The sequence below is a fragment of the Mesorhizobium sp. BHscii genome, from assembly GCF_053848065.1.
Map to the genome: position 1 here is coordinate 1 of NZ_JBSPKW010000025.1, position 56,320 is coordinate 56,320.

Consider the following 56,320-nt stretch of genomic DNA (forward strand, 5'->3'; position numbering starts at 1 on the left):
ACCCTTGCCGCGATCGGATATGAACCTGCGCGCAACAATATAGGTCAGCCCTTCATCCGAAGTCTGCAGAGGCGACCGCCAGCACGAAGCGGTCTAGCGCTAAGGCAGATTCTCAATCTCTACCCTCCAGCGGATCGGCGCATCAGCCGAATAGATGAAAGCTTTGAAGCTGCGGCCAAAGGAGGGCAAGATGCTATTCCCTTCGGACTGGGGTCCTTACCAGCCGGCTAGGAGCTCTAGTCAGAGCAAAACGCCGCCCTCGGCACGGTGCTCGAAACAGAACCAGTGGGGCGTCTGCCTCGGCTTCGCAAAAGCCCCATCCTGCATTCTTCCCGCAGCCGATGCTCGCACCTATGGTGCTGAATGCCAGGGGCGCGTGACGGGCTCCATTGCACTTGCAAGGCGGATCAGCTCGTCACTCATCGAATCTCACTTCAGTCGTGGAAGATTCCACAGCCGATCTTGACGAGCCCGGACGGCAAGGTCCACTGGCTCACGGAAAGATTCCGGGGATGAACGGCTGATCGTGGCTCCCAGGAAGGTGGCCGGCGCCGCTTGGGGGGCGTTGGGGTAGATTGCCTGTAGGGCGCCGGCCTGGCGGATTGGGGTCCGCCGCACCAGGAAGCTAACAGAGCTTGCGACCGTGGATATGGCGTGATCGCGGAAGTACCGTGCTTGGAGTATGTTCCTATCCAGCCGTGTTAGCGCTATGGCCGACAAACCGGCGACAACTTACATCGTGAGTGTCTTCGAGAAACCGCACTGGCGAACGGTGCTGACCACGAAGGACAAGGCCAAGGCGGAAGCTATGGCGAAAGAGATCGGCGAGAAGGTTCAGATCGAAGAGATCACGCCGAAGGGGAAGCGCTAGCCGGTCAGCTTAGTGAAGTCGTGGCGGGCGCGCGAACATGTGCCAGCAAATTCGTTTCATTGACCACCCCGGATTGGAAGAGAGTCAGCGTGGTCGAGGCCAGAATCTGGCCGTCTATCGAGGTGCTGTACCATTTAGCGTCGGCGGTTATCTGGTCGACCACCCGCTGGCAGATCGCCCGATCTTCAGGCTTCAGGAACTGGCTTTGCGGTGCTCGGAGCATCTCGACGCCTTTAAAAGGGGAGTTACTGTGTCTCCCACGCGAAGCCATGCGTGGATCTCCGAGAATGGACCGTAAACACATTCAGACAGAAAGTTGCCATTCGTTTGACCGGTGCAGGCGAGGTCTTGTGTCAAGAGGGTTGCTACTATGCGGGACAACGCGCTTCGCTCCAGCGGGGACGGCCCAGCGGCTTTGGTGTGGGGGGAGGCCGCTGGGCCTGACAAGCGAGCCTTGGGGGGGCGCTCACCTGGCTGGCGGAAACATGCGCTCAAGCTAATGGAGTCGAAACATTCGAACGAAGTATGTGGCGGCAATTCCGCTGTGTAGAAGCCATAAGGTGCGCCACGATGGGTCAACACGTCTGGCACCGCAATTGCATGGTCAGGTCTGGGGGAATGGGGTGGAGGCCCGTCGCTTCGCAAATGTAGCGGCGGGTCTGCTTCATAAAGGTCGCCCCCAGCCTGTGCGCTGCTTCCGTCTCGCTTCCTCGTCAATCGCCCGGACCGGCAGATAGGCGGCCGGCAACGCAATGGGTCAAGCCGGGGATCAAAGCCCGCGTGAAGCACGGGCGCGGCGAGAAGGACCTCCGCCACGCTTCGCTGCAGGATTTCTGGCACGAGGGCTAAAGCGGGACATCTCAGATCCCATACCTCAGGGCAATGAAGATCACCGGTGCGAAGATCAGGAAGATCGCCATTACTATAATCATCGCAAGGGCCAGGCGCTCTGTTCGCCTGACGATTGCAGCGACCTCTTCGTCGCTCGGGGAAATGAGATCAACCGCCGAGAAATCTGTTGGGTCAGGAGTTTGATTGTCATTTGCGGGTCGGCTTGCGACCTCATCGACATTCTGTCTGCTCTGGGTAAGGGGCACAGTTGTTTCCGCTGTTAGAGTCATATCGGGCGCCCGCCGATGAGGGATACAGCGGGCACCCGGAACCACCGATGAAGGGACTTTGCTCGGCGGCCAATACCAATCCGTTCGTAAGATCTTGGTTGCCAGCCTCAGCCCTCTGTCTTTAACGCAAAGACTTCAGTCTTACTGCATCATGGACCATAGCCCGGCGGCGGAACTAAGTGCCCGCCGGTCCCGTTGCCGACCAGTGATAATTCAGAATAGGAGAGATAGTCATGGCTGACGGTCCCACCGTTGTTAACTCAGGCGGAAATGGCGCCGGCACCGCTGTCGCCGTCGTTCTCGCAATTATCGCAATCGTGGTCCTGCTGTTGTTCACCGGCGTTATCAACATAAACGGCGGGGGCACCGGAAAGGACGTCGACGTAAAGGTTGAAGCGCCCAGGGTTGAAGCGCCTACGGTCGAAGCGCCCAAGGTCGAAGCGCCAGCCGCGCCCGCTCCGGCAGAGCCGGCCGCACCTGCCCCAGCCGCGCCCGCTCCGGCAGCACCTGCTGACGGCGGCTAAAGGGACGCCTTCTTGGGATGCAGCATTTTTGGGAGGAATGACCGCCTCCGTTTGCGGGTGTTCGTCAAGAGGAGCATTAGCGTGCGCTAACACTGTCCGGGACCAGCGGGCTTTCCCCCCAACTTTAGCCCGCTGCAGGTCGGGCTGTAACCCGGTCGGCCCGCGCTCGGAGGAGGAGCGCGGGCTTCTCCTTGTCGACGCGCCAGACAAGGCGGAAGGCCGGCGCTGCTAAGGGGGTGAGGTAGAATGCCCAGGCACCAGCCCGGCGAATTGGGGTCCGCCACGCACTCCGCCGTTCGGCTCCTTGCGCGCAGGGCGTTTGTCCTCACCCTTTGCGCCGCTTGGACACATCTTCTTCCGAAATGGGCCTTCCTTGTCCGGTGTTCTCGCCAATCCCGGACTTGGCTGCAAAACTATAAAGAAGGCCTGCCACGACCAGCACCAAAAGCGTACCGAGCGCCGCCACCTGCCACAGACCTAGCCCGCACGCCACGCCAATTGCCCCGGACAGCCACATGCCTGCACCGGTCGTCAGCCCGTGGACCTCGCCTCTCGAAAACAAAATCGATCCGGCAGCAAGGAACGCGACGCCAGCGGTAACCGCTTCGACGACACGAATCGGATCGACTTTCACGGAGTCCTGCAGAAACATCGGCGCGTGGACGATTTCAATCGTCAGAATACCGAAAGTAGCCGCTGCCACGCAGACCAGGATATGGGTGCGAAGCCCGGCAGGCCGATTTCGCCATTCGCGTTCGAAACCGATCGCAGCACCGAAGATCGACGCCAGCAGAAGCCTCGCCGCAATAACCGGAAACGGGAGGTATGTCGGATGGCCGAATTCTTGGAAAAGCTGTTGCATGCGTAACCCGGGCTCACCGGCCACAACGTGCTCGGGCCGGCCCGGTTCCCCAAGGTCTGACGGAGGTAGCGCCTAGGTCAGGGCAGGGGGCTCTGCTAGCTTACCACTGACTTTGACCGGTTTCCCCTGCCGCTTGGGGGCCAGGGGGCTGCCGTAGGAGGGGATCGAGACGCTGACACGATCCTGCGTCACCCGCCCGCGCACTGTCGCCGTGACGGCGACCTCGTCGCCGATGTTTATGCCCCGAGCCATCTGATGATGATGGGGCGGCACGTTGGCTAGTCAAGAGGTTGCTAATATACCTTGACCGGCAATAGCACGGCCTAAGGCGATTCCCAGGGCCGATTGCGACGCCGAAGGCGGCATTGGTTACAGTTGGGGCGCAAAGGCGCAGCGCTCCCGCAGGCTGATTTGCGGGGCTTTCAGGATGCGAGCAAGATCATCAAGGGCGCTTTCCATGGCTGCCACCATAGATCGGAACGTTAAGTCTGTGAATTCCCCAGCGTAATGGCGTTATCGCACCAGTCCTTTGCTAGAACTTAGTGGGGGGATTTGCAGCGCGGAACTAAGCCTGTCCGACGGCGTTCAAAAGTTGGGTCGGCTTGCGTGAAAGGGGATTATCGGATGCGATCGATTCTTTCGGCTGTTCTGGTGATGGCATCGAGCGCGGCAATTGCTCAGCAAGCTCCGCTCGAACAGCAGCGATGCTGGCTAGGTGGCATGGGGTATTCCCCCGGCGCAACGGTGCGGGCCAGTGATAGCGTAATGATGTGTTCACCTGCCTTCGTTTGGGAGGCCACCAAAGCCTCTGCGTGGGGGTGCATCTACAACGGCGTGTTCTATAGCGCTGGCGCTATCACGGGCGGAGACCTGGCCTGGAACGAGTGTCAACCTGATGGCACTTGGAGATGGATAAGCCCCAAATAGCAGTGCCCGAGAGCGGCGATGGTGGCTAGGAAGGTCTGGTAACGGAGACTGCTGTCATGCCGTCGACCTGCGATACGCAAAACGGAGTACGATCCGGATAGAATGGGGAGAAAGCTGTAGACTTCGGAAATATGTGAGTTGCGAAATTCGCTACATGGCACCATTCTGGTTACACCCGAGCGGGAGGTGGCTGTGAACCACCTCCCGCCTTCCGGGGAGCCAACTGGTACTCAGGTCTGCAGTCTTTCACCTGTCGGGCGACGGCTGCAGACCCATCCAGCGCCTTCAATCTACATGCAGCGGCCTGATTGCGCCTGCTGCGGCTGCCTTTTCCCGCAAGCATTTTGTTCCCTGTGTGTTCTGGGGATATCTTGTTGACCGTAGAAGGGATTTCTTCCTATCGTGGGGCATGCCACACCGGAAGCGCCACGAACGTATAAGCGAGTACCACCTCAGCCGATCGAACGGCAAGTGTTCTTACTGCGCGTTGCGCTTCAGGATGCGCAATTGAACCTGAAGCCGTTTCGCTCACACTGAGGCGATGAACGAAATGAGCAACGACGGCAAAGAGCAAATCGACTGGCTCAACGGCCAGATCGCCCAGGCACAAATCATAGTCGATGGCATACACAACGGCGAGAAGTGGTTTCGGTCCCGCTATGGCAATAGCACGCCCGACGACGTGACGGAGCAGGTACTCCGCGACTATCAGCGGCAGGTGGACATGAACCTTGTCGTGCTGGAGAAGTGGCTCGCCAAGTCGAAATAGTAAACCCAAGCTGCGACTATGTCATGCCGGCGACCTTCCGCTGACCACTTCCTGCGGCCTGACACAAATTGCCTTGCAACTTCAACAGATCATGCGCGACGACGCGATAGCCCTTCGACAGGAAGAAAAGCATCTGCGCGTCCCAGTCGTCGGAGCTGAGCGGCCAGCCATGGTGAAAAACGATGGGCTGGGCGTCCTTGGGACCCAATCCCTGTAAAAAATCTGTACGTCGTCGCCGGTCGTGACAAAGCCAATGGTGTGCTCTCCTTCTGGAGTATCGTGGGTGGCGGGCCCCGCGGCACGCGCGGTACCCAATCGAAAGGCGAAGCTTGCGGTAAGCGTCGAGCTCGAGATCAGGGCGTCGCGGCGGTTGAGCGGCAGGCCAAGGGTGAAGGTAGGAGGCATCGAGGAACTCCGCGAGCTATTCAAAAGGCGGCGGGTGGGATCACACGCAATCGCCGCACATGAGCGGGCTTCCCTGTGAGGTGAGGGCGGCGAGGGCCGGCAAACGGATCGATTCCGACCCTCACCGAAATGCTCGCCATGCCGGCCAGGATCAGCCAGCTACTGGTGTGTTGAGAAGCTGCTGCTCCCAAAAATACGCGATGCCGCTGCCGCCGAAGTGCTGGATGAGAATCTCGGTCAGCTCCTCGACATGCTCGGTGCGCGCCCAATCGCGTTGCCATTCGCCAGCGAGCGCCATCACGGTCATCACGTTCGCGCCGGCCGCGATCATTCGCTGGATGGCAACTTCGTGAGACTCCTTCGAAATCCCGCCCGACGCGTCGGTGATCACGGTCACGTCCCAGCCTTCGCCGGCGGCCTGGATCACAGGCATTGCGACGCAGACCTCGGTCCACAGGCCGGCGATGATCAGCTGCTTGCGGCCGGTCGCCTTGACGACGTTCACCACATTCTCGTCCTGCCAGGTGTTCACCCAGGTGCGATCGATGACTTCCTGGTCCGGAAATACGTCGGTGATCTGTTTAAAGAGAAGTCCACCGCGCGCCGCGATCACGCTGGTGAGAATGGTCGGAACATTGAAGGCTTTTGCTAGCTTCGCCAGCGCGGTCGTGTTGTTGACCACCATGTGCGGATCGTGGCTGTTCAGGTTTGCGAGCTGATAAGGTTGGTGATCGATCAGAACGAGGACCGAATCTTCGGGGCGAAGAAGCGAATCAAGGCCGTTGCGAAAAGCCATTACGACTTCCTTTCCTGCTGTTGTAAGCGGCATCGGGTTTTCCGGTAGGCATCCGTCAGCGGCGACGTCGCCCGCCGCAACTTGTCGTCCCCCATCGCGATGCGGTAGTGCCATAGTTCGGTAAGCTGTGTCGCGAGAAACGGAACGCCAGAATGGAAATCGAAGACCTAGAGACATTCGTCGCGGTAGCGGATGCAGGGGGCGTATCGGCGGCCGCGCGCCGGCTTGGCGTCTCTAAGTCAATCGTCAGTCGGCGGTTGTTGCGGGTCGAAGCGGAACTTGGCGTTCAGCTGCTTGCACGAACGACCCGCGGCGCCGCGCTCACTGAGGCGGGGATCACGTTCAGGGAACATGCGGCCCGGGCCAGCGCCGAGATCGACACCGCCAAGGAAACGATCCTCCCGACCGGCGACCTTCGCGGCCGCTTGAGGGTTGCCATGCCGCTTACTTTCGGCCCAACCCACTTCGCCCCGGTGCTCGCGGAAATGGCGCGCCAGCACCCGCAGTTGCACATCCATACCTCCTACAGCGATCGCTTCGTCGATCTCATCGCAGAGGGTTTCGATTGCGCGATCCGCGGCGCCTACCTTCAGGACTCCAACCTGATCGCGAAGCGCGTCGGGCCGATCCATGGAAAGCTTGTCGCAAGCCCCGATTATATCGAAGCCCACGGGTCACCCGAGACTCCGGACGAACTCGTCACCCATCAGGCCCTCATGCAGGGAACGGAAGCCTGGCAGTTCATGGATGGCAGCAAAATTGTTACGGTCCAGCCGCAGGGCAGGTTCAAGGCCGACAGCGCCACGGCGCTCGCCGCCGCGGCGGCGGCAGGTCTCGGCATTGCCTGGCTCCCCGATTGCATCACACATGAATATGTGGCCTCCGGAGCGCTGGTCCCGATCATGACACGCTATCCGGTACCTCCAGGGGCCGCGTATGTCGTACGCCTGCCGGGTCAGCATCCCACGCGGAAAGTGCGGGTGCTCACCGAAATGCTGACTGAGTATTTCAAACGGAACCCGGACCTTTGGGGTCTCGACCGCTAGAACGCGAACGGTTCAAAGGATTATCAAGGGAACCGTGTTCGACGGTGGCCCTACTTCGGCGACATGGCCCGCACGTTCCACTTGCTGCGACACAGCTTGACGTATCAAGGGGCTAGTTCGGTTGACGGTCGTGCGCCAGTTTAGACATTCCGGAAGCCCAAGAGAGGATGGCGCGCATGAGTTGGAACCCGGCAATCGAACCGGGCTGCCCCGATGAGGTCGGAATCGACGCGATCGAAACCCTCATCGTTCCCCGTTCCCGCGACCTCGGCGGCTTCGAGGTCCGGCGCGCTCTGCCAGCGCCGAAGCGGCAGATGGTCGGGCCGTTCATCTTCTTCGACCAGGCGGGGCCGGCCGAACTATTGACCGGACAGGGCATCGATGTCCGTCCGCACCCGCATATCGGGCTCGGCACCGTCACGTACCTTTATCGCGGCGACTTTCATCACCGCGACAGCACCGGCGCCGACCAGATAATACGCCCTGGCGCGCTGAACTGGATGGTCGCCGGGCGTGGCGTCACCCACTCGGAGCGCACCTCCGCGGCGGCCCGGAGCGGTCCGAACAGTCTGTTCGGGATCCAGACATGGCTGGCCCTGCCCGACAAGCATGAGGATATGGCGCCCACCTTCGAACATCACGGCAAGGAGGCGTTGCCGATGATCGAGGATAGTGGCATTTCGGTTCGGCTCATTCTTGGAAACGCCTACGGTAAAGTCGCGCCCGCGACGATGTTCTCCGAGACGTTCTACGCCGATGTGAAACTCGAGCCGGGAAGCCGGCTGCCCATGCCGGACGATCACGAGGACAGAGCCATCTACATCGTCGAAGGCTCGATCTCGATCGCCGGCCAGGATTTCGAGGCAGGTCGGATGATCGTCTTCCGCCCCGGCGACCGGATCACTGTCGCGGCAGGCGACAGAGGCGCGCGCCTGATGATTCTCGGCGGCGCAACACTCGGCGGACCTCGTTACATCTGGTGGAACTTCGTCGCCTCGTCCCGGGAGCGCATCGAAGAGGCCAAGGCCGAATGGCGCGCCGAGAATTGGGGCAAGGGACGCTTCGATCTGCCCGTCGATGACCGGAAAGAGCACATTCCTGTTCCGGACTGAGTGACAATGATGGAGTGATTGCGCGGGCGCAATTCAAGCGACCCGGACCACACGAATCGCTCCCGTATAGGGCAGATGCTGAATGGAGAAGGCGGGAATGAACGACAACTGGCCTCGTCTGGACTACCTTGGCTGGCGTGAGACTTGTTCCGCACTGCATCTCTACCTGCAGGTCGCGGGCAAATACGGGCTGGCGCATACGCCGTGGCTCAACCATTCCTGGAACGCGACCTTTTATTTCACGCCGAACGGCCTGGCATCCTCGTCGATCCCCGACGGCCCGGGCATCGAGATCCTGTTCGATCTTCGTGACCACATGGTCGTGGGCACCTGCGGCAACGGGCGCAAGGCGTCGTTCGCACTCGAGCCGATGACCGTCGCGGCGTTCCACGCCAGCTTCGTGGAGTTGATTTCGGAGCTCGGCGGCACGCCGACATTCAACGGACAACCCAACGAGGTGCCCAACCCCGTACCCTTCGCCGAAGATCATCGCGACCGGCCCTATGACCGCGACGCCGTTCGGCGCTTCCATCAGGCGTTGATGGCGGTCGACCGGGTCTTCAATCGGTTCCGCACCTCCTTTGTCGGCAAATCCAGTCCCGTGCATCTGTTCTGGGGCGCTCTCGACCTGGCCGTCACCCGGTTTTCCGGACGGCGCGCGCCGCTCCACCCCGGCGGTATTCCCGCCTTGCCCGACGACGTGGCCCAGGAGGCGTATGACCGCGAGGTCTCGTCAGCGGGCTTCTGGCCGGGCGGCGGCGGCATCGACTATCCTGCCTTCTACGCCTACGCCTATCCGACGCCGAACGGCTACCGGGCCGCGACGGTCCGGCCCGATGCCGCGTTCTGGCACGACGGCCTATCTGAATTCATCCTCCCCTACGATGCCGTGCAGTCGGCGGCCGATCCCGATGAGGCCCTTACGGCGTTTCTAGTCTCAATCTACGAGGCGGCTGCCGATCTGGGCAGATGGGACCGTGATCTGCTGGACTGCGCGCAAGGGCGTTCGCGTCAGGTGCGCCGCCCGGACGCGGCGCTGGCAAAGGATGCGCCTTCAGCCAGCGACGAAAAGGTCGAACGGGAAGATGGCGCATCAAAAGGGCGTTATCGGCTGATCATCGATGGCGTCGAAGCAGAGATGACGTACAGCCGGGCCGGTAAGGGGTTGATCATCATCGACCATACCGAAGTTCCGGCGGCCCTTAGTGGCCGCAAGGTCGGCGAGCGGCTGGTGAGACAGGCGGTCGAGGATGCCCGCCGCGACGGGGTCGACATCATGCCGCTCTGCCCGTTCGCCAAAGCACAGATCGCTCGTCATCCGGAATGGCAGGACGTGCTACGTCGATCATAGGGGGCGTGGCTGTCTGCCGACATACCCAACAGGCCGCCAACATCGCCAATCGTATCAGGCCCGCAAAGTCGCCCTTGATCACCGACGCAATCGAACTGAGGGCACCGTCCTCTGAAGCAGCAATGCGTGGTACGGCGCGACCGAGGAAAGCGTAAGCCGAAACCGGAATTGCCCTTCGCGCAAAGGCCCGGCTTGAACGAGTCGGTGGCATCGGACCGGCCATCGCTCCGGAAGGTTGTCGCCCTGTCCGGCTTGAGAGGCCATCGGCCGGCGTTCCCCCCTTCGCAGCACAGTTTGGCATTTCTCGACACTGAAAGTGACAGATCCCGAACACCAAATTGGTGATCAGGCCTTTGACCGCCTGCCGCGTCTCACGCGAATCGCCTGGGCGCTTGAACCAACATGGTAGAAAAGGACAAACAAATGATCGATCTTAATGGGAAGCGTGCAATGGTTACTGGAGCTTGCCGGGGCATCGGAGCCGCGATCGCGCTGGCGCTGGCAGAGAACGGTGCTGACGTCGCGTTCACGTACCAGAGCTCGGCCAAAAAAGCTGAAGCGATGGCCAAATCCATCGAGCGCACAGGGCGTCGCGCAGTCGCAATCCAAGCCGACAGCGCCGCCCCGGAGGCCATCATGCGCTCTGTGAGCGAAGCCGTCTCGGCGCTCGGTGGACTCGATATCCTCGTCGACAGCGCGGCCATCGGCCACACTGGAGCGATCGCCGACATCGACGTGAATGACTATCAGGCCGTGATGGACGTTAACGTGCGAGCGCCAGTGCTGTTTGCGAAAGCAGTCATTCCGCATCTCAGCGAAGGGGGACGCATCATCACGATCGGTTCGGCCTTGGGGGAGCGGGTCCCGTTCCCAGGCGTAACGGCTTATGCGATGTCCAAGGCGGCACTTACCTCCTTCACGCGCGGTCTTTCGCGCGAACTCGGCCAGAACGGCATCACCGTCAATCTTGTGCAGCCCAGGGCGACCGATACGGATTCAAATCCGGCAGATGGCGAGGCTGCCGATTTCCAGCGAAGCCTGACGTCTTTGGGACGCTACGCCCAGCCGCGCGAAGTCGCCAACGCTGTGGTCTTTCTGGCAAGTCCCGCCGCGAGCGTGATTACGGCGCCATCTTGACCGCCGACGGCGGTGCAATCGCCTGAGCCAACTTGATATTCGCCAGCGGGCCAATCGCCTGCTGCAAGCTGCATCGAGCACGGCCTCGTCGCGGACTGCATGTGCCGAAACCGAACCTGCCGGTCGCATTTAGGCCCGGCGCTACAGGGCAGGGCCGTTGGATTTCAGGCGGAAGGGAAAGTTTGTCTGAACGACTGAGTTGAAGGCGCGAACCAGACCAGGCAAATCTGCCTGAAAAGGGGCCGACAGCGGAATGGCGGCTTAGACCCGCAAATATCGAAAGGCGGGCATTCGCGTCGGGGACGGCATAGTCGTGACCTGACCTAGACTAAGCGGACCGGCAACTTGCGCACCGATCAGTCGTTGAGGAGGCTTTACCGGAATCCCAGCAGCGGAGATTTCATCGGGAGGATCCGCTGCGTATCCGCACCCCGTGCGATCAGGTGCAACCGGGTACCAGCTTGGGGCCGGGCCGGTTCTTATCCCGTCGCTGAAGGTCGCGCCGTTCGTTCGAGCAGGTCGAAAAGCCATGCCACACCCGCATCCATCAGGGCAGCCTTCGACGTGATCGCGCAGATGCGCGAACGAATGAGAGGTAATGGGGGCTCTACGCCGACCAGGCCGAAATACCGGCTATACATTGCCAAAAAACTCCTCGGAAGCGCAGCGATCAGATCCGTCTCCGAGATCACACCGAGCGCGAACATGAAGTTGGGGACGGTAAGCGCAGCCCGGCGCGTGCGTCCCTGCTCGGCAAGAAAATCGTCAACGAAGCCGTAGGCATCGCCGGTGAGCGAAACGACCAGATGCTGCTCCTGGCAGTAAGCATCTAGCGTCGGATTCTTGCTGAACGGGTGGCCAGCTCGCATCGCGATCACGAAATCCTCTTCGTAGAGGGCCCGGGCGACGAAGCGCGCCGGAACGGCGTTGTCAGCCGGGACCACCGCAATATCCATCGCCCGCGCCTCAATGTCCGGGAGAACCGGTTCCCAAACACTATCGGTCGTCCTAACGGCACGCGGCGGAAGGATCTGGCGGACACTGATATCGACCCCCGGTGCGGACACATGCAGGGCGGAAAGCAACGGGGACAGGAAAACGGCCGAGACGCCATCGGGTGCGCCGATCGTGAAGCGGCGCGTGGATGTGGCGGCGTCGAATGGCTCGGCAGTAGCGATAACGCTGCGCGTTCGCGTGAGAATGTCGGCGATCGGTGCGGCCAGGTCCATCGCTCGCTCCGTCGGTACCACGCCCTTCGGTGTTCGCAGGAACAGCGGATCATTGAGCAGCCGTCGCAGTCGGCCGAGACCATGGCTGACGGCCGACGGCGAGAGACTGAGCCTTTCCGCCGCCTGGCCGACGTGCCGCTCTTCCAGCACGACCTCGAACAGGACGAGCAGATTGAGGTCAACTCGCGATAGATTAATCTCGTTCAGCATATCGCTGAAAACATGTCACTGGATTCAGGTCTCTGCAAGTGCGATTTGCACCGACAGACAAATCGTACGGAGAATTTCATGTCACGAGCAGCCGCTGAGGTCCTGCAACCAATCATTGCCAAACCCGGCACGCCTCCGATCTCCGCCGTCGGAACGTCCCTCGTGGTTCGAGAGTGGACGATGTCCGGCCCCGATTGGATGCATGTACATGAGTCGGACGACGAGGCATGGCATGTGCTGGAAGGGATGCTTCGCTTCAAGTTCCTGGATCGGGAGGTCGATGCCACCCCCGGAACGACGGTCTTCGTGCCCGCCGGCCTTGCGCACACCTATCAGGCGATCGAGCCGAGCCGCTACCTCATCATCCTGACGCCGAAGATCGACCGTCTCATAGAGAGATTGCTGGATCCGACGGAGGTTTCCGATTTGCGCACGACGCTCGGCGAATTCGACACGGTAATGGTCGATCGCCCTGCAAACGACGGAGCAGACATTCACACGCCGCAGCATGGAGGCTTGGATGCCGTGGACGTTTGAATGGGCCGCCCACATGCATGGGCTGTACTCTCGGGAGGCTTTTCTGGAGCTGGGAGCGCTCACCGGATTAGAGTTGCCGCATCGCAGTGCGTCTTCGAGAGAAGCCGCTCGAGGATCCGAGGAGGCACATAAGACCCGCGACGAACTGCATCGGCAGCGCGGCTACGCGCCCAAGGATCAGCGCGCGCGCTTGTCCGACGTCGTGACCCGATTGTGGAGACGGCAGCGGCTATGATTGCGGCAATGACCGGTCGTGCCGGGATTACGGCTGCCGAGCAGTTCTTACACAAGCGAACAAACAGATGATCATGCCTTCCGATCACGCCTCCGAATTCGCCCATCCCGTTCGTATCATTCCGATCACGGCCGAATTGCTTGCCATCGAAGAGCAGGGCGTCGCCGGACTCGCACGAATTCTCGATGTGGATCCGCCCCTCGAATGGCCGGCCGAGTTCGGGGGAGAGCACTATCGGCGCGTGCTGCTGGACCTGATGCAGCGCCATCCGGCGCTGGGGCAGTATGGCGGCTGATACGTGATCGCGGCTAACCGCCTTGTCGGGTTCTGCGGCTTCAAGGGTCCCCCGGACCCGCGCGGCCTCGTGGAGATCGGCTTTTTCGATCGCCGCGCCGCACCCGCGAAATGGATACGCCCGCCAAGCGGTCGCCCTCCTCCTCGCTCGGGCTTCTGCCGACCCAATCGTGACCGATGTCGCCGCAAGGACGCTTCCACACTTGGAGGCATCGCGTCGAGTGTTGGAAGCCTGCGGGTTCAAGCTCAGCGAGACCATCGCGGATGACAAGCTCGGCGTTGTCCTTCGTTACGTTCGCTCTCTCGATCGACGTGCTGAGTCAGTGATGAACAGAGGCGCTTAATATCCCACTGACAAACCGGGGGCTGGGTTCCACTGAGCACCCATCCAAAACGCAAGTAACCAAACCAGACCGGGAGCTTTAAGATGTCGCCATCTCTTCGACGGGCTCGCCCGCATGATGATGCATGGACGAGCCCTCCCACTCTCCCCATGCAGCCCATTTTCCCAATCGATGCCGTCGCATTCTGGCGCGAGGCAGGACCCGAGCTGTGGTTCGCAAAGGACGAAACCTTCGACCGGCGGTTCCGGCATCGCTTCTCAGACGCCCATGAGGCGCAAAGCGGTCGTCCAGCGGCAGCCTGAGAGTGGTCGGCTTGGACCAATTCCTCCGGTTCGAGCTGGAGATTTCGCCGGCCGCATCTATGTAACGGCTCGTCTCGACGCAATCGCGCCTGGTGCAGGTCATTTCACGATGTCGTCGCCGAATCTACGATGAGAGCCTTGCCGGCCTAGGCGAGGACAGGGCGCTCCGTTAAATTGCCACTGACTTCGATCGGCTTCTCGGCTGATTGCCAGCCATCGCAGCAGAAGCGAAGCTGATCGAAATGTAGGGAAAATCGCACGTCGGCGCGCATTATCGCGCCCTGGCGTAGAAAAGGCAGTGGCTCCCCGGGCCGGATTCGAACCAGCGACCAACCGGTTAACAGCCGGTTGCTCTACCACTGAGCTACCGGGGAACAGAGGCTCTCATGTGAGTGGCGCAGCCTATAGCAAACCCGTTTCGGCTTTGCAAAGAAGCATTTCGTATTTTTCGGCGCTTTTTCGCGCGACGATTTCTAGCAATCATGTGCGCGCGTCCTCATATGAGCCGTCTGACGGGGTGCGCGGAACCGAAAACGTGGTTGCGGCTTTTCGTCAGCTGGTGCTTTTACTTTGCCCGAACGGACCACCGATCAGACATGAGCGCAGCAAGCCACAACCATCCACCGGCACGGAAAATATCGGTCTTCGGCCGTCAGTTCACCATGCCGCGCTCGCGCGGCCTCAGGATTGCGATCGGCGTCGTGCTGATCTTCGGCGGCATTCTCGGCTTCCTGCCGATCCTGGGATTCTGGATGATACCGATCGGATTGCTGGTGCTCTCCTACGAGTTCGCCTTGGTACGCCGCCACCGGCGCCGGCTTGTCGTGTGGTGGGAACGGCGGCGGCGGCCGAACTGACGGTTTGCACCGCGTGGCAAGCCTCTGTGAAGGGGTGGTCTTTCCGGCTCGACTCAACCCGGCTGATGCCCGGCGCGCTTTTTTCCGGCCCTTGCAACTCCTTCAAAATGGCGGACCTTCTGCTTACCCGACGTGAGGTCCAGGCCCCGGGGCTTCCCTTTGCAAAATTCCGTACTTAACAGTTAACTAATATTTTGATTGCAGCATGCGTGTCGACGACGCGATGCGTGGAATCATGGTCGAGGGGAAACCGTCCGGAATGCACCATGGCCGCTTGACGGCATTTTCGCCGCAACCTATTGGAACCGGGTGGAACGCCGGGAGCAATGAGGCCTCGTGGCGGAGTGGTTACGCAGAGGACTGCAAATCCTTGCACCCCGGTTCGATTCCGGGCGAGGCCTCCAATGCCCAAGCTCCCGCGCACCAGCGCCAGGGGGCTTGAGTTCCGGTCGAAATGAGCCGCGGTCTTGGCGCGGCAAGCAGATTGGTTTTGGGCGGATTGGTTGGAACATGAGCGCTGATTTTGCCGAACGTCGGGTGAAGATGGTCGATGGCCAGATCCGCACCACCGACGTGACCAGCGCCCCGCTGCTCGAGGCGCTGCTTGTCGTGCCGCGCGAGGCCTTTGTTGCCCCCGGCCAGCGCGATCTAGCCTATATCGACGAAGACATCCGCATTGCCAATGCAGCGGATGGCCCCCGCTACCTCATGGAGCCTTCGCCGCTGGCCAAGCTGATGCAGCTGGCCGAAATCGGCCCTGGCGATTCGGCGCTCGATGTCGGCTGCGGCACCGGCTATGCGGCGGCGATCCTGTCGCGGCTGGCAAAGTCCGTCGTTGCGCTGGAAAGCGATCCGGCATTGGCCGAGACCGCCATGTCGACTCTTTCGGCGCTTGGCTGCGACAATGTCAGCGTGGTCACGGGACCGCTGCCGGAAGGCCATGCCGCGGGAGCACCCTACGATGTCATTTTCATCGGCGGCAGCGTGGAGAAAGTGCCGGAGTCGCTGCTCAACCAGCTTGCGGAAGGCGGTCGGCTCGTCGCCGTCGAAGGGCAGGGGAATTCGGGTGTGGCCCGATTGTTTCTGAAAACAGGGGGGGTTGTAGCCGGAAGAGGCGCATTTAATGCGGCAATTAAGCCACTACCGGGATTCGAACGTATTCGTGCGTTTGAGTTCTGAATGATTTTGGCTTGCAGCAAAGGCGTTGTCATGTTCGCTTGCGCTTGAACAATCGTTGCTGATCCGCATAACCGGGGTGTTCTTTTTTGGGGGCTGACAGCAGGGGACCTGAAACACACCGCGCCGGCTGCTCGAATGGGAGAAGCCGGCGCGGTGTGGTTCCCATGCAAAACGAATGAGGGAATAACGTGCCGTCTTTACGCAAGAGCCTTTCTGCCGCCGTCCTCTTCTCTGCGACCGCGCTTTCTCCGCTGGCCGCCTCGGCGGAAACCATTCTCGGTGCACTTTCAAAAGCCTACCAGAACAATTCCCAGCTCAATTCGGCTCGTGCCGGCGTCCGTGTCACCGATGAGGGCGTCGCCATCGCCAAGTCGGGGTGGCGCCCGACCATCACCGGTTCTGCGGACATCGACTTCTCCAGAAGCCATTTCGATGCCCGTACCAATCTCGGTTCGAACCGGGGCATCTCGTTAACCACCGGCAACTTCGGCGTCCAGATCGACCAGACCCTGTTCGACGGCTTTCAGACCAGGAACAACGTCGCCGCCGCCGAATCGCGGGTCCGCGCCTCGTTCGAGAGCCTGCGCAACACCGAAGAGAATATTCTGTTCAACGCGGCAAGCGCCTACATGGACGTGATTCGCGACCGCCAAGTGGCGGTGCTGACGGAGCAGAACCTGCAGTTCCTGACCGAGCAGGCGCGCGCCGCGCGCTCGCGCTTCGACGTCGGCGAAGGCACCCGCACCGACGTGGCACAGGCCGATGCCGAGCGCTCCTCTGCCGTGGCGGAACTGGCCGCCGCCCGCGCCCAGGCGCTGGCAAGCGCTGCGACCTATCGCCAGATCGTCGGGGACGAGCCAGGCAGGCTCAGGGGCGCTTCGCCGTTGTCGAAGCTGTTGCCGTCGAACCTCGATGCGGCGATCGCGATCGCATCCAGCGAGCACCCGGCCATCCTCTCCACCCAGCATCTGGTCGATGCGGCGGCGTTTACGGTGAAATCGGCCGAAGGCGCGCTGCTGCCGCAGCTTTCGGCTTCCGCCGGCGTTTCCAGCGCCTTTCGCAGGACGGCCCCGGGCTCTGCCGATACGGGGCAGGATGGCACAACCAATTCGGCCAGCATCGGTGCGACGTTGACTATACCGATCTATTCGGGCGGGCGGACGTCGGCGATAGTGCGCCAGAACAAGGAATCGCTCAGCCAGGCCCGGATCGAGGTCGATGTAAGCCGCGACACCGTGAGGCAAGCCGTGACCTCGGCGTGGACGCAATATATCGCCGCGCAGCAAACCGTGGTGGCCAACAGGCAGGTGATCGCCGCCGCGCAGCTTGCCTTGAGCGGCGTCATCGAGGAGCGCAATGTCGGCCAGCGCACCACGCTCGACGTTCTCAACGCCCAAGCCACCCTCATCACCGCCAAGATCAACCAGGCCAGTTCCGAACGCGATTTGGTGGTGGCGAGCTATGCCATCCTCTCGGCGATAGGTCGTCTTACGGTCGATCGTCTCGCCCTTCAGGTGACGAAATACAGACCCGAAGAGCATTACAATGCAGTCAAGGACAAGTGGATCGGCCTGCGCACGCCAGACGGCCGCTGATCGCTCCACCAGTTCAATTCCGTCCAGTTTCAAGGCATTAGAGCCCGCCGTTCAAAGGAACGCGCGGGCTCTAATCTGTTGAAATCCAACGCGCCCTCAGATTGGGGATTCTCGTAAGGCGATCCGTCGGTTACGCTGTTGCCATGATTCGAATCCGGCTTTGGCCGGACTGGAAATCTGCAACGAGTCACAAGGGCGGCGGATGTGACGATGGCGACAGCAAGCAGCGTACAGCGCGAACCTTCCATGGAGGAGATACTGGCTTCCATCAGGAGGATCATCGAGGACAACGATACCGGCCGCAAGCAGCCGGACGAAGCGGACGACCTGCTGCAGGATTTAGCGTCGGTTGCCGTGCCGGCACCGGCGGTAGGCGGGGCGCCACCGGCGGCAGGCGAGGCGCCGCCGGCGGTAGGCGGGGCGCCACCGGAGGCGGGTGCGTTTCGCGCCGAGTTGCGTCCGGGATTCGACGCCAGGAGGCCGGTCACGCTGACCGAGGTGCAGGCGCCACCGTCGGCCGCCGAGCCTGTCATCGCACGTATGGAGCCGCCGCTGCGTTCCGACCCGACTCCGGTCAAAGCGCCCGTGACGCTTGCTGGTGCCAGGGTCGCGGCCGAGCCGGGCCCGGCCGCCAAGCGGGAGTTGGATATGCCTGCGACGGCAAGGGTTGCCGAGACGACCGACAGCATTGTTGCCGATTGGCGGCGTGAGATCGCCGCCGTCGGCGTGACCGCGGCCAAGCCGGACAGGGCCGAGGTGCGACGAACGACGGACGCCGAACCGAAGGCCGAGGTTTTCGAGGACGCGGCCGAACCTGCTTTCGAGCCGGCCCCGCCGCGAAGCGGGCTGGCGCGCCCGGCGACAAGCGAGGCACCGTCCACTCGTCCGGCGATTCTTTCCGAACATACGGGCCGGCAGGTCGCCGCCGCCTTCGGTGAGCTTTCCGATGCGTTCGCCAGCCGCAGCAAGAAAACCTTCGACGAGATGGCCGAGGAGATGCTCAGGCCCATGCTGCAGGACTGGCTGGACAACAATCTGCCGACGCTGGTCGAGCGGCTGGTGCGCGAGGAAATCGAGCGCGTAGCGCGCGGCGCGCAGTAACAATTCCGACGGTTGGCGGTTGGGGAATGCCGCCGCTGGCGGCGTTTTGTTGATGTGCGATTTAATGCCTACGGCCCCGGCAGTGGCATTGCCTGTGATCTTGTCAGATCTATCTGTATGGCAGGCGAGCCCGCTCGCCTGCCGCCTCGCGGTTGACTTGGCCAAGACCTTCCGATTTACACCGGACCAGCAAAAACCCGACAGCTCGGACCATTTCCCTATGCTCGAAAAAACCTACGACGCTAAAATCGTCGAGCCGAAGATCGCCAAAATCTGGGAGGAGGCCGACGCGTTTCGTGCCGGCGCCGGCGCCGAGGAGGGTGCGGAAGCCTTCACAATCGTCATCCCGCCACCGAACGTCACCGGCTCGCTGCATATGGGCCATGCGCTCAACAACACGCTGCAGGACATTCTGGTGCGCTTCGAGCGCATGCGCGGCAAGAACGTGCTGTGGCAGCCCGGCATGGATCACGCCGGCATCGCTACGCAGATGGTGGTCGAGCGCCAGCTTATGGAGAAGCAGGTCCACCGCCGCGACCTGACGCGCGACGAGTTCATCGAGAAAGTCTGGGAGTGGAAGGCTGAATCCGGCGGCGCGATCTTCAACCAGTTGAAGCGGCTGGGGGCCTCGGCCGACTGGAGCCGAGAACGTTTCACCATGGACGAGGGCCTATCCAAGGCGGTGCTCGAAGTGTTCGTCACGCTCTACAAGGAAGGCCTGATCTACAAGGACAAGCGCCTTGTCAACTGGGACCCGAAGCTCTTGACTGCGATTTCCGACCTCGAGGTCGAACAGCAGGAGGTCAACGGCAACCTCTGGCATTTCCGCTACCCCGTCGAGGGCGAGGTTTTCGATCCGGAAAATCCTAAAACCTTCATCACCGTGGCAACGACACGCCCCGAGACAATGCTGGGCGATACGGCGGTGGCGGTGCATCCCGACGACGAGCGTTTTCGGCATCTGGTCGGCAAGAACCTCGTCCTGCCGATCGTCGGCCGCAAGATCCCGGTCGTGGCGGACCAATATTCCGATCCGGAGAAAGGCAGCGGCGCGGTCAAGATCACGCCGGCCCACGACTTCAACGACTTCGAGGTCGGCAGGCGCCATAAGCTGCCGGCGATCAATATCCTCACCGTAGAGGCGGCGGTCACCCTCACGGACAATGACGACTTTCTCGCCGGGCTGGAGGTGACGCCCGAGCGCCAGGCCGTCTGGGATGAACTCAACGGCCTCGATCGTTTCGTCGCGCGTAAGAAGATCGTCGAGCTGATGGAGGCGGGCGGTTTCCTCGAAAAGGTCGAGCCGCATCGCCATGCCGTGCCGCATGGCGATCGCGGCGGCGTGCCGATCGAACCGTTCCTGACCGAACAATGGTATGCGAACGCGGCGGAGCTCGCCAAACCGGCTATTCGTGCGGTGCGCGAGGGCCGAACCAATTTCGTGCCGAAAAACTGGGAAAAGACCTATTTCGACTGGATGGAGAACATCCAGCCCTGGTGCATTTCGCGCCAGCTCTGGTGGGGTCACCAGATCCCGGCCTGGTATGGACCGGATGGACGCGTCTTCGTCGAGAAGACCGAGGAGGAGGCGCTCGCAGCCGCCGTCGAATATTATCTGGCGCTGGAAGGGCCATGGAAGGCCTGGGTTGAGGACAAGCTCGAGAACTTCAAGCCGGGCGAGATCCTGACCCGCGACGAGGATGTGCTCGACACATGGTTCTCGTCGGCGCTGTGGCCGTTCTCGACGCTTGGCTGGCCGGACCAGACGCCGGAACTGAAAACCTACTACCAGACCGACGTGCTGGTGACCGGCTTCGACATCATCTTCTTCTGGGTCGCCCGCATGATGATGATGGGCCTGCACTTCATGGACGAAGAGCCGTTCCACACCGTCTATGTCCATGCGCTGGTGCGCGACAAGAACGGGCAGAAGATGTCGAAGTCGAAAGGCAACGTCATCGACCCGCTCGATCTCATCGACGAATACGGCGCCGACGCGCTGCGCTTCACGCTGACGGTGATGGCCGCGCAAGGACGCGACGTGAAGCTCGATCCGGCCCGCATCGCCGGCTACCGCAACTTCGGCACCAAGCTATGGAACGCGACGCGCTTTGCCGAGATGAACGTCGTCGCGAGGAACGACGAGTTCTGGCTGAACGACGCCAAGCTGGCGGTCAACCGCTGGATCCTGACCGAACTGACACGCGCCGCGCGCGAAATCACCGAAGGCATCACCTCATACCGGTTCAACGAGGCTGCAGGTGCGGCCTACCGGTTCGTGTGGAACTTGTTCTGCGACTGGTATCTGGAACTGCTGAAGCCGGTGTTCACAGGTCCGGACGAGGCTGCCAAGGCCGAAAGCCGGGCTTGTGTCGCCTTCGTGCTCGACGAGATCTATAAGCTGCTGCATCCGATGATGCCATTCATGACCGAAGAGCTGTGGGCTGAGACCGCCGGCGAGGGCAAGGAACGGCCGTCGCTGCTTTGCCATGCCGCGTGGCCGTCGCCAGACTTTGAGGATCAGGCAGCGGCCGCCGACATCAACTGGCTGGTCGAGCTCGTCTCAGGCATCCGCTCCGTGCGCTCGGAAATGAATGTGCCGCCGGCCGCGATCGCGCCCCTGATGGTGATCGGCGCCAATACCGCGACCCACGAAAGGCTTGAGCGACAGGCATCGGCCATCAAGCGACTGGCGCGGGTCGGCGACATCTCGCTGGTCGATACGGCGCCTAAGGGCTCCGCCCAGATCGTGCTCAACGAGGCGACCATCTGTCTGCCGCTCGGCAGCCTGATCGACCTTACCGCCGAGGCGGCGCGGCTGCAGAAGGAACTGGTCAAGGTGACCGAGGAGATCGCCCGCCTGCACAAGAAGCTGTCCAACGAGAAATTCGTCGCCAACGCGCCGGAAGATGTCGTGGAAGCCGAGCGCGAAAAACTCGCCGAGTATCGCGAGGCGCAAGAAAAGCTTTCGGTAGCGCTGACACGAGTGCGCGAAGCCGGTTGACTTATTCTGGTGTTCGAGAATCGAATTGGCTGAGGTTCGGATTGGCCAAAACCGGCTTCCGCATTTGGGTCCGATGCTCAGGATTCGCGAGTCCTGCGAACTTGCTTTTCGGACGGCTTCCTGCCGCGAGAATAGGCGTTACGCAGCGTAAATCTTGACGTAAACGGAATGTTTTAGCCCCATTGTTGCCATAATGTAACAATGTGGCCTTGTCTTCGCAAAACCGGCCGTTTTGGCGTCGTTCCACGCGAGTTTTCTGGATTTTTTGTCGATTTGCAACCAAACGGGCCGTTTTCCGGCTTTGCGAGAAAAGCTGTCACTTTGTCTAAAATGCGGTCGGCGAAGGTGTACATGTACGCATCGGGAATTCATTGTTGCGCCGTTAACCTGAATTGGTTCTAGCTTAATCCCATTCGTATTCGGGAGGAGATTCGTGAACAATTTGCGTCTGAAAGCGCTGCTGGGGACGGGGTGCTTTTCGCTATTGATTTCGAGCGTTGCGAACGCGGGCGGTTTCGACCGGGGCGGCGTCAACATCGACCAGTTGTTTGATGCCGCGCCATATTCGGTCGACGCTGGCGTCACCTATGTTTCGCCACAGCGTACGCTGAAGAACGTGCAGCGCCTGGATGGCTCGGGATTGTCGTCTTCGTCAGTGGACGTTGGTGGCGACTATGCGGTGCCGCGCATCGGTATCAAGGCCAACCTCTTTGAACCTGTGGATTGCCTTGCCACCTATACGGAACCGTATGGTGCGGAGGCAGACTTCGGAATGAACAACGCCTATTCGCCAACGGCGGTCGAATACTACGTCAAAACAAATGATTTCGGCCTTACCTGCTCCTACAAGGTAAATGTTGGCAAGGGCTCGATGCGGTTCATCGGCGGCGTCTCCTACCAGGAGGTTGATGCATTCCTGTCGCGGCAGACCTTGCTGGCCTTCGGCAATACCGGCATCGGCAAGTTCCAGCTTTCAGACGAGGCGTGGGGCTGGCGTGTTGGTGCCGCCTATGAAATTCCCGAAATCGCCTTGCGCGGAAGCCTGATGTACTCTTCGAGCTACAAATATGACGAGCTGTCGGGAACTGTCGACACCACCGGTTTTAGGGGCGCCTTTCCGGCGGATCTGATTCCAGGCGCTACCGGGGTCTTCCCTGTCTCCGCCTCGGCCGAGATACCCCAAGCTGTGGAACTCAAGCTGCAGAGCGGTATAGCGCCTGGCTGGCTGGCCTTTGGTTCCATCCGCTGGCAGGAATGGAGCAGGCTTGGCGTCATTCCCATCAATGGCGTGCGCAGTCCGGTGACCGGCGCTCCCTCGCCCGTTTCTTTCGACCTGCTTTATCGCGACGGCTGGACAGTTTCGGGTGGCATAGCTCACAAGTTTTCCGACCAATTGTCTGGCGCGGTTTCGCTGACCTGGGATCGTGGAACCTCGACGACCTCCGGCTATCAGTCGGACACCTGGTCCGTGGCCAGCGGCATTTCTTATTCGCCGAACGACAAGATCGAGGTCAGACTTGGTGGTTCGATCGGTGTTCTGACCAGTGGGTCGTCGACCTTCACCGGTGTTGGCGACACGGCAAATGCCGTCACCTACACATACGACGACGATCTGCTCCTTGCCGGCTCAGCTTCGGTTAAGGTCAAGTTCTAAATATAAGTTTTCAATAGCAAAAAGGCCGGGCATTGCCCGGCTTTTTTTGTTCGAGCGGCTTCCCGACATGCAGGCGGCGTTACAAAAACGCGGCCCCTCTGCCTCCCGCGATTGTGACGTTTTGGCAACAGTTTCTGAGCAACCCTCGCAGCACAAGCACGCCCGGGGAGATTGCCTATTTCCCGCCATAAACCCGGCGCACTCGAATTTGTCCCGGAACACGTGCCCAAAGAGGCTCGGCAATGGGGCAGGTCGCACCGCCCGCGGCAAGGAAGAGTATGAGCGCCAGAGTCATCTCCAAGGCCAAGCTGCCCAGCCGCTATGTGACCGTCGGTCCGGCGCGCGCGCCGCACCGCTCCTATCTCTATGCGATGGGATTGTCGGCGGCCGAGATCGCGCAGCCGCTGGTCGGTGTCGCGAGCTGCTGGAACGAGGCGGCACCGTGCAACATCTCGCTGATGCGCCAGGCGCAGGTGGTCAAGAAGGGCGTCGCCGCGGCGAACGGCACGCCGCGCGAATTCTGCACCATCACCGTCACGGACGGCATCGCCATGGGCCACCAGGGCATGAAATCGTCACTGGTGTCGCGCGAGGTCATAGCCGATTCGGTCGAACTCACCATGCGCGGCCATTGCTACGATGCGCTGGTCGGCCTTGCCGGTTGCGACAAGTCGCTGCCCGGCATGATGATGGCCATGGTGCGGCTCAACGTGCCGTCGATCTTCATCTATGGCGGCTCGATACTGCCCGGTTCCTACAAGGGCCGGCAGATCACCGTGCAGGATGTGTTCGAGGCTGTCGGCCAGCACTCGGTCGGCACGATCGGCGACGCCGAACTCCTCGAAATCGAACAAGCCGCTTGTCCGTCGGCCGGCTCTTGCGGTGCCCAGTTCACCGCCAACACCATGGCCACCGTCGCCGAGGCCATCGGTCTGGCGCTGCCATATTCCTGCGGGGCACCGGCGCCCTACGAGATGCGCGACCGCTTCAACTTCGCCTCCGGCGAAAAGATCATGGAGCTGATCGCAAAGAATATCCGCCCGCGCGACATCGTCACGCTGAAGGCGCTGGAGAATGCGGCGACCGTGGTCTCGGCCACCGGCGGCTCGACCAACGCAGCGCTGCATTTGCCGGCGATCGCGCATGAGGCCGGGATAAGGTTCGACCTCTTCGATGTAGCCAGGATCTTCGAGAAGACGCCCTACATCGCCGACCTGAAGCCGGGCGGCAAATATGTCGCCAAGGACATGTTCGAGGCCGGCGGCATTCCGCTCTTGATGAAGACGTTGCTCGACCACGGCTATCTGCATGGCGACTGCCTGACGGTGACCGGCCGCACTTTAGCCGAAAATATGGAGCACGTAGCCTGGAATGATAGCCAGGATGTGGTCCGTCCCGCCAACCGACCAATCACCCAAACGGGTGGCGTCGTGGGCTTGAAGGGAAACCTTGCCCCCGAAGGCGCGATCGTGAAGGTCGCGGGAATGTCGGAGCTGAAATTCTCTGGTCCGGCGCGCTGTTTCGATTCGGAAGAGGAATGTTTCGAGGCGGTTACGGATCGCAGCTACAGCGAAGGCGAGGTCCTCGTCATCCGCTACGAGGGTCCGCGCGGCGGTCCGGGCATGCGCGAAATGCTGTCGACGACGGCGGCGCTCTATGGCCAGGGCATGGGCGGCAAGGTGGCTCTCATCACCGACGGACGTTTTTCGGGCGCGACACGCGGCTTCTGCATCGGCCATGTCGGGCCGGAAGCCGCCGTGGGTGGTCCGATCGGGCTGCTCAGGGATGGCGATTTGATCTCGATCGACGCGGTGAACGGCACGATCGAGGTGGCGCTGTCCGACACCGAACTGGCGGCTAGGGCAAAGGCCTGGAAGGCCCGCGCGACCGACTATCAGTCGGGCGCGATCTGGAAATATGCACAAACGGTGGGGCCTGCCCGCGACGGCGCGGTCACCCATCCCGGTGGTGCGAAAGAAACACATTGTTATGCGGATATCTGAGTTGCTGAGGTTGTCTGTCTTTTCGGCACTGGTCGCTATCGCCACTTTTGGCGCGACCTTGGGCGCCGCGGGCCAGGCCATGGCCTTCGACGACAAGGTGTTCGACGACAAGACCGGCGTGAAGCCGCAGTCCAGCCCGTGGGCGGTGTTTCAGTTCGGCTTCTCCGCCTATAAGAACGGCCGCAAGGAACAGGCCGCGGAGGCCTACAAATACGCGGCCGAAAACGGCCAGATCGGCGCCACCTGGAAGCTTGCGCGTATGTATGCCGAGGGTGACGGCGTGGAGCGCGACGACTACGCGGCGTTCAAGTTCTTCAGCGAGATCGCCGACCAGGACGTCGAGCCCGGTTCGCCGGAAGAGAGCTATGTGTCGGACGCGCTCGTGGCGCTCGGCGACTATTTGAGAAAGGGCATCCCCGGCAGCCCCATCACAGAGAACGAGGTGGCGGCCCAGGAATATTACATGCGCGCCGCCGCCAATTACCGCAACCCGAATGCCCAGTTCGAGATGGGCCAGATCTTCCTGAATGGCAAGGGCGGCGTCAAGGCCAGCATCAAGCAGGCGGGACGCTGGTTCCAACTCGCCGCGGAAAAGGGCCATGCGGGCGCGCAGGCAACGCTCGGCCATCTGCTTTTCCAGAGCGGTAAGATCGTTCGGGGGCTGGCGATGATGACCGCGGCGCTCGAACGGGCCTCACCTTCCGACCAGCCATGGATACGCGGCATGCAGGAAGAGGCGTTTGCCGCCGCGGGCGAGGCCGACCGCCGCACCGCGATTTCGCTGGCCGACGACATCCTCACCAAGGGCGGCGGCGACCAGTAGCCACGAAGCCAGTAGCCACGAAGCCGATAGTGAGGAAGCCAATAAGTCAGGAAGACTGGCTACTTCGAAAAATCAAGTCGGAAGATCAGTTGTCGGTGGGTTCCGTCGGAACGAGACCGGACTCCGGTGTTGAAATCGGCGTGGCCGACGGCGCCAGTGTCGTTCGCGGGCATTCGTCCCGAATCTTTGTCCATGACGTGTTGTTGAGCACCATATCGCAGCGGGCGAGGTGGCTCCGGCCGGACAGCGTCAGACAGGCGACCTGGCCGATCTGGAATGATTTTCCGTTGGCCAGGCATTCAGGATCGGCAAACGCCGGCGTCGCCGCGAGGGCGAGCGCGGCGGCAGATGGGCAAAGCGCAAATCTGATCGTCATCTTGAACCCCGGCCGAACCCGGATTGCAGCGGAAACCCCGATTGTGGCGATATGACGGTCCATCAACCGGGAATCCGGCGGTCCGAGCCCGAAATGATCAGATTGGCGCGAAAGCCAGTTCGACGGCCACCGGCACATGGTCGGAGGGTTTTTCCCAGGCGCGCACATGCTTTTCGATCGAGGCCGAGGAAAAGCGGTTGGCGGCTTCGGGCGAGAGCAGCAAGTGATCGATGCGGATGCCGTTGTTCTTCTGCCAGGCGCCGGCCTGATAATCCCAGAAAGTAAAGATGTCCGGCGCGTCGGTGACCGCGCGCACCGCTTCGGTGAAGCCGAGATTCTTCAACCGGCGGAACGCCTGCCTCGTCTGCGGCTGGAACAGCGCGTCGCTCAGCCAGTTCTCCGGGAATTTCGCGTCGATGTATTCGGGGATGACATTGTAATCCCCGGCCAGCACCAGCGCCTCTTCGAGCATGAGCCGTTCCTCGGCCCAGCGCTCCAGCCTCGCCATCCAGGAAAGCTTGTAGGAGAACTTTTTCTCGTCATTGATCGGGTTGCCGTTCGGCAAGTAGAGCGACGCAACGCGCAACGCGCCCTTGTCGGTCGAGAACACGCCCTCGATGAAACGCGCCTGCTCGTCGGTGTCGTCACCCGGCAAGCCTCTGATGACCTCGTCGAAGCGCAGCTTCGACAGGATGGCGACGCCGTTAAAACCTTTTTGGCCATAGATTTCAACGTTGTAGCCGAGCGCCTCGATCTCCGCGCGCGGAAACTGCTCGTCGACAGTCTTGATCTCCTGCAGGCAGGCGATATCAGGCGCGCTTTCCGTCAGCCAATGGGTCAAATTGCCGATGCGGGCCCGAACGCCGTTGATGTTCCAGGTGACGATTTTCATGACGGCCTCACTGATGTTTCGGGCTGTTCCGGCGGATGGCGTTCGACGAGGCCGATCGTATTGCCTGCCGGGTCCTTTAGGAAGGCCATCCATTCGCTTTCCCCCGCCGGCCCGAACAGGCCCTCGGTGTCGCGATGGACGAGCATCGGCGGCGCGGTGAAGGGGACACCGGCGGCTTTTGCCGAGGCGTAGAAATCGTCGAGGCCCGATATGTCCAGATAGACGGTGCCGGCCGGCAGGCCATCGGTGAACAGCAGCCGCACGTCGCCGGCCATGATGAAGGCGATGCCGGGCGGATCGAAGCGCACGTGCACCGTCATGCCAAGCACGTCGTGCCAGAACGCCAGCGTTGCATCGAGATCGCGCCCGGCTGAAAGCGCGACCTGACGGACCGCGCCGATGGCAGGCATTTCTAAATACTGAAGCTGGTGCCGCAGCCGCACGAGGCGACCGCATTCGGGTTCCTGATCTGAAACGACTGGCCCATCAAGTCGTCAACGAAATCGATCACCGAGCCACCCATATAGACCAGCGAGAGGTCGTCGATCAGTACGGTTGCGCCGTCTTTCTCGATGGCGACGTCGTCATCGTTGCGCGTTTCGACCAGGTCGAACTTATAGGAAAAGCCGGAGCAGCCGCCGCCCTCGACCGAAACGCGCAGCGCCGTCTTGCCGGCTTCGCCAGATACAATCTTTGCGATCCGCCTGGCGGCGGCGTCGGTCATCTCGACTTTCATGGCGGTCTTGGCATCAGCGCCCATGGGCGTCACCTTGCTTTCGGTTTCACATGATAGGTATGAAGCGCGAGGGGGCAAGTCAACTGCGGCAGCGGCGATGACAAACGAGTTGGGCGACATCGGATTTGGTTATCGGCCGCGCGCGGCCTATGCCTGCGATCCGGCGAAGTCGCGCGGGCGGCTGTTCGACGAGGTGGAGAGCCCGACCCGCACGCCATTCCAGCGCGACCGCGACCGCATCATCCATTCGACGGCATTCCGCCGGCTGAAGCACAAGACGCAGGTGTTCGTCGCGCATGAGGGCGATCATTACCGCACCCGGCTGACGCATTCGATCGAGGTGGCGCAGATAGCGCGTGCCCTGGCGCGGGCGCTGCGCGGCGACGAGGACCTGGCCGAGGCGGTGGCGCTGGTGCACGATTTCGGCCACACGCCCTTCGGCCATACCGGCGAGGACGCGCTGAACGAGAAAATGATCGCCTGGGGCGGCTTCGATCACAATGCACAGTCGCTGCGCGTGGTGACGCGGCTGGAGAGCCGCTATGCCGAATTCGACGGGCTGAACCTCACCTGGGAAACGCTGGAGGGCCTGGTAAAACACAACGGACCGCTGACTGACGCCAGCGGAAAGGGTCTGAAGGGGCCGGTGCCGCCAGCGATCCGCGACTATTCGGAACTGCACGACCTCGAACTCGACCGCTTCGCCGGCATCGAGGCGCAGTGCGCAGCGATCGCCGACGACATCGCCTACAACACCCATGACATCGACGACGGCCTGAGATCCGGCTTCCTGACGCTGGACATGCTGGAAAAGGTCTCGCTGCCCGGCTCGATCCTCGAAGGCGTGCGCCAGCGCTATCCGGCGCTGGACGATGTGAGGACAGGGCACGAACTGATGCGACGGCAGATCACGATGATGGTCGAGGATGTCATCGTTTCCACCACCGCCAATCTGGCCCGCATCAAGCCGGACAGCGCCGACGCGGTAAGGGCAGCAGGCGAGACGATGGTGACCTTTTCAGCCGAAATGGCCGCGCTCGAAAAGGAATTGAAGGCCTTTCTCTACAAGCATCTCTACCGGCACAGCGAGGTCATGCGCGTGCGTAACGAGGCCGAGCAGATCGTCAACGACCTGTTCGAGGTCTATTTCGCCGATCCGCGCGCCATGCCCGACGGCTGGCGCGAAGGGCTCGACCGGGCCGACGATCGCATCAAGGCGCGCAGCGTCGCCGATTTCCTGGCCGGCATGACGGATACCTACGCTTTGAAAGAACACCGCCGTTTGTTTGACCATACGCCCGAATTAAGCTAGGCCGAGCTCGATTTTGCCGGCCAATAAGCCGGATCCCTGCAAAGCCGCCAGAGCCACACCCCAGAGCTACACCAATGAACATCTTCGCCGATTTCAACGCGCGAATCACCAGAGCTGTCGAAGCGCTTGATTTAAAAGCCAAAGACGGCGGTTCGCTGGACTTGTCGCGCATCGCCGTCGAGCCGCCGCGCGACGCCAGCCATGGCGACCTGGCGACCAATGCGGCAATGGTGCTGGCCAAGCCGACCGGCCAGCCCCCACGCGCACTGGCTGAAAGGCTGGCGCAGGCGCTGCGCGCCGACATCGACATCGCCGCTGCGGACGTTGCCGGTCCAGGCTTCGTCAATCTCAGGCTCAAGGACGCGTTCTGGCAGTTGCATCTGACTGTGCTGCTCGGCGAAGGCCGCGATTACGGCCGCTCGACGGTCGGCGGCGGCAAGAAAGCCAATGTCGAATATGTCTCGGCTAACCCTACCGGACCGATGCATGTCGGCCATTGCCGTGGCGCCGTGGTGGGTGATGCGCTCGCCAATCTGATGGCCTTCGCCGGTTATGACGTGACCAAGGAATATGTCATCAACGATGCTGGTTCGCAGATCGACGTGCTCGGCCGCTCGGTCATGCTGCGTTACCGCGAGGCGCTCGGCGACGACATCGGCGAGATTCCGGCCGGGCTCTATCCGGGCGACTATCTGGTGCCGGTCGGCCAGGCGCTGGCCAGCGAATTCGACCGCTCCCTGCTGCAGTTGTCCGACGAGGAAGCGCTTGCCATCGTCAAGGACAGGACGATCGATGCGATGATGGCCATGATCCGCGAGGATCTGGCGCTGCTCAATGTTCATCACGACGTCTTTTTCTCGGAGCGCACGCTGCACGCCGACAACGCCCGGAAAATCCGTTCGGCCATCAACGACCTGACGCTCAAGGGCCATATCTACAAGGGCAAGCTGCCGCCGCCCAAGGGCGAGAAGCCGGACGACTGGGAGGATCGCGAGCAGACGCTGTTCCGCTCGACTGCGGTCGGCGACGACATGGACCGGGCGCTCGTCAAGTCGGACGGCACCTTCACCTATTTTGCCGCGGACGTCGCATATTTGAAGGACAAGGTCGATCGCGGTTTCGTCGAGCTGATCTATGTGCTTGGCGCCGATCATGGCGGCTATGTGAAGCGCCTGGAAGCGCTCGCCCGGGCGATTTCCGGCGACGAGGTGAAGCTTACAGTGCTGCTTTGCCAACTGGTGAGGCTTTTTCGCGAGGGCGAACCGGTGCGCATGTCGAAGCGGTCGGGCGATTTTGTGACGCTGCGCGAAGTGGTGGAGGAGGTCGGCCGCGATCCGATCCGCTTTATGATGCTCTACCGCAAGAACGATGCGCCGCTCGATTTCGACTTCGCCAAGGTGACCGAGCAGTCGAAGGACAATCCGGTGTTCTACGTGCAGTACGCTTCGGCGCGCTGCCATTCGGTTTTCCGGCAGGCGAGCGAACAGTTGGGCGAGGCCAATTTCGACCGCAATCGGCTGGCCGCCGCCACCGCTTCGCTGACCGACGAAGGCGAGATCGGCCTGATCAGGAAGCTTGCCGAATATCCGCGGCTGATTGAATCCGCGGCACTTGCGCTCGAGCCGCACCGGCTGGCATTCTACCTCTACGATCTCGCCTCCAGCTTCCACGGACATTGGAACCGCGGCACCGAGAATCCGGACTTACGGTTTGTTAAGGTTAACGACCGACAATTGACGCATGCCAGACTAGGGCTGGTGCAGGCTGTTTCGGACGTTTTGACGTCCGGCCTGATGCTGATCGGGGCCGATGCGCCCACCGAAATGCGTTAGGTTTGACTAAAAAACCTGTCACCTTTTGCCCACATTGCGCTGGTAAGGGCCAACCCTGCGCGACGTCCATGGCGTCCGAATGAGTGCGAGTTCGGGAACAATAATGGCAGACAGAACCCAGCTGAGAGCAGCCGCCCAAAACGATATCGCCGACGATGATCCGTTCGCGGAACTGACCAGGATCATGGGGTTCGACCCGCGCCAGCCGGTCAAGCCGCAGGCCCAGCCGAAGGCGGCCCCGGCCAGCCAGCCGGCGGACGAGGGCGGTTTCGACATCGATCTCGAGAAGGAGTTGATGGGCGAATTCGGCGCCGACGACAACGACGGCGCAGCCGAGATTCGCGAGCCGGCTTTCGAACCGGCTGCCACCGACTCCGTGGACGACGAGCTTGCCGCATCGCTCGAACAGGATTTCCTGCTCGACGACGATGCGGCGGACGAAACCGCCCATGCCGTTGCTGCCGATGACGCGCGTTCCGGTGTTGCCGAAGCATCCGCGCCGGCTGTTGAAGCTGCCTTCGATGACGATTTCGACCATGCGCTTGCCAGTTCGCTCGAAGACGTGTCGCCATTCGAAGACGATTTGGCAGGGAACGACAAGCTTGGGAACGACAAGTTCGGGAACGACGAGCTTGCCGCGTCGCTCGAACAGGATTTCCTGCTGGACGACGGTGCGGCGGACGAAACCGCCCATGCCGTTGCTGCCGATGACGCGCGTTCTGGTGTTGCCGAAGCATCCGCGCCGGCTGTTGAAGCTGCATTCGATGACGATTTCGACCATGCGCTTGCCAGTTCGCTCGAAGACGTGTCGCCATTCGAAGACGATTTGCCAGTGAACGACAAGCTTGGGAACGACAAGCTTGGGAACGACAAGCTTGGGAACGACGAGCTTGCCGCGTCGCTCGAACAGGATTTACTGGTCGACGACGAGGCGACGGACGTGGCCGAACAGAATACTGCCGCCATCGATGCATCCGCGCCGGCCGGCGAACCCGCCTTCGACGATGAATTCGACAACGCAGTCGCAAGCTCGCTCGAAGACGAGCTGATGCTCGACGAGCAGGTGCCGATGGAGCAGGTTGCCGAAGCCGCCGAAATCTCCGCGCCGGCTGCCGACCCCGCCTTCGACGATGAATTCGACAATGCGGTCGCAAGCTCGCTCGAAGACGAGCTGATGCTTGAAGAACACGTGCCGATGGAGCAGGCTGCCGAACCCGCCGACGTTTCCGCGCCGGCCACCGAACCAGCCTTCGACGACGAATTCGAAAATGCCGTCGCAAGCTCGCTCGAAGACGAGTTGATGCTCGACGAACATGGGCCGATGGAGCAGGCCGCTGTTGAAGCTCCTGCTGCGCCTGTTCGGGCTGTTTCGGACGAGTCCGATGAGGACTTTGCCGGCCATTTCGACGATGTCATGGTCGATGTCGACATGGATTTCGACGTTCGCACGGCTGAACCGGTCGAAATTGACGAGCCAGAAATTGACGAACCAGAGGCTATCGTCGCCAAGCACGAGCCTTCCACCGAGACCCCGGAAGATGCGTTCGACGCCGATTTTGACCTGAGCTTGGAAGACGCGCTTGCCGAGGAAGCCGAAAAGCCGGTTGCTCAGGCCTTCGGCGTTGCTGCCCAACCGACGGCGCCGTCCGTCGTAGTCCAGCCGGCGGCGCCCGCCCCCATCGCTGACGAGCGGAGCCTCGAAGACGAGCTGAACGCGCTGTTGGGCACCATGCGCACACGGGCTGCCCCCGTGGCGGCCTCCGCGGCCAACGAACCCGCTATGGTTCGGCACCCTGTAGCCGCGACTGAAAAGGTCGCCGTCAAATCAGCGAATCCCGTCGAAGAACTGGACTGGAGCCTCGACGAGCAAGACCTTTTGGGGTCGCCGGATAGTAGCGCGGTTCACGCCGCCGACGCCGATCTCGATAGCGTTCTCCTCAATGAGCTCGAGGGCCAGGATTTCAGCGCTGAAGATGCCGCCCGGCAGGCCGATGTCGATTTCGACGATGACGCATTGCATACCGCGTTCGCCAAGGACATCGGTCTGGATCATGGCGACGGCGATGACGTTGCAGCCGCCGCTCCCCAGCAGGATCCGGCTGATGCGCTCAGCTGGATGGCGGCACCCTCCGCCCCGCCGACGCCAGGCCGTTCGTGGAGCCGCGTAACGCCGGTCGCACAGTCGCAGCCTGCCTTTGCAGCCCAGCCGACGACTTCGGTGAAGACCACGGAAGCGACACCGCCACTGGCTACGGCACCGTCCTATCAGGATGAGCCGGCCGAAGACGGTGCCGCCGATGCGGCATCTGCGCCGGCGCAAAGCGAACAGTCTTCGGCGTATGACGAGATGCCCGATGTCGAGACGGTCGATGTGCCCGAGCGCGTGGTGGCGCTGGCGGACGACCTCGATATTCCGGACCTCGACTTCAATGACGACGAACCGGCGGCGCCTGCCTATGACGATCTCGACACGGAGTTCGCCAGCCTTCTCACGGAAATGAATGCCGTAGACGTCGCTGCCGCCCCGGCGCGCAGCGCGGCCTATGACGACGAATCCTACAATGCCGGATTTCAGTCAGGGGCCGGATTTCAGTCAGGGGCCGGATTTCAGTCAGCGGCCGGGCTCCAGTCAGCGGCCGGGTTCCAGTTAGGCTATGAGCCCGACCGCGTTGAAACGCGGACCTATGCGGCGAGACCCGCACAAGCGTCTGTCAGTGCGTCTTATGCCGATGCCGCCAGTGGCTTCGATCTGGGCGACTTGCCCAACGGCCGGCCGGCTTCGCAGGCCGACGACTTTGGCTTGGACGAACTCGACTACGACCCCGAACTGGATGAGGCCATGTCAGTTCCCGGCTTGGCTGAGCACGATGCCGCGAGGCCGCGGAGCCGCGGCCTGTTGGTCGCCGCGGTCGTCGGCGCCGTGGCGCTCGCGGGCGGTCTCGGCGCCTTCGCGCTGTCTTTCGGCGGCACCGGCGGCACCGATGCGCCGGTCATCGTGAAGGCAGACAACGCACCGATCAAGGTCAGGCCGGAAAATCCGGGCGGCACCGTCGTGCCGAACCAGGACAATAAGGTCTATGACGCCGTGGCCAAGGGTGGCGCAAAATCCGCCGAACCGATCCAGGAAAAACTGGTCACCAACACCGAAGAGCCGGTGGACGTGGCGGCCAAGGAGCCGCCGCAGAGCCGTGTGGTCGATCTTTCGCCCGACGATATCGACACGGCTGAAGCCGCCGATGCGATCCGCAATGCCGAATCCGCCGCCGCTGAAGGCGCCAATGCGATCCTCGGCTCGCAAGCGGCCGGAAATGCCGACGTCGCCGCCGTGCCGGCATCCAAATCCGAGGATCGTATCGCCCAGGTTCTGCAAGAGGCCGACCAGGGCATCGACCCCGACCTCGTTGCGGTTGCGCCGCGCAAGGTGAGAACCATGGTCGTCAAACCCGATGGCTCGCTGGTTGCGCGCGAGGATCCGGCGCCTGCGGCACCGCAGATGGCAGCCGTCGAGCCTGTCGATCCGGCGCCGCAGCATGTGGCCCCGACGGGTCAGACCGAAGATGCAGAACAGACCGGTACGGTACCGCCTGTTGCCGACCAGGCAAGTGGCGACCTACTGGGTGGCGACCCAGTGGGCGGCGACCAGACCGAAGCCGCCAAGCCGGAAACAGCCAAGCCGGAAACAGTCAATCCGACGGCCGCGCCGGCAGCCGCGCCTGAGGCTGAGGCCCAAACCGCCCAGCCTGCCAATACGCCGGCCTCGGTTCCGGTGGCGCCGCAGCGTCCGTCCGACCAGCCGGTCGACGTCGTCGGCGAGGTCAAGCCCGACCAGGTTGCGTCCATCAATCCGGCGGAGGGCTCGACCGGCGGTGGCTCATGGTCGATGCAGATCGCCTCGCAGCCGACCGTCGAAAGCGCCCAGTCGACCTATCAGGATCTGCAGCGCCGATATGGCAGCGTGCTTTCCGGCCATACCGCCAACATCGTCAAGGCCGAGATCGCCGGCAAGGGAACGTTCTATCGCGTCCGCGTCCCGGCGAAGTCGCGCAACGATGCGATCAACCTGTGCACCAGCTACAAGGCTGCCGGCGGCAACTGCTTCGTGTCGCGCTAGACATTTCAAGTCTCCCGCCCTTGGGCGGAAAGAACCGGCGCGGTCACGAACCGCGCCGGTTTTTTGTGGAAGGGAGTTCTTTGTGTGGAAGGGGTCCTGGCCGCATGTGGTTCGATGCGATTCCCTTTGTCCGCGTGAAGCTCTAAACTCCTGCCCATGACCGAATCAAAATCCATGATCCTCGGCTGCGCCGGGAAATCGCTCACACGCGAAGAAATCAATTTCTATCGCAATGAATGCCCGTGGGGATTCATCCTGTTTGCGCGCAACATCGGCGAGACCGAGCAGATCCTCGATCTGGTCGCCGCGATGCGCGACTGTATCGAGCGCCCGGACGCCCCGGTGTTCATCGACCAGGAAGGCGGCCGGGTGCAGCGCCTGCGCCCGCCGTTGGCGCCGAATTATCCGGCCGGTGGCGCCCTCGGGGCCCTGTGGCGCAACGACCACGACGCCGGCAACCGCGCCGCCTGGCTGATGGCACGGCTGCATGCCTTCGACCTGCTGCGCTACGGCATCACGGCGGATTGCCTGCCCGTGCTCGACGTTCCGATCGAGGGCGCCAGCGATGTCATCGGCGCGCGCGCCTATGGCAAGGAGCCTCGCTCCGTCATCGAACTCGGTCGCGCAGCGGCGGAGGGCCTGATGTCGGGCGGCGTGCTGCCAGTGATGAAGCATATTCCCGGGCATGGACGGGCCTTTGCCGACACGCATTTCGAACTGCCGACCGTCGATGCCTCGATGAGCGACTTGCAGCGGCATGATTTCGCCCCGTTCAGGGAGCTCAATCATTTGCCGATGGCGATGACGGCGCATGTCGTCTACAGCGCGATCGACCCGAAGAACCCGGCCACGACATCCGGCAAGGTCATCGATGAGATCATCCGCGGCGAAATCGGCTTCGACGGGCTGCTGATGAGCGACGACACCTCGATGAAGGCACTTTCTGGGGATTTCCCGACAAAGGCGGCCGCGATCCTTGCGGCGGGCTGCGATCTGGTCCTTCACTGCAATGGCGTTTTCGAGGAGATGGCCGGCATTGCGTCGCGCACAACGGGGCTTGAAGGCACGTCGCTGCAACGCGCGCAACGGGCGCTGACCTATATTAAGAACCGCGATCGGGCTGATGAAGCCGAGATACGCGCCGAATTCGCCACCTATTTCGATGCGGTGGCTTAGACCTTGATCCCGAAAAATGGGAGCCGGTTGTTCGGAACAGATCATGGTCAAACAAGAAGATAGAAGCCAAGGACAGCAACAGGAAGTGGCGGAAACATTGGACAACAAGGCCGGCAAGGCCGCACCGATGGACCGTCTGTGGGCCGAGAACGACGATTCGCGGCTGACCGGCGATCCCGCGCTGGTCGTCGATGTCGACGGTTTCGAGGGCCCGCTCGATCTTCTGCTGCATCTTGCCCGCAACCAGAAGGTCGATCTGTCGCGCATCTCGATCCTGGCGCTGGCCGAGCAATATCTGGCCTTTGTCGAGAAGGTGAGGGCGCTCAGGCTGGAGCTTGCCGCCGACTATCTGGTGATGGCGGCGTGGCTGGCGTTTCTCAAGTCGAAGCTTTTGATCCCCAAGCAACCCGGCGACGACGGCGAAAGCGGCGAGGAGTTGGCGGCCGTGCTGCAATTCCGGTTAAAGCGGCTGGAAGCGATGCGCGACGCGGCGGCACGCCTGGTCAACCGCAACCGGCTCGGACGCGACGTGTTCGCCCGCGGCATGCCGGAAATGATCATCGTCGAGAAACGCAACGCCTATTCGGCCTCGCTCTACGATCTGCTGACCGCCTATGCGGCGCAACGCCAGAAGCAGGCCATCACTAATGTGACGATCGCCAGGCGCGGTGTGTGGTCGCTCAAGGATGCGCGCGATATCCTCAACAGGCTGATCGGCTCGCTTGCCGACTGGACGGCGCTGGACAGCTTCCTGGTCGAATATCTGACTGGCCCGGACGAGCGGCGTACCGCGATTGCCAGTTCGTTTGCGGCGACGCTGGAACTGGTGCGCGAAGGCAAAATGGAAATGCGGCAGGACGAGGTGTTCGCGCCGCTCTATCTGCGCGGCCGTGCGCAAGGCATCAGGGCAGTCGAGGTGGCATCATGAGTGAACGCGCCAACGCTTCGGTCATTCCGTTCAACGTCGACGACGAGACCGAAGAGGGCGTGCTCGCCGGGGCACCGGCAGAAAGCCAGGCCCAGAACTTGTCCCAGAATCCTGGCGAGCGGCTGCATATGGCGGAAGCCGTGCGCATGGCCGAGGCGATCGTCTTTGCCAGCGCCGAGCCGGTCAGCGAAAAGCAGCTTGCCGCACGCCTGCCTGACGGCATCAGCATCGCCGCGGCGATGGCCGAACTGCAGCAGATTTATGCGCGGCGCGGCGTCAATCTGGTGCGCGTCGGCGATGCCTGGGCGTTCCGCACCGCCGGCGATCTCGCTTTCCTGATGAGCCGCGACACGGTGCAGCAGAGGAAACTTTCCCGCGCGGCGCTCGAAGTGCTGGCGATCATCGCCTACCACCAGCCGGTGACGCGCGCCGAGATCGAGGATATCAGAGGCGTCGAGACCTCGAAGGGCACGCTGGACACGCTGATGGAGACCGAATGGGTGAAGATGCGCGGCCGGCGTCGCACGCCCGGCCGCCCCGTCACCTACGGCACCACCGACATCTTCCTCGACCACTTCGCGCTGGAGGAGATCCGCGACCTTCCCGGCATGGACGAATTGAAGGGTGCAGGGCTGCTTTCGGGCCGCATGCCGTCGAATTTTACCATTCCGCTGCCACCGGCCGATCCGGATGCGCTGACCGACGACGAGGATCCGCTAACCGATATCGACCTTGAGGAACTCGGCTTGTTGACGCCGCGCGTCGAGGAAGATTGACCGCAAACGACGTGCCGAAAGCCGTTGGTATTTCGCGGCTGCGCCGATTGGTAGCGGGCTATGGCGCCGAAAGTGCGTGACTTCGGCCACTGATTTATAAAACTCTGTCGCGGTTGTGTTTGAATCCCGACGCGAAAGCGCATAGATCATCGTCAGAGAAAACTTTCGAGAGAGATTGTTATGGGTTCATTTTCGATTTGGCACTGGCTGATCGTGCTGGTAATCGTGTTGCTGGTGTTCGGCCGCGGCAAGATTCCCGAGCTGATGGGTGACATGGCCAAGGGTATCAAGAGCTTCAAGAAGGGCATGGCCGACGACGAGGTTGCCGAGGACAAGCGCACCGTTGAACACCGAGCCGACGAAACCGTTTCGGCAGTGAAGGAAAAGGCCAGCAAGAGCTGAGCCCAAACTTTAGTCGGAACGCATCGCCATGTTCGACATCGGCTGGACCGAGATGCTGGTGATCGCGATCGTCATGATCGTGGTCGTCGGGCCCAAGGATTTGCCAAAGATGCTGCGCACATTCGGCCGCACGACGGCGAAGATGCGCGGCATGGCAGCCGATTTCCAGAAACAGTTCAACGACGCGCTGAAGGAGGCCGAGCTTGACGACGTCAAGAAGTCGGTCGATTCACTCAGAAGCCTCAACCCGGCCGCCGAGATCAGGAAACAGCTCAGCCCGTTCGAGCAGGCGGCAGCCGATGTCCGTTCAGGCGTCGACGCGGTGATGAAGCCGAAGCCAGCAGTCGACCCGGCCACGCCAGCTGCTTCGACGCCGCAGGATACCGAGCTGAAGAATGGCGCGACGGTGCTGCCGGGCGTCAACGCCCCGGAAGCGGCGCCGGCGGCGCCGACGTTCCCGGCGATGACCGATGAGTCGGTGGTGACACCGCCTGTCGCGACGGCGACGCCGGCTGCACCTCAAAAGGCCGCGGCAGCGAAGAAGAAGGCCGCGCCAGCGAAAGCGATGCCGGCCTCCAAGGCCGCAGCGAAGCCAGCGGCAGCAGCGGCAAAACCTGCCGCCACAAAGACGGCAGCTAAAGAGGCCGAGCCGAAGCCTGCACCGGCAGCGATGAAGAAGCCGCCTGCAGCCGCCAAAAAGACGGCGGGAGCCGCCAAGTGAGCATTTCGGAAAAGGACGAGATCGATAAATCGGCGGCTCCGCTGATGGAGCATCTGATCGAGTTGCGCCGGCGGCTGATGTGGTCGATCGGCGGGTTCTTCGTCGCCTTCCTGTTCTGCTTCTTCTTCGCCAAGCAACTGTTCAACCTGTTGGTTATCCCGTTCAAATGGGCAACCCGATGGGCAGGGCTCGACCCGCACAAAGTCGAGCTGATTTACACGGCGCCGCAGGAATTCTTCTTCACCCAGGTCAAGCTGGCGATGTTCGGCGGCATGGTGATCGCCTTTCCGCTGATCGCCACGCAGATCTATAAATTCATCGCGCCAGGCCTCTACAAGAATGAACGCAACGCTTTCCTGCCGTTCCTTATCGCTTCGCCGATCCTGTTCCTGATGGGCGCGTCGCTGGTCTACTTCTTCTTCACGCCGATGGTGATGTGGTTTTTCCTCGCCATGCAGCAGGCCGGCACCGACGACCAGGTGCAGATTTCGCTGCTGCCGAAAGTGTCGGAATATCTCAGCCTGATCATGACGCTGATCTTCTCCTTCGGGCTGGTGTTCCAGTTGCCGGTGGTGACCAGCCTGATGGCGCGGGTGGGCATGCTGTCGTCCGAGGCGCTGGTTGAAAAGCGCAAATGGGCGATCGTCATCGCCTTCGTGGTGGCGGCTGTGCTGACACCGCCCGACCCGATAAGCCAGATTGGCCTCGCCATCCCCACGATCATTCTCTACGAGGTCTCAATCTGGTCGGCCCGGCTGATCGAGCGCAGCAAAGAACGGGAACGTCTGGCGCGCGAGAAGCGGGAGGCTGCGGAAGCGGCGGCCGAAAAGCCGGTGGATGCGTCGTCTACGTAGTCTGCATCTACATAGGTTGCATCCTGTCGCGCCCCCCTCTGTCCTGCCGGACATCTCCCCCACGGGTGGGGAGATCGGCTGTCATCGCGACTTTCGCTAATCTGCAGGGTGGAATAGGTGAGCCGTCGGCAAAGCTGCCAATCTCCCTCCTTGTGGGGGAGATGTCCGGCAGGACAGAGGGGGGCGCGAAGGAACTCGGCCTTCACATCTTGCATCGATCAAGGATGCGGTTTACGCCCTCTGGCCTAAAATGCGATGCGTTTTAGGTCTTTATTTTGGGCATGTCGTTGTCCCAAAACCGCTGCGCACTTTTGGGCGACATGCCCGCCGAGGACGAACAACCATGCTCGACATCAAATGGATTCGCGACAACCCGAAGGCCCTTGTCGAAGCGCTCAAGAAGCGCTCGTGGTCGGCTCAGGATGCGCAGTCCACGGTCGATGATCTGATCGCCAGGGACGAGGCGCGGCGCGAACACCTGACCGAGCTGCAGACTAGGCAGGAGCGCCGTAACGCTGCGTCGAAGGAGATCGGCAATGCCATGCGTTCGGGCGATGCCGCACTTGCCGAAAGGTTGAAGGTCGAGGTCGGCGAGATCAAGACCTTTATCCAAAATGGCGAAGCGCGCGAACGCGAACTCGACAAGGCGCTGAACGACGCCTTGGCCGTGCTGCCCAACGTGCCGCTCGACGATGTGCCGGTCGGCAAGGACGAGCACGACAATGTCGTAAAGCGCATCGTCGGCAAGGTGCCGACGCGACCGAACTGGGTGAAGGAGCATTTCGAGATCGGCGAAGCGCTCGGCATGATGGATTTCGAGCGGGCGGCGAAGCTGTCGGGCTCGCGCTTCACGGTGCTGAAGAGCGGGTTGGCGCGGATGGAGCGCGCACTTGGCCAGTTCATGTTGGACCTGCACACAACCGAGCATGGCTATGAGGAGATTCAGCCGCCTCTGATGGTGAAAGCCGAGGTTCTTTTCGGGACGGGGCAGCTGCCGAAATTCGAGGAGGATCTCTTCTTCGCCCCGCATGGAGATGGCAGGCTTGGCCTCATCCCGACCGCCGAAGTGCCGCTCACCAACCTCGTGCGCGAGGAGATCACGGCGCACGAAAAGCTGCCGCTGCGCTATACGGCGCTGACGCCGTGCTTCCGGTCGGAAGCGGGCTCGGCCGGGCGCGACACGCGCGGCATGCTGCGCCAGCATCAGTTCTACAAGGTCGAGCTGGTCTCGATCACCGATCAGGAATCGTCGCTGGCCGAGCACGAGCGGATGACTGAATGCGCCGAGGAGGTGCTGAAGCGTCTCGGCCTGCCGTTCCGCACCATGACGCTGTGCACCGGCGACATGGGTTTTGGCGCGCGCAAGACATACGACATCGAGGTCTGGCTGCCGGGCCAGAACGCCTATCGCGAGATTTCGTCCTGCTCGGTCTGCGGCGATTTCCAGGCGCGGCGCATGGACGCCCGCTACAAGGACAAGGACGGCAAGGGCAACCGCTTCGTCCACACGCTGAACGGCTCCGGCACCGCCGTCGGCCGCGCTCTCATTGCTGTCATCGAAAACTACCAGAATGAGGATGGCAGCGTAACCATTCCTGAAGCGCTTCGGCCCTACATGGGCGGTCTGGAAAAGATCGAATCGAAATAATGCGCATCCTCCTGACCAATGATGACGGCATCCATGCCGAGGGCCTTGCATCGCTCGAACGCATCGCCCGCACGCTGTCGGACGACGTCTGGGTGGTGGCGCCGGAGCAGGACCAGTCCGGCTACGCGCATTCGCTGTCAATCTCGGAGCCGCTGCGCCTGCGCAAGATCGGCGAAAAACACTTTGCCGTGCGCGGCACGCCCACCGACTGCGTCATCATGGGCGTGAAGAAGATCCTGCCGGCAGCACCCGACCTGATCCTGTCCGGCGTCAATTCCGGCGCCAACATCGCCGACGACGTCACTTATTCGGGCACCGTCGCCGGGGCCATGGAAGGCGCGCTGCTCGGCGTGCGTTCGATCGCGCTCAGCCAGGCCTATTCCTATGTCGGCGAGGATCGCGTCGTGCCTTACGAGACCACCGAGGCGCTGGCGCCGGCGCTGCTCAGGAAACTTGTCGCCATGCCGCTGCCGGACGGCGTACTGCTCAACGTCAATTTTCCCAATTGCGCGCCAGAAGAGATCGCCGGCACGGTGGTCACCTCGCAAGGCAAGCTCGTCCACAGCCTGTGGGTCGACGAGCGCCGCGATGGCCGCGGACTTCCCTATTATTGGCTGCGCTTCGGCCGCGAGCCGGTCGAGGGCAAGCAAGGCACCGACCTCTATGCCATGCGCAACCGGCTGGTGTCAGTAACGCCGCTGCAGCTCGATCTCACCGCTCATGAAATCCGCGATCAACTGACCAAGGCGCTCGCATGAACCTGAACCACGGTCCGACGCTCGACGACCGCGAAGGCTTCGCCGCTTTCCTGCTCCGCCTGCGTGGCAAGGGCGTGGTGCCGAAGGCACTGATCGCCGCCTTCGAGGCGACGCCGCGGCGCGGCTTCCTTTCCGCGCAGTTCCATCCGATCGCCTGGTCGGAGCGTATGCTGCCGATCGAATGCGGCGAGGCGATCGAGGGCGCCGATCTGCAAGCCGCAGTGATCGCAGCGCTTGCCATCGAGCCGGGCAACCGCGTGCTCGAGATCGGCACCGGGTCGGGCTACACGGCGGCTGTGATGTCGCGGCTTGCCGCGCGGGTCGTCACCATCGACCGCTACAAGACGCTGGTTGAGCAAGCCAAACAGCGCTTCGAGGCACTCGGCATCGGCAGTGTCATCGTGCGTCAGGCGGACGGCTCCAACGGGCTGGCAAATGAAGCGCCGTTCGACCGTATCGTCGCGTGGGCGGCCTTCGACAGCCTGCCGCGCTTCCTGCTCGACCAATTGTCGAGCGGCGGCATCGTCATCGCCCCGATCGGACCCGAGGAGGGCGAGCAGGTGCTGGCCAAACTGACGAAGGTCGGCAGCCGCTTCGAACGCGAGGACATCGGCCTCGTCCGCCTGCAGCCGATCCTGCGCGGCGTAGCCGCGGTCATCTAGGGATCTGTCGATATTTCAGGTGATGGCCGCAACCGACCGGTCTGGTCGCTTCGCGCCCGTCCGCGACTGGGCCCTACCTGAACCTCAGGCCGACAGGTCCAGCCTTAAATATTTTAACAAAATTTGCGTCTGATTCTAGAGGTTTAACCGACCGGTAACATTAACGCGCTTTAATCGCGGTCAGTCTGTACCGGGTATCTGCGGGTAAAAGCGATGCAATTCAGTATTTTGAAGGCAAACGGACGCAACCTGGCGCGTGGTTTCGCTGTCCTCATGGTTGCGGGCACCGCGGCGGGATGCAGTTCCCAGGTCTCGCGGTTCAACAGCGTCGATGACGTCTTTACCTCCTCGACCAACAACCAGCGCGCCATCATCGACAAGCAGGACGCCGCACAGCCTTATCCTGGCGATGCGCCGGTGTCGGCCGCGCCGCTCGACGGCAGCCATACCCAGTCGGTCAGCCGCTCAAGCCTCGAGCCGGTTACGACGCAGCAATTGCCGCCGGTCAGCCAGTCGCAGCCGGCGCCCGCCGCCAGTCCGGCGCGCACCGCTTCGGCGCCAGCCGCCCCCCAGGTCGACCGGATCGCAACGGGGACGGCGGCAAAGCCGTTCAAGGACGCACAGTCTGATGCTCCGCGCACGGCGACGGCAGGCGGCGCCCCGCGTGCTACCGAGATCGTCGTCAAGAGCGGCGAGACGATTTCCGGCCTGTCGCGGCGCTACGGCGTACCCGCCGATGCCCTCATGAAGGTCAATGGGCTAAGCGCGACCAACGGGCTGAAGACCGGCCAAAAGCTCGTCATCCCGGCCTATGCCTATTCGGGCAAGAAACCGGCGCCGAAGCTTGCGGACGCCAAGCCTGCGAACGACACCAAGCACGATTTGCCGGCCAAGGCGCCGGAGATGGTGGCCGTGCTGCCGCAGCAGCCGAAGCCTAGGGAGGGCAAGTCCGCCGCGCAGGTGGATGCATCGCCCGCAGCAAGCCAGCCGAAGGACGGAAAAGCCGCCCCCAAGACGACTGGTGCCGGCGGCACCTACACGGTCCAGCAGGGCGATACGCTGTCGGCGATCGCCAGGAAGACCGGCGTCGGCGTGGTTGCGTTGAAGCAGGCGAACGGCATGCAAGACGGTCTGCTCAAGATCGGCCAGACCCTGAAGGTGCCGGCCGGCGGAACCGCGACGGTTGCCGGTGCCAAGCCGGCAAAGGTCGATCCGGTAACGACTGCCACCACCCCGCCTGCGGCAAAGACCACGCCGTCGGAGACGCTGGCCGCCTACACGCCGCCGAGGAAGGATGCCAAGGTCATCCAGCAGGCCGAGGACGACGACGCGGTGGCGCCAAACGCCACCGGTATCGGCAAGATGCGCTGGCCGGTACGCGGCCGCGTGATCTCCAGCTTTGGCGGCGGCAAGGATGGTGTCGACATCGCGGTGCCGGAAGGAACCCCGGTCAAGGCGGCCGAGAACGGTGTCGTCATTTACGCCGGCGATGGCCTCAAGGAATTCGGCAATACGGTGCTGGTGCGCCACGAGAACGGGTTGGTCACTGTCTATGGCCACACCCGCTCGATCGAGGTCCAGCGCGGCCAGAAGGTTAAGCGCGGCCAGGAAATCGCGCAGTCCGGCATGAGCGGTACCACCGACTCGCCGAAACTGCATTTCGAAGTGCGCAAGAATTCGGCGCCGGTCGATCCTTCAACCTATCTTGAATAAAAGAAAGTCGATCCTTCGACCTATAAAAGAAAAGTCGATCCGTCGACCTATCTCGAATAGAACAAGAAAAGCAACTGCGCGCCGCCTGACCTCCAGTCCGGCCCGCCGGCTCAGCCCGCTCCGCAAGGGGCGGGCTTTTTCAGTCTTCGTCCCTAATCTTTGAGCGATTTGCCGAGCCGGCCTGCCAGATCCTGGGTGAATTGCCAGGCAACGCGGCCCGAACGGCTGCCGCGCGTCGTCGCCCATTCCAGCGCCTCGGCGCGCAGCGTCTCGGGATCGATGGCAAGGCCGTGGTGGCGGACATAGCCGTCGACCATGTCGAGATACTCGTCTTGCGAGCATTTGTGGAAGCCGAGCCAGAGGCCGAAACGGTCGGACAGCGAGACTTTTTCCTCGACCGCCTCTGACGGGTTGATGGCAGTCGAGCGCTCATTGTCGATCATGTCGCGCGGCAGTAGGTGCCGCCGGTTTGAAGTGGCGTAGAAGATAACATTGGCCGGGCGGCCCTCAACGCCGCCTTCCAGCGCCGCCTTCAGCGACTTATAGGACGTGTCGTCGTGGTCGAAGGAGAGATCGTCGCAAAACAGGATGAATCGGTAAGGTGCTGCCTTTAGCAAATTCATCAGCTTCGGCAGCGTGTCGATGTCCTCGCGATGGATCTCGATGAGCTTGAGCGGCAGGTCCAGCTTTGCCGAGGCATTGACCGCCGCATGCACGGCCTTGACCAGCGAGGACTTGCCCATGCCGCGTGCGCCCCACAACAGCACGTTGTTGGCAGCGTAACCGGAGGCGAAGCGCTCGGTGTTGTCGACCAGTATGTCGCGGACGCGGTCGACGCCGCGGATCAGGCCGATGTCGACGCGGTTGACCTTGACCACCGGCTCCAGATAGCCGGGATCAGCCTGCCAGACGAAGCAATCGGCCTCGCCGAGGTCGGTTTCCGGCACCGGCGGCGGGGCGAGGCGGGCGACCGCCTCGATCAGACGGTCTAGCTTCTTGTTCAGGGCTTCAATGGTGCTGTCGCTCATTCTTGTCTTTTTGTTTTTTGCATTCAGGAGTGTGACAACGGAACCTATCTGATTCCGGCGGTTTCGGAACCGGCTCCAACCTTTTGTTAGAGCATGATCTTTTCCGAAACCGCGCTCCATTTTTTGGGATCATGCTCTAACACGGCTCAACCAGCCGGAAAAGCAGCTGAAATGCCTGGCCGCAGTTGCATTGGTAACTTTACCGACTATATTCCGGCCAAATTTCACGGGGCCGCCAAATTTCCCTAGGACGGTTTGGCGGCTGTTTTTCAAAATTCAGGAGTACTTAGATGTTCGTGACACCGGCATATGCCCAAGGCGTCGGCACCTCCCCGGATATGTTCATCAGCATTTTGCCGTTTGTTCTGATTTTCGTGATCATGTATTTTCTGATCATCCGGCCGCAGCGCACACAGTTGAAGAAGCGCGGCGAGATGCTGGCGGCGGTTCGTCGCGGCGACACGGTCATCACTGGCGGCGGTTTCGTCGGCAAGGTGACCAAGGTGATCGACGACAACGAGCTCGAGATCGATCTCGGCGGCGGCACCAAGGTAACGGCGCTGCGCTCGACGATCGCCGATGTGCGCGTCAAGGGCGAGCCGGTGGCGAACCAGAACGCCAAGAAATAACCGAAATTTCTGGCGGAGCGATCCGCGGATACGCCCCCTGACGGACGACGCCATTTGCTGTATTTCTCGCGCTTCAAGATGACTCTGATCTGGGTAACCGTGGCGATCGCAGGGGTTCTTGGTGCGCCCAGTCTTTTCGCCGCCAGTCCGCTCGCCAAGCAGCAGCCCGACTGGATGCCGAAACTCGAAAGGGCAATCGGCCTTGATCAACAGGGCGGTTCGCACATCCTGCTCAGCTTGGATCTGGACGATTTGATCAAGGGCAGGCTGAAGACGACACGCGATGAAATCAGGTCACTGCTGAAGAAAGCCCGATGGCAGCACCAAAGTGACTGACCCGTGCTCTATAATTGCAGGTGCGGACCAACGGCGAGCCGCTGGCGAACCAGAACGCCAAGAAATAACCCGATTCCAGGCGGAACGATCCGCCAGAATGCCCTGACGGACGAAGCCATATGCTTTATTTCTCGCGCTTCAAGATGATCCTGATCTGGCTGGCCGTGGCCGCCACAGTGATCCTCGCCGCGCCCAATCTTTTCTCTGCCAGCACGCTGGCCCAGCTTCCTAACTGGGTGCCGAAGCGCCAGATGACGCTTGGCCTCGATCTGCAGGGCGGCTCGCATATCCTGCTCAGGATGGATCCGAACGATCTGACCAAGGATCGGCTGGAGACGACGCGCGACCAAATCAGGACACTGCTGCGCGACGCCAAGATCGGCTACACCGGTCTTGCCGGATCAGGCCGGACCGTGCAGGTCCGCATCACCGATCCCGGTCAGGTCGATGCCGCCAAGACGGCGCTGAAGACATTGACCGATCCGGTGGCCGCCGGCCTGTTCAGCGGCGGCTCCGTCCAGGAGATGTCGCTGGATGATTCCGAGCCCGGCCTGCTCAAATTCACCGTCACCGATGCCGGCATCAAATACCGGACGTCAACGGCGCTGGCGCAGTCGCTCGAGGTCGTCGAGCGCCGCGTCAACGAACTCGGCACTACCGAGCCGATCGTGCAACGCCAAGGCGACGACCGCATCCTGGTCCAGGTGCCGGGCCTGCAGGATCCGCAAAGGCTGAAGGACATTCTTGGCCAGACCGCCAAGCTGACCTTCCAGATGGTCGACCAGTCCATGCCGGTGCAGGACGCGCTCAACGGCCGTCCGCCGGCGGGATCCTCGGTTCTGTATTCGCAGGATGATCCGCCGGTTCCGTATCTGATCGAGAACCGTGTCATCGTTTCGGGCGAAAATCTCGTCGATGCGCAGGCGACGTACAATTCCCAGACCAACGAGCCGGTGGTTTCGTTCACCTTCGATTCCAAGGGAGCGGCGCGTTTCGGCCAGGCCACCTCGCAGAATGTCGGCAAGCTGTTTGCAATCATCCTCGACAATCAGGTGATTTCGGCGCCGCAGATCCGCGAACCGATCCTTGGCGGCAGCGGCCAGATCTCTGGCAACTTCACCGCCGAGAGCGCCAACGACCTCGCCGTGCTGTTGCGTGCCGGCGCGCTGCCGGCGACGCTGACGGTGATCGAAGAGCGGACGGTAGGCCCTGGGCTCGGCGAGGATTCCATTCACGCCGGCAAGGTCGCCGGCGTGATCGGCTCGATCCTCGTCGTCGTATTCATGTTCGTGGCCTATGGCTTCCTCGGCTTCATTGCCAACATCGCGCTGGCGGTGCATGTGGCAATGATCATCGCGTTGTTGTCGTTGCTCGGCGCGACACTGACATTGCCGGGCATCGCCGGTATCGTGCTGACCATCGGCATGGCGGTCGATTCAAACGTTCTCATCTACGAGCGCATTCGCGAGGAGCGGCGAAACGGTCGCTCGGTGATCCAGGCGATCGATACGGGCTTTTCGAAAGCGCTGGCGACCATCGTCGATTCGAACGTCACCTCGCTGATCGCGACTGTGGTGCTGTTCTGGCTCGGGACCGGACCGGTGAAGGGCTTTGCCGTAACCTTCGCCATCGGCATTCTGACCACCGTCTTCACCGCGTTCACTTTCACCCGGCTGCTGGTGTCGATCTGGCTTCGCCGCGCCCGCCCGAAGGAGTTACCGCGCGCGCCGGTGACCTTCGTCCCGCCGGGCACTAGAATTCCGTTCATGGGCATCCGCCGCTGGACATTCGCGCTGTCCAGCGTGCTGTCGATCCTGGCGGTCGTGCTGTTCATGACTGTCGACATCAATTATGGCATCGACTTCAAGGGCGGTTCGCTGATCGAGGTCCAGGCCAAGGATGGCACCGCCGATATTGCCGACATCCGCAGCAGGCTTTCGGAACTCAACATCGGCGAAGTGCAGGTCCAGCAGTTCGGCGACCCGAACGACGTCTTGATTCGCGTCGGCACGCAGGAGGGCGGCGAGAACGCCGAACAGACCGTCATCGACAAGGTGCGCGGCGAGTTGCAGGACCATTACGACTTCCGCCGCGTCGAGGTGGTGGGACCAACGGTTTCCGGCGAGCTCGCTAAGCAAGGCACCATCGCCATGCTGATCGCCCTGCTCGGAATCCTGATCTATGTCTGGTTCCGCTTCGAATGGCAGTTCGCGGTCGGCGCCATCATCGCCACAGTCCACGATGTGGTCATGACGATCGGCTTCTTCGTCATCACCGGTCTCGAATTCAACCAGTCGTCGCTTGCGGCGATACTCACCATCATCGGCTATTCGCTCAATGACACGATCGTCGTCTATGACCGTGTCCGCGAAGACTTGCGAAAATACAAGAGGATGCCGCTGCCGCAGTTGTTGAATAACGCCATCAACGAGACGCTGTCCAGAACGACGCTGACCTCGGTGACGACGATGCTAGCGCTGCTGGCGCTGGTGCTGTTCGGCGGCGAGGTGATCCGCTCGTTCACGCTGGCAATGCTGTTCGGCGTCGTCTTCGGAACCTATTCGTCGATCTTTATCGCCGCCCCGCTGCTCATCCTGTTCAAGCTGCGGCCACAGGCCGCGACGGCCGACGAGGAGAAGCCGGTGAGCGGCGGCAAAGCCGTGGCAACCTGACGGGCGGCCAACGGGATGACCAAAGGCATCGTCATCCGTGAAGCGCATTTCCCCGGCCGTGCCCCGATCGAGGCCTACGGCAATGGTGGGTTTCGTTTCGCCGACATGTCGCATCGCGGCTCGCTCCTGTGCCTGCCGTCGGGCATCTACGGTTGGGAGCCGGCCGATCCCCTGGCACTGACGGCGGCGGATTTCGCCAAGCTGCTCAACGAGGCTGACAAGGTCGAGATCCTGCTGGTCGGCGCCGGCAAGGATCTCAGGCCGTTGCCGGCGGCGCTGCGTGCTGCGCTGAAGGCGGTGGGCATTGCGGCCGATCCGATGTCGACCGGTGCTGCCGTGCGGACCTACAATGTTCTTCTGGCGGAAAACCGTGCGGTGGCTGCCGCACTGATCGCCGTCGAGTGACGTGAGCGAAAACGCCAAAATCGTCATGGAAACGGTGCGAGCCGCCGACCATGACCGCTATGTTTCCGCGCTCTATGCGCCCGAGGACAAGCGTGACGCGCTTTTTTCGCTCTATGCCTTCAATGCCGAAATATCAGGCATTCGTGACCGTATCCGCGAGGCGCTGCCGGGCGAGGTGCGGCTGCAATGGTGGCGGGATGTCATCGCAGCCGAGGACGCCGGGGCAGGCACCGGCCATCCGGTTGCGGACACGTTGACGGCCGCGATTTCCGCCCACCGCCTGCCGAAATCTGCCTTCGAGAACATGCTCGAAGCGCGTATTTTCGATCTCTATGACGACCCTATGCCGTCGCGGACCGACCTGGAAGGCTATTGCGGCGAGACCGCAGCGGCGCTCATCCAGCTTGCAGCGATGGTGCTTGATCCCGTCGAGGCACCACGGTTTGCCGAACTTGCAGGCAGGGCAGGTTGTGCACAAGCGATGACCTGCCTTTTGCTGCTGCTGCCGCTGCATCGCAAGCGTGGGCAATGCTTTGTCCCGGCCGACATTCTGGCTGCGGCAGGGTCGTCGCCCGAGGAGTTCGTTGCGGGCGAAGGTGGGCCTGGAGCGCAACGCGCTGTCGCCGCGATGATTGCACTAGCGCAGGAGCATTTGTCTGCTTTCGAGAAGGGTGCATCGGCCGTGCCAGTTTCGCTGCGACCGGCATTTTTGCCGCTGGCCTTGTCGAGCGCCTATCTCGGCAAGATGGAAGGTTCTCCTCATTCACCTCTGAACGGCGAGGCGCAGCTCTCGGCCTGGCGCCGCCATTGGCTGCTCCTGCGTCGCGCAACGCGAGGCTGGCCGGGCATCTGAAGGCTGACACGAACTCCGTAACTGCTACTCCGCTGCTTCCGCCCGCGAAGGCAATCCCAGCCATTCGCGGCAGTCGGCCAGCGCGCGTGACGTCAGCGCACGCCGCTTGGCGACTGTCTTATCCTTGCCGCGCAGGCGCTTTCCCTCGGCTTTCGGCGCTTCCACAGGGGGAAACAGGCCGAAATTGATGTTCATCGGCTGGAAGGAGCGCTTTCCCGGCTCGTCGTCGGAAACGATGTGACCGCCGGTGATATGGTTGAGCAGCGCGCCAAAGGCAGTGGTCATCGGCGGCAGCGCCGGCGCGCGGCCCAGCCGCTCGGCGGCGGCAAAGCGCCCGGCAAGCAGGCCGATGGCCGCACTTTCGACATAGCCTTCGCAGCCGGTGATCTGGCCGGCGAAGCGCAGGCCGGGCCGCGATTTCAACTGCAGCGAATGGTCAAGCAGCGTCGGCGAATTGATATAGGTGTTGCGGTGCAGGCCGCCGAGGCGAGCGAACTCGGCGTTTTCGAGGCCCGGGATGGTGCGGAACACGCGCACCTGCTCGGCGTGCTTCAGCTTGGTCTGGAAGCCGACCATGTTGTAGAGCGTGCCCAGCGCATTGTCCTGGCGAAGTTGCACGACGGCATAGGCCTTCACCGATGGATTGTGCGCATTGGTCAGCCCCATCGGCTTCATCGGCCCATGACGCAGCGTCTCGACGCCGCGCTCGGCCATGATCTCGACCGGCAGGCAGCCGTCGAAATATGGCGTGCCTTCCCATTGCTTGAATTCGGTTTTCTGACCGTCGACAAGTGCCCGCACGAAGGCAAGGTACTGCTCCTTATCCATCGGGCAGTTGATGTAGTCCTTGCCGGTGCCGCCAGGCCCGACCTTGTCGTAACGTGACTGGAACCAGCAAACGTCCATGTCGATCGTGTCGAAATGGACGATCGGCGCGATGGCATCGAAGAAGGCGAGCGCATCGGCGCCGGTCACTTCCGCGATCGATTGGGCGAGCGACGGCGCGGTCAGCGGGCCGGTGGCGATGATCGCCTGGTCCCAGTCCGCCGGCGGCAGGCCGGGCACTTCCTCGCGCTGGATGGTGATGAGTGGGTGCGCTTCGAGCTTTTTGGTCACCGCTTCGGAAAATCCGTCGCGGTCGACGGCAAGCGCACCACCGGCGGGCACCTGGTTGGCATCGCCGGCGCTCATGATCAGCGAACCGGCCAGCCGCATTTCGGCGTGCAGCAGACCGACGGCGTTGGTTTGCGCATCGTCGGAACGGAAGGAATTGGAACAGACGAGCTCGGCCAGCCCACCCGTCTTGTGTGCATCGGTGCCGCGGACGGGACGCATTTCATGCAGAACAACGGGAACGCCGGCTTCGGCCGCCTGCCAAGCGGCTTCTGAGCCGGCGAGACCGCCGCCGATGACGTGAATGGGATTCTTGTTCATGAGCGCCGAAATAATCCCTTGTAGCTGCGATTGCAATTGCATGAGTTCGTCGCACTGTTGGCGCCAAGTGCTGCAATCGTCTACTGTCGGAGAATGGACGGGAGTCTCGGGAACTTTGCCAGAGCGACCTTTTCGACAGTCGTGATCGCCATGGGCGGATCAGCGGCCGCCGGCGAACTGGCCGCGACGGCTTCCAAGCGGATCCCCATATGCCACGGCTATAGTTGCAACTATCGCACGATGCTGGCGCTTGGCCCCGGTGACGGCGCGCGTTTCCGCTCTATCCTGCGTGCGGGTGCGGGTTCGCCCCAAGCCGAGCGCTCCGCTATTTCGAAGGCTGTCCGCTATTTCGAGCAGCGCATTTTCCGGGCCATCGGCATTCGCGATCTGCCGCAGTCGGAATTCGGTGCATCGCGCATCAGGGGCCAGATGGATTGTGTCGACGAATCGACCAATACGCATGCTCTGCTGGTCTATCTTGCCGAGAGAAAATTGCTCAGGTTTCACAAGGTCGAGGACAAGGCCTCGCGGGGCCTGTTTGTCGACGGGCGCTATCCCCATTGGACGGCGGTGATCAGCGACCGCGGGGGCACCGAATGGGTGGTGGATTCCTGGTATGCGCCGATGGGCGGCGCACCGGACATTTTTCCGCTGAGCCAGTGGAAGAAACGGGGCGTGCTGGAAAGCGGTGCGCTGGACTGATGACAGTCCCCCGCCAAAACGGCTCTCGGACTGCTTCGACTCTGAAAACAACAACACCCGCCGGGGGAGGAGGTCCGGCGGGTGTCGTTTTGCTGGCCGATCCTCGGAAGGAGGTGAAGATCGACCGTATTCGTCATCGCCGGGGAGGAGGTCGGCTTTGACGAAATTCCTTTCGCCTGATGAAGGGGGGCGAAACCCCTGGGGACGAAATTCGTTTCGCCCTGGGACGAAGTTTGTTTCGCCTTGGGGAAACAACGCCCGCCGCGGGAGGAGGTGCGGCGGGCGCCGTTTTTGTGGTCAAACCCTCGGGAGGAGGTGAAGGCTGACCGTATTCGTCAGGGTTGGGGAGGAGGTCAACCCTGGCGAAATTCCTTGGCTAGATCGCCTTGCGGGCGATGCTCTTGATCTCTTCGCGGACGATGCCGAGGTCATGCAGCTGGCGGTTCGAAAGGCGACCCAGCTCGGTAACCGTCGAGCGATAGACGCGCCAGTTACGATAGTTGCGGATCAGGTTCATTGTCGTTCTCTTTTCAAGTCAAACTGGTTCGGACCATTTGCGGTCCGAAGAGGATTAGACCGCCTTGCGGGCGACGTAGTGGATGTCGCTGCGGCTGATGCCGAGGTCGGTCAGTTCGCGGTTGCTCAGGCGGCTCAGCTCGGAAACGGTGTCCCGGTAGCGGCGCCAGTTGCGGTAATTGCGGATCAGGTTCATGGTATTTCTCGTTTCGTCTTTCTTTCGGATCATTCCGTCTTTGTGTACGACCTGAAGATAGGTGGGGTCATATCGATTTAAAAGCGCTATTGGTGCATAGCAGCAATGCAAATTGTGCAATGCACCATCACTGCCAGATCACGTCTTCGACACAGATTAACCCGAATCGGAAAATGCCGTAGCGTCAACGGTTTGGCCGGATCGGCTGAAAAAAAGACCAAGTTGGGGGGAGAAAGGCATGGCGAGCTATTCGTCACGCGTCAGGACCGATATCGCACGATGGCTGCAGGTTGGCCTGATCGATGCCTCGACGGCCGACGCGCTGACGCGCGACGTCGAGGCCAATGAGCGCAAATCACTGAGCTTCGGCTCGATCCTGGCGATGATTGCGGCGCTGCTTTTTGGTGCGGCCGTCCTGATCTTCGTCGCCGCCAATTGGCAGGCCATCCCGCGGCTGGCGCGGGTGGCAGCGCTCTTCGCCATCATCTTCGCCGGCTATGTCGGCGGCGCCGTGCTGAAGACACGCGACCATACTGCAATGGGCGAGGCACTCTGGATCGTCGCCGCGGCGGCATTCGGCGGATCGATCGCGCTCATCGGCCAGATGTATCATTTGTCCGGCGACGAGGCATCGGCCTTGATCACCTGGGGCGCTGGCATGGCCTTGGCTGCGGTTGCGCTGCGCTCGAACCCGTTGACAGTCGCTGCTGTCGGCATTGCCGATGCCTGGCTGTTCCTGAAGGGCTTCGATTATTTCAGTCGCGCGGAATTTCCGCATCTTTTCGTCGTCATGGCGAGCGTGTTGTTCGCCATTTCGTTCTGGAGCCGCAGCCAGGCGGCGCGCCACCTGATCATCCTGTCGGTCATCTTCTATCTCGTGCTGTTGTTTACGGAATACGAAACACTGCAGGTCGCTGTGCCGCTCGTCGTCGTGTCGGTGGGGCTTTTCTCGGCTGCGATCTTCGCTGCCGAGCCCGTCGACTGGATACTGCAGCTGGGCGGTCGGCTGCCCTTGCACGCGCTGGTCGGATTTCTCACCGGCCTGGCGATGATCCAGTTCGAATTAGCCGATTTAAGCAGCTACAACAGCGGCTTTGCCATTGCCTCGGCCGTTGCGCTTGCCGGCATTGTCGCGGCAATCGTGCTGGGCGGACGCGATAGCAGGGGCTTGCGCTGGGTTGCCTATGCCGGCTTCGCCTTCGAACTCGCCATCATCTATGTGGTGATGTTGCAGTCGATGCTCGACACGGCAGGCTTCTTCCTGGCGGCAGCTGTGCTTCTCGGCATCCTTGCCTTTGTCATCCTCCGCGTGGAAAAGCGCATGAGGGCCCCGAGCGTGGAAGGAGCGGCATGATGACCGGTAAACGGCTGATCATTTCGGCGGTGGTGCTGGCGCTCGTCCAGATCGGCTTCCTGAGCTGGATCATCGCTGGTCGGGCGGCGATCCTGCGCGACGGCAAGCAAGTGTTGCTTAGGGTCGAACCGATCGATCCGCGCGATCTGCTGCGCGGCGACTTCATTCGCCTTGGCTACGATATTTCGCGCATACCGGTGAAGCTGATCGCCAACATTCCAGCCGGCAAGCTCACGAGCGACGACACGCCAATCGTCGTCAGGCTGAAGCAGGGCGCCGACGGCTATTGGCAGGCGACAGCGGCCTGGTTCGGGCACGCGCCGGCGCCGGCAGCATCCGACGAAACCGATATCGTCGGGCATGTGTCCGCGGGGTGGGATCTCAGCGCAGCCACCACCATCGCGCCGGATTACGGCATTGAACGTTTCTACCTGCCGGAAGGCGAGGGAATGGCGATCCAGGACGATATGCGGGTGCGGCCGTTCGGCGTCCGCGTCGCAATCGCAGCCGATGGCGCCGCGCAGATCAAGGCGCTGATGGACGGCGACAAGACGCTGTTCGAGGAACCACTCTATTAGAATTGGCCCGGATTAGAATTGGGAAAGCGTGGCCGCTCGGACAGCATCAAACATGACAATTATCCTGACGACACGAGAAGACATAAATCTCAGCTCCGTTTTCCGCGTCGCCTGGAAGAAAGACACGGTGCAAATCAGTGGCAAGGCCTTGCAGCGCATCGCAGAGTGTCGCGCGTCGTTCCTGCGTCTTATTGAAACCGACCCTGTACCGATCATCTATGGCGTAACCACCGCCATGGGAGAACTGGCGAGCAGGCGGCTCGAACTTGGCGAGCGGGGTCGCCATGCGCGCATCAAGGCGTTCGCAGCCGCCACATCATTCGGCGAGCCTTTGCCAGATCGCGTGGTGAGGGCGATCGTGCTCGCCCGTCTGACGAATTTCCTCGAAGGAAATGCCGCGACTACACCGCGTATGGCGCTCGCCGTCGCCGC

General features: G+C 62.0%; 52 protein-coding genes, 2 tRNA genes and 2 pseudogenes (1 of these 56 cut by a window edge). 41 read left to right on the forward strand and 15 right to left on the reverse strand.

Annotated features, from left to right (window positions below):
* Positions 1–709: 709 nt before the first annotated feature.
* Positions 710–871, forward strand: coding sequence for a hypothetical protein (locus ACWTU7_RS26710; RefSeq protein ID WP_455840871.1), 162 nt, complete (start codon positions 710–712; stop codon positions 869–871).
* Between the two features lie 4 nt (positions 872–875).
* Here the strand turns inward: ACWTU7_RS26710 and ACWTU7_RS26715 are convergent, their stop codons facing one another.
* Together ACWTU7_RS26715 and ACWTU7_RS26720 are read right to left on the reverse strand one after the other, a co-directional pair.
* Positions 876–1,142, reverse strand: a complete 267-nt coding sequence (locus ACWTU7_RS26715) for a hypothetical protein (protein ID WP_455840872.1) — start codon at positions 1,140–1,142, stop codon at positions 876–878.
* 589 nt (positions 1,143–1,731) lie between these two features.
* A complete protein-coding gene (locus ACWTU7_RS26720) occupies positions 1,732–1,968 on the reverse strand; it encodes a hypothetical protein (RefSeq protein WP_455840873.1) in 237 nt (78 codons plus the stop codon).
* A gap of 257 nt (positions 1,969–2,225) precedes the next feature.
* On the opposite strand from ACWTU7_RS26720, the gene ACWTU7_RS26725 reads away from it, so the two are divergent.
* Positions 2,226–2,516, forward strand: coding sequence for a hypothetical protein (locus ACWTU7_RS26725; protein ID WP_455840874.1), 291 nt, complete (start codon positions 2,226–2,228; stop codon positions 2,514–2,516).
* Between the two features lie 325 nt (positions 2,517–2,841).
* Here ACWTU7_RS26725 and ACWTU7_RS26730 read toward each other — a convergent pair whose 3' ends face one another.
* Positions 2,842–3,378, reverse strand: coding sequence for an MgtC/SapB family protein (locus ACWTU7_RS26730; RefSeq protein WP_455840875.1), 537 nt, complete (start codon positions 3,376–3,378; stop codon positions 2,842–2,844).
* A gap of 1,477 nt (positions 3,379–4,855) precedes the next feature.
* Between ACWTU7_RS26730 and ACWTU7_RS26735 the strand changes: the two genes are divergently transcribed.
* Positions 4,856–5,074, forward strand: coding sequence for a hypothetical protein (locus ACWTU7_RS26735; protein ID WP_455840876.1), 219 nt, complete (start codon positions 4,856–4,858; stop codon positions 5,072–5,074).
* 88 nt (positions 5,075–5,162) lie between these two features.
* Here ACWTU7_RS26735 and ACWTU7_RS26740 read toward each other — a convergent pair.
* Positions 5,163–5,479 (reverse strand): annotated as a pseudogene (locus ACWTU7_RS26740) (alpha/beta fold hydrolase); the annotation flags it as partial.
* Between the two features lie 151 nt (positions 5,480–5,630).
* On the reverse strand, positions 5,631–6,275 hold the full coding sequence (locus ACWTU7_RS26745; protein WP_455840877.1) for a hydrolase: 645 nt from the start codon (positions 6,273–6,275) through the stop codon (positions 5,631–5,633).
* A 152-nt stretch (positions 6,276–6,427) separates the two neighbouring features.
* On the opposite strand from ACWTU7_RS26745, the gene ACWTU7_RS26750 reads away from it, so the two are divergent.
* The 4 genes and pseudogenes from ACWTU7_RS26750 to ACWTU7_RS26765 all read left to right on the forward strand — a co-directional run bounded on the left by ACWTU7_RS26750 (position 6,428) and on the right by ACWTU7_RS26765 (position 10,947).
* Positions 6,428–7,321 carry a LysR family transcriptional regulator gene (locus ACWTU7_RS26750; protein ID WP_455840878.1) on the forward strand — a complete coding sequence of 298 codons (894 nt, stop codon included), beginning with the start codon at positions 6,428–6,430 and terminating at the stop codon, positions 7,319–7,321.
* A gap of 176 nt (positions 7,322–7,497) precedes the next feature.
* Positions 7,498–8,433, forward strand: a complete 936-nt coding sequence (locus ACWTU7_RS26755; RefSeq protein ID WP_455840879.1) for a pirin family protein — start codon at positions 7,498–7,500, stop codon at positions 8,431–8,433.
* 97 nt (positions 8,434–8,530) lie between these two features.
* Positions 8,531–9,784, forward strand: coding sequence for a DUF5996 family protein (locus ACWTU7_RS26760; RefSeq protein WP_455840880.1), 1,254 nt, complete (start codon positions 8,531–8,533; stop codon positions 9,782–9,784).
* A gap of 423 nt (positions 9,785–10,207) precedes the next feature.
* Positions 10,208–10,947, forward strand: a pseudogene (locus ACWTU7_RS26765) (SDR family NAD(P)-dependent oxidoreductase).
* Between the two features lie 453 nt (positions 10,948–11,400).
* Here ACWTU7_RS26765 and ACWTU7_RS26770 read toward each other — a convergent pair.
* On the reverse strand, positions 11,401–12,360 hold the full coding sequence (locus ACWTU7_RS26770) for a LysR family transcriptional regulator (protein WP_455840881.1): 960 nt from the start codon (positions 12,358–12,360) through the stop codon (positions 11,401–11,403).
* A gap of 78 nt (positions 12,361–12,438) precedes the next feature.
* Here ACWTU7_RS26770 and ACWTU7_RS26775 point away from each other — a divergent pair, with 78 nt between their 5' ends.
* The 3 genes from ACWTU7_RS26775 to ACWTU7_RS26785 all read left to right on the forward strand — a co-directional run bounded on the left by ACWTU7_RS26775 (position 12,439) and on the right by ACWTU7_RS26785 (position 13,770).
* Complete coding sequence (locus tag ACWTU7_RS26775; protein ID WP_095521490.1) at positions 12,439–12,897, forward strand: cupin domain-containing protein; 459 nt, start codon at positions 12,439–12,441, stop codon at positions 12,895–12,897.
* A 302-nt stretch (positions 12,898–13,199) separates the two neighbouring features.
* A complete protein-coding gene (locus tag ACWTU7_RS26780) occupies positions 13,200–13,427 on the forward strand; it encodes a hypothetical protein (protein ID WP_455840882.1) in 228 nt (75 codons plus the stop codon).
* A gap of 22 nt (positions 13,428–13,449) precedes the next feature.
* Positions 13,450–13,770 (forward strand): GNAT family N-acetyltransferase, encoded by a 321-nt coding sequence (locus tag ACWTU7_RS26785; protein WP_455840883.1) that lies wholly within the window; start codon positions 13,450–13,452, stop codon positions 13,768–13,770.
* 601 nt (positions 13,771–14,371) lie between these two features.
* On the opposite strand, the gene ACWTU7_RS26790 is transcribed toward ACWTU7_RS26785, so the two are convergent.
* A tRNA-Asn gene (locus tag ACWTU7_RS26790) sits at positions 14,372–14,446 on the reverse strand.
* Between the two features lie 222 nt (positions 14,447–14,668).
* Here ACWTU7_RS26790 and ACWTU7_RS26795 point away from each other — a divergent pair.
* From ACWTU7_RS26795 to ACWTU7_RS26835, 9 genes are all read left to right on the forward strand, one after another.
* Positions 14,669–14,929, forward strand: a complete 261-nt coding sequence (locus ACWTU7_RS26795) for a hypothetical protein (protein ID WP_029353198.1) — start codon at positions 14,669–14,671, stop codon at positions 14,927–14,929.
* Positions 14,930–15,259: 330 nt separating this feature from the next.
* Positions 15,260–15,333, forward strand: a tRNA-Cys gene (locus tag ACWTU7_RS26800).
* Positions 15,334–15,439: 106 nt separating this feature from the next.
* On the forward strand, positions 15,440–16,108 hold the full coding sequence (locus ACWTU7_RS26805) for a protein-L-isoaspartate O-methyltransferase family protein (protein ID WP_065007752.1): 669 nt from the start codon (positions 15,440–15,442) through the stop codon (positions 16,106–16,108).
* Between the two features lie 188 nt (positions 16,109–16,296).
* Entirely contained in the window at positions 16,297–17,703 is a 1,407-nt protein-coding gene (locus ACWTU7_RS26810; protein WP_455840884.1) for a TolC family outer membrane protein, read from the forward strand.
* 210 nt (positions 17,704–17,913) lie between these two features.
* Positions 17,914–18,804 carry a DUF2497 domain-containing protein gene (locus ACWTU7_RS26815; RefSeq protein ID WP_455840885.1) on the forward strand — a complete coding sequence of 297 codons (891 nt, stop codon included), beginning with the start codon at positions 17,914–17,916 and terminating at the stop codon, positions 18,802–18,804.
* Between the two features lie 220 nt (positions 18,805–19,024).
* Positions 19,025–21,808, forward strand: coding sequence for a valine--tRNA ligase (locus tag ACWTU7_RS26820; RefSeq protein ID WP_455840886.1), 2,784 nt, complete (start codon positions 19,025–19,027; stop codon positions 21,806–21,808).
* Positions 21,809–22,241: 433 nt separating this feature from the next.
* Complete coding sequence (locus ACWTU7_RS26825) at positions 22,242–23,462, forward strand: OmpP1/FadL family transporter (RefSeq protein ID WP_455840887.1); 1,221 nt, start codon at positions 22,242–22,244, stop codon at positions 23,460–23,462.
* Between the two features lie 278 nt (positions 23,463–23,740).
* On the forward strand, positions 23,741–25,465 hold the full coding sequence (gene ilvD, locus ACWTU7_RS26830) for a dihydroxy-acid dehydratase (protein ID WP_455840888.1): 1,725 nt from the start codon (positions 23,741–23,743) through the stop codon (positions 25,463–25,465).
* Complete coding sequence (locus ACWTU7_RS26835; RefSeq protein WP_029353183.1) at positions 25,452–26,288, forward strand: tetratricopeptide repeat protein; 837 nt, start codon at positions 25,452–25,454, stop codon at positions 26,286–26,288. The genes ilvD and ACWTU7_RS26835 overlap by 14 nt, the downstream gene beginning before the upstream one ends.
* Positions 26,289–26,373: 85 nt before the next feature.
* Here ACWTU7_RS26835 and ACWTU7_RS26840 read toward each other — a convergent pair whose 3' ends face one another.
* From ACWTU7_RS26840 to erpA, 4 genes are all read right to left on the reverse strand, one after another.
* Positions 26,374–26,664 (reverse strand): hypothetical protein, encoded by a 291-nt coding sequence (locus ACWTU7_RS26840; RefSeq protein ID WP_455840889.1) that lies wholly within the window; start codon positions 26,662–26,664, stop codon positions 26,374–26,376.
* Between the two features lie 97 nt (positions 26,665–26,761).
* A complete protein-coding gene (gene xth, locus ACWTU7_RS26845) occupies positions 26,762–27,556 on the reverse strand; it encodes an exodeoxyribonuclease III (protein WP_029353180.1) in 795 nt (264 codons plus the stop codon).
* Positions 27,553–27,966 (reverse strand): VOC family protein, encoded by a 414-nt coding sequence (locus ACWTU7_RS26850; protein WP_095521446.1) that lies wholly within the window; start codon positions 27,964–27,966, stop codon positions 27,553–27,555. The genes xth and ACWTU7_RS26850 overlap by 4 nt, the downstream gene beginning before the upstream one ends.
* Positions 27,967–27,968: 2 nt before the next feature.
* Positions 27,969–28,316: an iron-sulfur cluster insertion protein ErpA gene (gene erpA / locus ACWTU7_RS26855; RefSeq protein WP_029353177.1), complete on the reverse strand. Its 348-nt coding sequence runs from the start codon at positions 28,314–28,316 to the stop codon at positions 27,969–27,971.
* Positions 28,317–28,389: 73 nt separating this feature from the next.
* Between erpA and ACWTU7_RS26860 the strand changes: the two genes are divergently transcribed.
* From ACWTU7_RS26860 to ACWTU7_RS26920, 13 genes are all read left to right on the forward strand, one after another.
* The gene (locus ACWTU7_RS26860; protein WP_455840890.1) at positions 28,390–29,604 is read left to right on the forward strand and encodes a deoxyguanosinetriphosphate triphosphohydrolase; all 1,215 of its coding nucleotides are present in this window, start codon (positions 28,390–28,392) and stop codon (positions 29,602–29,604) included.
* A gap of 74 nt (positions 29,605–29,678) precedes the next feature.
* Positions 29,679–31,436, forward strand: a complete 1,758-nt coding sequence (argS, locus tag ACWTU7_RS26865) for an arginine--tRNA ligase (protein ID WP_455840891.1) — start codon at positions 29,679–29,681, stop codon at positions 31,434–31,436.
* Between the two features lie 103 nt (positions 31,437–31,539).
* The gene (locus tag ACWTU7_RS26870) at positions 31,540–35,547 is read left to right on the forward strand and encodes an SPOR domain-containing protein (RefSeq protein WP_455840892.1); all 4,008 of its coding nucleotides are present in this window, start codon (positions 31,540–31,542) and stop codon (positions 35,545–35,547) included.
* Positions 35,548–35,703: 156 nt separating this feature from the next.
* The gene (gene nagZ, locus ACWTU7_RS26875) at positions 35,704–36,723 is read left to right on the forward strand and encodes a beta-N-acetylhexosaminidase (protein WP_455840893.1); all 1,020 of its coding nucleotides are present in this window, start codon (positions 35,704–35,706) and stop codon (positions 36,721–36,723) included.
* 127 nt (positions 36,724–36,850) lie between these two features.
* Positions 36,851–37,651, forward strand: coding sequence for a segregation and condensation protein A (locus tag ACWTU7_RS26880; RefSeq protein WP_455840923.1), 801 nt, complete (start codon positions 36,851–36,853; stop codon positions 37,649–37,651).
* On the forward strand, positions 37,648–38,427 hold the full coding sequence (gene scpB / locus ACWTU7_RS26885) for an SMC-Scp complex subunit ScpB (protein WP_455840894.1): 780 nt from the start codon (positions 37,648–37,650) through the stop codon (positions 38,425–38,427). The genes ACWTU7_RS26880 and scpB overlap by 4 nt, the downstream gene beginning before the upstream one ends.
* Before the next feature lie 180 nt (positions 38,428–38,607).
* A complete protein-coding gene (locus tag ACWTU7_RS26890; RefSeq protein ID WP_029353164.1) occupies positions 38,608–38,829 on the forward strand; it encodes a twin-arginine translocase TatA/TatE family subunit in 222 nt (73 codons plus the stop codon).
* A gap of 28 nt (positions 38,830–38,857) precedes the next feature.
* Positions 38,858–39,550 (forward strand): Sec-independent protein translocase protein TatB, encoded by a 693-nt coding sequence (tatB, locus tag ACWTU7_RS26895; protein ID WP_455840895.1) that lies wholly within the window; start codon positions 38,858–38,860, stop codon positions 39,548–39,550.
* Between the two features lie 44 nt (positions 39,551–39,594).
* Positions 39,595–40,404, forward strand: coding sequence for a twin-arginine translocase subunit TatC (gene tatC / locus ACWTU7_RS26900; protein ID WP_455840924.1), 810 nt, complete (start codon positions 39,595–39,597; stop codon positions 40,402–40,404).
* Positions 40,405–40,747: 343 nt separating this feature from the next.
* Positions 40,748–42,052 carry a serine--tRNA ligase gene (gene serS / locus ACWTU7_RS26905; RefSeq protein WP_455840896.1) on the forward strand — a complete coding sequence of 435 codons (1,305 nt, stop codon included), beginning with the start codon at positions 40,748–40,750 and terminating at the stop codon, positions 42,050–42,052.
* Positions 42,052–42,810 carry a 5'/3'-nucleotidase SurE gene (gene surE / locus ACWTU7_RS26910; RefSeq protein WP_065007768.1) on the forward strand — a complete coding sequence of 253 codons (759 nt, stop codon included), beginning with the start codon at positions 42,052–42,054 and terminating at the stop codon, positions 42,808–42,810. Before serS ends, surE begins: the two co-directional genes overlap by 1 nt.
* Positions 42,807–43,472 carry a protein-L-isoaspartate(D-aspartate) O-methyltransferase gene (locus tag ACWTU7_RS26915; RefSeq protein ID WP_206523311.1) on the forward strand — a complete coding sequence of 222 codons (666 nt, stop codon included), beginning with the start codon at positions 42,807–42,809 and terminating at the stop codon, positions 43,470–43,472. The genes surE and ACWTU7_RS26915 overlap by 4 nt, the downstream gene beginning before the upstream one ends.
* 213 nt (positions 43,473–43,685) lie before the next feature.
* Positions 43,686–45,185 (forward strand): peptidoglycan DD-metalloendopeptidase family protein, encoded by a 1,500-nt coding sequence (locus tag ACWTU7_RS26920; protein ID WP_455840897.1) that lies wholly within the window; start codon positions 43,686–43,688, stop codon positions 45,183–45,185.
* Positions 45,186–45,337: 152 nt separating this feature from the next.
* Here the strand turns inward: ACWTU7_RS26920 and ACWTU7_RS26925 are convergent, their stop codons facing one another.
* Positions 45,338–46,213: an ATP-binding protein gene (locus tag ACWTU7_RS26925; protein WP_455840898.1), complete on the reverse strand. Its 876-nt coding sequence runs from the start codon at positions 46,211–46,213 to the stop codon at positions 45,338–45,340.
* A gap of 290 nt (positions 46,214–46,503) precedes the next feature.
* Here ACWTU7_RS26925 and yajC point away from each other — a divergent pair, with 290 nt between their 5' ends.
* The 5 genes from yajC (at position 46,504) to ACWTU7_RS26950 (ending at position 51,108) form a co-directional block, all read left to right on the forward strand.
* Positions 46,504–46,842, forward strand: coding sequence for a preprotein translocase subunit YajC (yajC, locus tag ACWTU7_RS26930; protein ID WP_065007771.1), 339 nt, complete (start codon positions 46,504–46,506; stop codon positions 46,840–46,842).
* Between the two features lie 54 nt (positions 46,843–46,896).
* Entirely contained in the window at positions 46,897–47,178 is a 282-nt protein-coding gene (locus ACWTU7_RS26935) for a hypothetical protein (RefSeq protein ID WP_455840899.1), read from the forward strand.
* Between the two features lie 119 nt (positions 47,179–47,297).
* Entirely contained in the window at positions 47,298–49,850 is a 2,553-nt protein-coding gene (gene secDF / locus ACWTU7_RS26940; protein WP_455840900.1) for a protein translocase subunit SecDF, read from the forward strand.
* 15 nt (positions 49,851–49,865) lie between these two features.
* Positions 49,866–50,255 carry an Mth938-like domain-containing protein gene (locus ACWTU7_RS26945; protein ID WP_455840901.1) on the forward strand — a complete coding sequence of 130 codons (390 nt, stop codon included), beginning with the start codon at positions 49,866–49,868 and terminating at the stop codon, positions 50,253–50,255.
* A 1-nt stretch (position 50,256) separates the two neighbouring features.
* The gene (locus tag ACWTU7_RS26950; protein WP_455840902.1) at positions 50,257–51,108 is read left to right on the forward strand and encodes a phytoene/squalene synthase family protein; all 852 of its coding nucleotides are present in this window, start codon (positions 50,257–50,259) and stop codon (positions 51,106–51,108) included.
* Positions 51,109–51,132: 24 nt separating this feature from the next.
* Here the strand turns inward: ACWTU7_RS26950 and trmFO are convergent, their stop codons facing one another.
* Complete coding sequence (gene trmFO / locus ACWTU7_RS26955) at positions 51,133–52,542, reverse strand: methylenetetrahydrofolate--tRNA-(uracil(54)-C(5))-methyltransferase (FADH(2)-oxidizing) TrmFO (protein WP_455840903.1); 1,410 nt, start codon at positions 52,540–52,542, stop codon at positions 51,133–51,135.
* Between the two features lie 150 nt (positions 52,543–52,692).
* Here trmFO and ACWTU7_RS26960 point away from each other — a divergent pair, with 150 nt between their 5' ends.
* A complete protein-coding gene (locus ACWTU7_RS26960; protein ID WP_287093856.1) occupies positions 52,693–53,244 on the forward strand; it encodes a hypothetical protein in 552 nt (183 codons plus the stop codon).
* 376 nt (positions 53,245–53,620) lie between these two features.
* On the opposite strand, the gene ACWTU7_RS26965 is transcribed toward ACWTU7_RS26960, so the two are convergent.
* Together ACWTU7_RS26965 and ACWTU7_RS26970 are read right to left on the reverse strand one after the other, a co-directional pair.
* Positions 53,621–53,761 carry a DUF1127 domain-containing protein gene (locus tag ACWTU7_RS26965; RefSeq protein WP_023802557.1) on the reverse strand — a complete coding sequence of 47 codons (141 nt, stop codon included), beginning with the start codon at positions 53,759–53,761 and terminating at the stop codon, positions 53,621–53,623.
* A 54-nt stretch (positions 53,762–53,815) separates the two neighbouring features.
* Positions 53,816–53,956, reverse strand: coding sequence for a DUF1127 domain-containing protein (locus ACWTU7_RS26970; protein WP_006335194.1), 141 nt, complete (start codon positions 53,954–53,956; stop codon positions 53,816–53,818).
* 238 nt (positions 53,957–54,194) lie between these two features.
* On the opposite strand from ACWTU7_RS26970, the gene ACWTU7_RS26975 reads away from it, so the two are divergent.
* The 3 genes in view from ACWTU7_RS26975 to ACWTU7_RS26985 are tightly spaced (at most 52 nt apart) and all read left to right on the forward strand, a layout consistent with a single transcriptional unit that may run on beyond the window.
* Positions 54,195–55,310, forward strand: a complete 1,116-nt coding sequence (locus ACWTU7_RS26975) for a DUF2157 domain-containing protein (RefSeq protein WP_455840904.1) — start codon at positions 54,195–54,197, stop codon at positions 55,308–55,310.
* Positions 55,307–55,888, forward strand: a complete 582-nt coding sequence (locus tag ACWTU7_RS26980; RefSeq protein WP_455840905.1) for a GDYXXLXY domain-containing protein — start codon at positions 55,307–55,309, stop codon at positions 55,886–55,888. Before ACWTU7_RS26975 ends, ACWTU7_RS26980 begins: the two co-directional genes overlap by 4 nt.
* 52 nt (positions 55,889–55,940) lie before the next feature.
* Positions 55,941–56,320: the 5' end (the start) of an aromatic amino acid lyase gene (locus tag ACWTU7_RS26985; RefSeq protein WP_455840906.1), read on the forward strand. It continues 901 nt past the right edge of the window; only the first 380 of its 1,281 coding nucleotides appear in the window; it begins with the start codon at positions 55,941–55,943; the stop codon falls past the right edge of the window.

Bases quoted from the DNA above. Each gene is read 5' to 3' on its own strand.
- ACWTU7_RS26750 (WP_455840878.1), top strand. From the start codon at position 6,428: ATGGAAATCGAAGACCTAGAGACATTCGTCGCGGTAGCGGATGCAGGG.
- trmFO (WP_455840903.1), bottom strand. From the start codon at position 52,542: ATGAACAAGAATCCCATTCACGTCATCGGCGGCGGTCTCGCCGGCTCA.
- erpA (WP_029353177.1), bottom strand. From the start codon at position 28,316: ATGGGCGCTGATGCCAAGACCGCCATGAAAGTCGAGATGACCGACGCC.
- ACWTU7_RS26755 (WP_455840879.1), top strand. From the start codon at position 7,498: ATGAGTTGGAACCCGGCAATCGAACCGGGCTGCCCCGATGAGGTCGGA.
- tatC (WP_455840924.1), top strand. From the start codon at position 39,595: ATGGAGCATCTGATCGAGTTGCGCCGGCGGCTGATGTGGTCGATCGGC.
- ACWTU7_RS26880 (WP_455840923.1), top strand. From the start codon at position 36,851: ATGGACCGTCTGTGGGCCGAGAACGACGATTCGCGGCTGACCGGCGAT.
- ilvD (WP_455840888.1), top strand. From the start codon at position 23,741: ATGAGCGCCAGAGTCATCTCCAAGGCCAAGCTGCCCAGCCGCTATGTG.
- ACWTU7_RS26780 (WP_455840882.1), top strand. From the start codon at position 13,200: ATGATCATGCCTTCCGATCACGCCTCCGAATTCGCCCATCCCGTTCGT.
- ACWTU7_RS26805 (WP_065007752.1), top strand. From the start codon at position 15,440: ATGAGCGCTGATTTTGCCGAACGTCGGGTGAAGATGGTCGATGGCCAG.
- ACWTU7_RS26980 (WP_455840905.1), top strand. From the start codon at position 55,307: ATGATGACCGGTAAACGGCTGATCATTTCGGCGGTGGTGCTGGCGCTC.
- ACWTU7_RS26975 (WP_455840904.1), top strand. From the start codon at position 54,195: ATGGCGAGCTATTCGTCACGCGTCAGGACCGATATCGCACGATGGCTG.
- ACWTU7_RS26770 (WP_455840881.1), bottom strand. From the start codon at position 12,360: ATGCTGAACGAGATTAATCTATCGCGAGTTGACCTCAATCTGCTCGTC.
- argS (WP_455840891.1), top strand. From the start codon at position 29,679: ATGAACATCTTCGCCGATTTCAACGCGCGAATCACCAGAGCTGTCGAA.
- ACWTU7_RS26925 (WP_455840898.1), bottom strand. From the start codon at position 46,213: ATGAGCGACAGCACCATTGAAGCCCTGAACAAGAAGCTAGACCGTCTG.
- ACWTU7_RS26945 (WP_455840901.1), top strand. From the start codon at position 49,866: ATGACCAAAGGCATCGTCATCCGTGAAGCGCATTTCCCCGGCCGTGCC.
- ACWTU7_RS26860 (WP_455840890.1), top strand. From the start codon at position 28,390: ATGACAAACGAGTTGGGCGACATCGGATTTGGTTATCGGCCGCGCGCG.
- serS (WP_455840896.1), top strand. From the start codon at position 40,748: ATGCTCGACATCAAATGGATTCGCGACAACCCGAAGGCCCTTGTCGAA.
- nagZ (WP_455840893.1), top strand. From the start codon at position 35,704: ATGACCGAATCAAAATCCATGATCCTCGGCTGCGCCGGGAAATCGCTC.
- ACWTU7_RS26840 (WP_455840889.1), bottom strand. From the start codon at position 26,664: ATGACGATCAGATTTGCGCTTTGCCCATCTGCCGCCGCGCTCGCCCTC.
- ACWTU7_RS26710 (WP_455840871.1), top strand. From the start codon at position 710: ATGGCCGACAAACCGGCGACAACTTACATCGTGAGTGTCTTCGAGAAA.
- xth (WP_029353180.1), bottom strand. From the start codon at position 27,556: ATGAAAATCGTCACCTGGAACATCAACGGCGTTCGGGCCCGCATCGGC.
- ACWTU7_RS26915 (WP_206523311.1), top strand. From the start codon at position 42,807: ATGAACCTGAACCACGGTCCGACGCTCGACGACCGCGAAGGCTTCGCC.
- ACWTU7_RS26965 (WP_023802557.1), bottom strand. From the start codon at position 53,761: ATGAACCTGATCCGCAACTATCGTAACTGGCGCGTCTATCGCTCGACG.
- ACWTU7_RS26735 (WP_455840876.1), top strand. From the start codon at position 4,856: ATGAGCAACGACGGCAAAGAGCAAATCGACTGGCTCAACGGCCAGATC.
- yajC (WP_065007771.1), top strand. From the start codon at position 46,504: ATGTTCGTGACACCGGCATATGCCCAAGGCGTCGGCACCTCCCCGGAT.
- ACWTU7_RS26745 (WP_455840877.1), bottom strand. From the start codon at position 6,275: ATGGCTTTTCGCAACGGCCTTGATTCGCTTCTTCGCCCCGAAGATTCG.
- ACWTU7_RS26870 (WP_455840892.1), top strand. From the start codon at position 31,540: ATGGCAGACAGAACCCAGCTGAGAGCAGCCGCCCAAAACGATATCGCC.
- ACWTU7_RS26775 (WP_095521490.1), top strand. From the start codon at position 12,439: ATGTCACGAGCAGCCGCTGAGGTCCTGCAACCAATCATTGCCAAACCC.
- ACWTU7_RS26760 (WP_455840880.1), top strand. From the start codon at position 8,531: ATGAACGACAACTGGCCTCGTCTGGACTACCTTGGCTGGCGTGAGACT.
- ACWTU7_RS26850 (WP_095521446.1), bottom strand. From the start codon at position 27,966: ATGCCTGCCATCGGCGCGGTCCGTCAGGTCGCGCTTTCAGCCGGGCGC.
- ACWTU7_RS26725 (WP_455840874.1), top strand. From the start codon at position 2,226: ATGGCTGACGGTCCCACCGTTGTTAACTCAGGCGGAAATGGCGCCGGC.
- ACWTU7_RS26835 (WP_029353183.1), top strand. From the start codon at position 25,452: ATGCGGATATCTGAGTTGCTGAGGTTGTCTGTCTTTTCGGCACTGGTC.
- surE (WP_065007768.1), top strand. From the start codon at position 42,052: ATGCGCATCCTCCTGACCAATGATGACGGCATCCATGCCGAGGGCCTT.
- ACWTU7_RS26795 (WP_029353198.1), top strand. From the start codon at position 14,669: ATGAGCGCAGCAAGCCACAACCATCCACCGGCACGGAAAATATCGGTC.
- secDF (WP_455840900.1), top strand. From the start codon at position 47,298: ATGCTTTATTTCTCGCGCTTCAAGATGATCCTGATCTGGCTGGCCGTG.
- tatB (WP_455840895.1), top strand. From the start codon at position 38,858: ATGTTCGACATCGGCTGGACCGAGATGCTGGTGATCGCGATCGTCATG.
- scpB (WP_455840894.1), top strand. From the start codon at position 37,648: ATGAGTGAACGCGCCAACGCTTCGGTCATTCCGTTCAACGTCGACGAC.
- ACWTU7_RS26890 (WP_029353164.1), top strand. From the start codon at position 38,608: ATGGGTTCATTTTCGATTTGGCACTGGCTGATCGTGCTGGTAATCGTG.
- ACWTU7_RS26730 (WP_455840875.1), bottom strand. From the start codon at position 3,378: ATGCAACAGCTTTTCCAAGAATTCGGCCATCCGACATACCTCCCGTTT.
- ACWTU7_RS26960 (WP_287093856.1), top strand. From the start codon at position 52,693: ATGGGCGGATCAGCGGCCGCCGGCGAACTGGCCGCGACGGCTTCCAAG.
- ACWTU7_RS26920 (WP_455840897.1), top strand. From the start codon at position 43,686: ATGCAATTCAGTATTTTGAAGGCAAACGGACGCAACCTGGCGCGTGGT.
- ACWTU7_RS26815 (WP_455840885.1), top strand. From the start codon at position 17,914: ATGGCGACAGCAAGCAGCGTACAGCGCGAACCTTCCATGGAGGAGATA.
- ACWTU7_RS26970 (WP_006335194.1), bottom strand. From the start codon at position 53,956: ATGAACCTGATCCGCAATTACCGCAACTGGCGCCGCTACCGGGACACC.
- ACWTU7_RS26715 (WP_455840872.1), bottom strand. From the start codon at position 1,142: ATGGCTTCGCGTGGGAGACACAGTAACTCCCCTTTTAAAGGCGTCGAG.
- ACWTU7_RS26820 (WP_455840886.1), top strand. From the start codon at position 19,025: ATGCTCGAAAAAACCTACGACGCTAAAATCGTCGAGCCGAAGATCGCC.